The 57,671-nt window shown below is 53.7% G+C and carries 47 protein-coding genes (1 of these 47 running past the window's edge); 27 read left to right on the plus strand and 20 right to left on the minus strand.

Annotated elements, in window-relative coordinates; all coding sequences use genetic code 11:
- Window positions 1-238, plus strand: a 238-nt coding sequence (locus tag MK110_18555; protein MCH2213305.1) for a DUF1559 domain-containing protein, incomplete at its 5' end; no start/stop codon positions are given.
- A 114-nt stretch (window positions 239-352) separates the two neighbouring features.
- Here MK110_18555 and MK110_18560 read toward each other — a convergent pair.
- Window positions 353-1,159, minus strand: coding sequence for a hypothetical protein (locus MK110_18560; GenBank protein MCH2213306.1), 807 nt, complete (start codon window positions 1,157-1,159; stop codon window positions 353-355).
- A 333-nt stretch (window positions 1,160-1,492) separates the two neighbouring features.
- Between MK110_18560 and MK110_18565 the strand changes: the two genes are divergently transcribed.
- The 7 genes from MK110_18565 (at window position 1,493) to MK110_18595 (ending at window position 10,374) form a co-directional block, all read left to right on the plus strand.
- On the plus strand, window positions 1,493-2,737 hold the full coding sequence (locus MK110_18565) for a pyruvate carboxyltransferase (protein MCH2213307.1): 1,245 nt from the start codon (window positions 1,493-1,495) through the stop codon (window positions 2,735-2,737).
- On the plus strand, window positions 2,734-3,903 hold the full coding sequence (locus MK110_18570; GenBank protein MCH2213308.1) for an aminotransferase class V-fold PLP-dependent enzyme: 1,170 nt from the start codon (window positions 2,734-2,736) through the stop codon (window positions 3,901-3,903). The genes MK110_18565 and MK110_18570 overlap by 4 nt, the downstream gene beginning before the upstream one ends.
- A gap of 283 nt (window positions 3,904-4,186) precedes the next feature.
- A complete protein-coding gene (guaA, locus tag MK110_18575; GenBank protein MCH2213309.1) occupies window positions 4,187-5,782 on the plus strand; it encodes a glutamine-hydrolyzing GMP synthase in 1,596 nt (531 codons plus the stop codon).
- 99 nt (window positions 5,783-5,881) lie between these two features.
- Entirely contained in the window at window positions 5,882-6,751 is an 870-nt protein-coding gene (locus MK110_18580; protein ID MCH2213310.1) for a tetratricopeptide repeat protein, read from the plus strand.
- A 378-nt stretch (window positions 6,752-7,129) separates the two neighbouring features.
- Complete coding sequence (locus MK110_18585) at window positions 7,130-8,182, plus strand: hypothetical protein (GenBank protein ID MCH2213311.1); 1,053 nt, start codon at window positions 7,130-7,132, stop codon at window positions 8,180-8,182.
- Window positions 8,183-8,506: 324 nt separating this feature from the next.
- A complete protein-coding gene (locus MK110_18590) occupies window positions 8,507-8,959 on the plus strand; it encodes an ATP-binding cassette domain-containing protein (protein MCH2213312.1) in 453 nt (150 codons plus the stop codon).
- Window positions 8,950-10,374 carry an endo-1,4-beta-xylanase gene (locus MK110_18595; protein MCH2213313.1) on the plus strand — a complete coding sequence of 475 codons (1,425 nt, stop codon included), beginning with the start codon at window positions 8,950-8,952 and terminating at the stop codon, window positions 10,372-10,374. The genes MK110_18590 and MK110_18595 overlap by 10 nt, the downstream gene beginning before the upstream one ends.
- Before the next feature lie 316 nt (window positions 10,375-10,690).
- Here MK110_18595 and MK110_18600 read toward each other — a convergent pair whose 3' ends face one another.
- A complete protein-coding gene (locus tag MK110_18600) occupies window positions 10,691-10,987 on the minus strand; it encodes a 50S ribosomal protein L28 (protein MCH2213314.1) in 297 nt (98 codons plus the stop codon).
- Between the two features lie 352 nt (window positions 10,988-11,339).
- On the opposite strand from MK110_18600, the gene MK110_18605 reads away from it, so the two are divergent.
- Both MK110_18605 and MK110_18610 read left to right on the plus strand, forming a co-directional pair.
- Window positions 11,340-12,335 carry a DUF1080 domain-containing protein gene (locus MK110_18605; GenBank protein MCH2213315.1) on the plus strand — a complete coding sequence of 332 codons (996 nt, stop codon included), beginning with the start codon at window positions 11,340-11,342 and terminating at the stop codon, window positions 12,333-12,335.
- A gap of 171 nt (window positions 12,336-12,506) precedes the next feature.
- Complete coding sequence (locus MK110_18610) at window positions 12,507-13,046, plus strand: gamma-glutamyltransferase (protein ID MCH2213316.1); 540 nt, start codon at window positions 12,507-12,509, stop codon at window positions 13,044-13,046.
- A 149-nt stretch (window positions 13,047-13,195) separates the two neighbouring features.
- On the opposite strand, the gene MK110_18615 is transcribed toward MK110_18610, so the two are convergent.
- Window positions 13,196-14,131 (minus strand): hypothetical protein, encoded by a 936-nt coding sequence (locus MK110_18615; protein ID MCH2213317.1) that lies wholly within the window; start codon window positions 14,129-14,131, stop codon window positions 13,196-13,198.
- A 720-nt stretch (window positions 14,132-14,851) separates the two neighbouring features.
- Here MK110_18615 and MK110_18620 point away from each other — a divergent pair.
- The 3 genes from MK110_18620 to MK110_18630 all read left to right on the plus strand — a co-directional run bounded on the left by MK110_18620 (window position 14,852) and on the right by MK110_18630 (window position 17,777).
- Window positions 14,852-16,657 carry a hypothetical protein gene (locus tag MK110_18620; GenBank protein ID MCH2213318.1) on the plus strand — a complete coding sequence of 602 codons (1,806 nt, stop codon included), beginning with the start codon at window positions 14,852-14,854 and terminating at the stop codon, window positions 16,655-16,657.
- An 89-nt stretch (window positions 16,658-16,746) separates the two neighbouring features.
- Window positions 16,747-17,517, plus strand: coding sequence for an SDR family oxidoreductase (locus MK110_18625; GenBank protein MCH2213319.1), 771 nt, complete (start codon window positions 16,747-16,749; stop codon window positions 17,515-17,517).
- A 119-nt stretch (window positions 17,518-17,636) separates the two neighbouring features.
- The gene (locus tag MK110_18630; protein MCH2213320.1) at window positions 17,637-17,777 is read left to right on the plus strand and encodes a hypothetical protein; all 141 of its coding nucleotides are present in this window, start codon (window positions 17,637-17,639) and stop codon (window positions 17,775-17,777) included.
- A gap of 304 nt (window positions 17,778-18,081) precedes the next feature.
- On the opposite strand, the gene MK110_18635 is transcribed toward MK110_18630, so the two are convergent.
- Together MK110_18635 and MK110_18640 are read right to left on the minus strand one after the other, a co-directional pair.
- Window positions 18,082-18,825 carry a protein phosphatase 2C domain-containing protein gene (locus MK110_18635; GenBank protein ID MCH2213321.1) on the minus strand — a complete coding sequence of 248 codons (744 nt, stop codon included), beginning with the start codon at window positions 18,823-18,825 and terminating at the stop codon, window positions 18,082-18,084.
- Window positions 18,826-18,929: 104 nt separating this feature from the next.
- The gene (locus MK110_18640) at window positions 18,930-19,691 is read right to left on the minus strand and encodes a PIG-L family deacetylase (GenBank protein ID MCH2213322.1); all 762 of its coding nucleotides are present in this window, start codon (window positions 19,689-19,691) and stop codon (window positions 18,930-18,932) included.
- A 477-nt stretch (window positions 19,692-20,168) separates the two neighbouring features.
- Here MK110_18640 and MK110_18645 point away from each other — a divergent pair, with 477 nt between their 5' ends.
- Window positions 20,169-20,879, plus strand: coding sequence for an OmpA family protein (locus MK110_18645; protein ID MCH2213323.1), 711 nt, complete (start codon window positions 20,169-20,171; stop codon window positions 20,877-20,879).
- A gap of 106 nt (window positions 20,880-20,985) precedes the next feature.
- Here MK110_18645 and gatA read toward each other — a convergent pair whose 3' ends face one another.
- Together gatA and gatC are read right to left on the minus strand one after the other, a co-directional pair.
- Window positions 20,986-22,464: an Asp-tRNA(Asn)/Glu-tRNA(Gln) amidotransferase subunit GatA gene (gene gatA / locus MK110_18650; GenBank protein ID MCH2213324.1), complete on the minus strand. Its 1,479-nt coding sequence runs from the start codon at window positions 22,462-22,464 to the stop codon at window positions 20,986-20,988.
- Between the two features lie 33 nt (window positions 22,465-22,497).
- Entirely contained in the window at window positions 22,498-22,791 is a 294-nt protein-coding gene (gene gatC, locus MK110_18655) for an Asp-tRNA(Asn)/Glu-tRNA(Gln) amidotransferase subunit GatC (protein MCH2213325.1), read from the minus strand.
- Between the two features lie 448 nt (window positions 22,792-23,239).
- On the opposite strand from gatC, the gene typA reads away from it, so the two are divergent.
- Window positions 23,240-25,096 carry a translational GTPase TypA gene (typA, locus tag MK110_18660; protein MCH2213326.1) on the plus strand — a complete coding sequence of 619 codons (1,857 nt, stop codon included), beginning with the start codon at window positions 23,240-23,242 and terminating at the stop codon, window positions 25,094-25,096.
- A 112-nt stretch (window positions 25,097-25,208) separates the two neighbouring features.
- Here the strand turns inward: typA and MK110_18665 are convergent, their stop codons facing one another.
- Window positions 25,209-26,993, minus strand: coding sequence for a hypothetical protein (locus tag MK110_18665; protein ID MCH2213327.1), 1,785 nt, complete (start codon window positions 26,991-26,993; stop codon window positions 25,209-25,211).
- 132 nt (window positions 26,994-27,125) lie between these two features.
- On the opposite strand from MK110_18665, the gene moaC reads away from it, so the two are divergent.
- Together moaC and MK110_18675 are read left to right on the plus strand one after the other, a co-directional pair.
- Window positions 27,126-27,617 (plus strand): cyclic pyranopterin monophosphate synthase MoaC, encoded by a 492-nt coding sequence (gene moaC, locus MK110_18670; protein MCH2213328.1) that lies wholly within the window; start codon window positions 27,126-27,128, stop codon window positions 27,615-27,617.
- A 56-nt stretch (window positions 27,618-27,673) separates the two neighbouring features.
- Entirely contained in the window at window positions 27,674-28,165 is a 492-nt protein-coding gene (locus MK110_18675; GenBank protein MCH2213329.1) for a polyprenyl synthetase family protein, read from the plus strand.
- A 63-nt stretch (window positions 28,166-28,228) separates the two neighbouring features.
- Here MK110_18675 and queA read toward each other — a convergent pair whose 3' ends face one another.
- The 3 genes from queA to xylA all read right to left on the minus strand — a co-directional run bounded on the left by queA (window position 28,229) and on the right by xylA (window position 32,367).
- Window positions 28,229-29,290 carry a tRNA preQ1(34) S-adenosylmethionine ribosyltransferase-isomerase QueA gene (gene queA / locus MK110_18680; protein ID MCH2213330.1) on the minus strand — a complete coding sequence of 354 codons (1,062 nt, stop codon included), beginning with the start codon at window positions 29,288-29,290 and terminating at the stop codon, window positions 28,229-28,231.
- Between the two features lie 60 nt (window positions 29,291-29,350).
- Window positions 29,351-30,937, minus strand: coding sequence for an NAD(P)-binding protein (locus tag MK110_18685; protein MCH2213331.1), 1,587 nt, complete (start codon window positions 30,935-30,937; stop codon window positions 29,351-29,353).
- A 116-nt stretch (window positions 30,938-31,053) separates the two neighbouring features.
- Entirely contained in the window at window positions 31,054-32,367 is a 1,314-nt protein-coding gene (gene xylA / locus MK110_18690; GenBank protein MCH2213332.1) for a xylose isomerase, read from the minus strand.
- A gap of 338 nt (window positions 32,368-32,705) precedes the next feature.
- Between xylA and MK110_18695 the strand changes: the two genes are divergently transcribed.
- From MK110_18695 to dtd, 7 genes are all read left to right on the plus strand, one after another.
- A complete protein-coding gene (locus MK110_18695; protein ID MCH2213333.1) occupies window positions 32,706-33,698 on the plus strand; it encodes a hypothetical protein in 993 nt (330 codons plus the stop codon).
- A 593-nt stretch (window positions 33,699-34,291) separates the two neighbouring features.
- Complete coding sequence (gene rpmF / locus MK110_18700) at window positions 34,292-34,474, plus strand: 50S ribosomal protein L32 (protein MCH2213334.1); 183 nt, start codon at window positions 34,292-34,294, stop codon at window positions 34,472-34,474.
- 4 nt (window positions 34,475-34,478) lie between these two features.
- Complete coding sequence (gene plsX / locus MK110_18705; protein ID MCH2213335.1) at window positions 34,479-35,483, plus strand: phosphate acyltransferase PlsX; 1,005 nt, start codon at window positions 34,479-34,481, stop codon at window positions 35,481-35,483.
- A gap of 71 nt (window positions 35,484-35,554) precedes the next feature.
- Window positions 35,555-36,472 (plus strand): ACP S-malonyltransferase, encoded by a 918-nt coding sequence (gene fabD / locus MK110_18710; protein MCH2213336.1) that lies wholly within the window; start codon window positions 35,555-35,557, stop codon window positions 36,470-36,472.
- A 292-nt stretch (window positions 36,473-36,764) separates the two neighbouring features.
- Window positions 36,765-38,042, plus strand: a complete 1,278-nt coding sequence (locus MK110_18715) for a citrate synthase (GenBank protein ID MCH2213337.1) — start codon at window positions 36,765-36,767, stop codon at window positions 38,040-38,042.
- A 201-nt stretch (window positions 38,043-38,243) separates the two neighbouring features.
- Entirely contained in the window at window positions 38,244-39,053 is an 810-nt protein-coding gene (gene dapB / locus MK110_18720) for a 4-hydroxy-tetrahydrodipicolinate reductase (GenBank protein MCH2213338.1), read from the plus strand.
- A 17-nt stretch (window positions 39,054-39,070) separates the two neighbouring features.
- Entirely contained in the window at window positions 39,071-39,520 is a 450-nt protein-coding gene (gene dtd / locus MK110_18725; GenBank protein MCH2213339.1) for a D-aminoacyl-tRNA deacylase, read from the plus strand.
- Between the two features lie 71 nt (window positions 39,521-39,591).
- Here the strand turns inward: dtd and hemA are convergent, their stop codons facing one another.
- Together hemA and MK110_18735 are read right to left on the minus strand one after the other, a co-directional pair.
- Window positions 39,592-40,881, minus strand: a complete 1,290-nt coding sequence (gene hemA / locus MK110_18730) for a glutamyl-tRNA reductase (GenBank protein ID MCH2213340.1) — start codon at window positions 40,879-40,881, stop codon at window positions 39,592-39,594.
- Complete coding sequence (locus MK110_18735) at window positions 40,878-41,774, minus strand: cytochrome c biogenesis protein (GenBank protein ID MCH2213341.1); 897 nt, start codon at window positions 41,772-41,774, stop codon at window positions 40,878-40,880. Before MK110_18735 ends, hemA begins: the two co-directional genes overlap by 4 nt.
- Before the next feature lie 385 nt (window positions 41,775-42,159).
- Between MK110_18735 and araD the strand changes: the two genes are divergently transcribed.
- Window positions 42,160-43,896: an L-arabinonate dehydratase gene (gene araD / locus MK110_18740; GenBank protein MCH2213342.1), complete on the plus strand. Its 1,737-nt coding sequence runs from the start codon at window positions 42,160-42,162 to the stop codon at window positions 43,894-43,896.
- A 32-nt stretch (window positions 43,897-43,928) separates the two neighbouring features.
- Here the strand turns inward: araD and lpdA are convergent, their stop codons facing one another.
- The 4 genes from lpdA to MK110_18760 form a co-directional block, all read right to left on the minus strand.
- Complete coding sequence (lpdA, locus tag MK110_18745) at window positions 43,929-45,350, minus strand: dihydrolipoyl dehydrogenase (GenBank protein ID MCH2213343.1); 1,422 nt, start codon at window positions 45,348-45,350, stop codon at window positions 43,929-43,931.
- Window positions 45,351-45,505: 155 nt separating this feature from the next.
- Complete coding sequence (locus tag MK110_18750; protein ID MCH2213344.1) at window positions 45,506-47,143, minus strand: 2-oxo acid dehydrogenase subunit E2; 1,638 nt, start codon at window positions 47,141-47,143, stop codon at window positions 45,506-45,508.
- 57 nt (window positions 47,144-47,200) lie between these two features.
- Window positions 47,201-49,921, minus strand: coding sequence for a pyruvate dehydrogenase (acetyl-transferring), homodimeric type (gene aceE / locus MK110_18755; GenBank protein MCH2213345.1), 2,721 nt, complete (start codon window positions 49,919-49,921; stop codon window positions 47,201-47,203).
- Window positions 49,922-49,984: 63 nt separating this feature from the next.
- On the minus strand, window positions 49,985-50,200 hold the full coding sequence (locus MK110_18760) for a hypothetical protein (protein ID MCH2213346.1): 216 nt from the start codon (window positions 50,198-50,200) through the stop codon (window positions 49,985-49,987).
- A gap of 751 nt (window positions 50,201-50,951) precedes the next feature.
- Between MK110_18760 and MK110_18765 the strand changes: the two genes are divergently transcribed.
- Window positions 50,952-52,316, plus strand: a complete 1,365-nt coding sequence (locus MK110_18765; GenBank protein ID MCH2213347.1) for a DUF1501 domain-containing protein — start codon at window positions 50,952-50,954, stop codon at window positions 52,314-52,316.
- Between the two features lie 50 nt (window positions 52,317-52,366).
- On the opposite strand, the gene MK110_18770 is transcribed toward MK110_18765, so the two are convergent.
- Entirely contained in the window at window positions 52,367-53,437 is a 1,071-nt protein-coding gene (locus tag MK110_18770; GenBank protein ID MCH2213348.1) for a mandelate racemase/muconate lactonizing enzyme family protein, read from the minus strand.
- Window positions 53,438-53,584: 147 nt separating this feature from the next.
- Window positions 53,585-55,036, minus strand: coding sequence for an Nramp family divalent metal transporter (locus tag MK110_18775; GenBank protein MCH2213349.1), 1,452 nt, complete (start codon window positions 55,034-55,036; stop codon window positions 53,585-53,587).
- 103 nt (window positions 55,037-55,139) lie between these two features.
- On the opposite strand from MK110_18775, the gene MK110_18780 reads away from it, so the two are divergent.
- On the plus strand, window positions 55,140-56,642 hold the full coding sequence (locus MK110_18780; protein ID MCH2213350.1) for a M81 family metallopeptidase: 1,503 nt from the start codon (window positions 55,140-55,142) through the stop codon (window positions 56,640-56,642).
- A 229-nt stretch (window positions 56,643-56,871) separates the two neighbouring features.
- On the opposite strand, the gene MK110_18785 is transcribed toward MK110_18780, so the two are convergent.
- On the minus strand, window positions 56,872-57,671 hold the final stretch of the coding sequence (locus tag MK110_18785; GenBank protein MCH2213351.1) for a PQQ-binding-like beta-propeller repeat protein. 1,792 nt of this gene lie beyond the right edge of the window; 800 of the gene's 2,592 nt are visible here — the last part of the coding sequence; its start codon lies beyond the right edge, outside the window — the gene reads right to left on this strand; it ends in the stop codon at window positions 56,872-56,874.

Here is a 57,671-nt window from a genome sequence, read left to right on the forward strand (position 1 = left end):
GAGTGCGACATATAATACATTTCCGAATAATTCGAAGAATATTGGTGTCGAAGGCGAAACTCCTTCTTTGAACTCATCGCATCCAGGGATTGTTGTTGTCGGTTATTGCGACGGTTCAGTGCGTAACCTCAGCGAAAACATCGATCAGGGAGTTTATCTGCGTCTCATGACACCTGGTGGAACGCGGATCAGAAGTGCGATTGGCCCGGAAGAGCCGCTCAGTGGAACGGACTTCTAAGCATCCGTGCCTCTGACACTGCATGAGCATCGCCGTTCGGTCTGGCCTGGCCGAACGGCTTTTTTTTGCGCTTCTCAGGGACGACAGCTCATTTTCGATTCCAATCAATTCAGATCAGATCGAACTTGTATGTAGGCTCCGTTGTTCTATCTGCTCAACCGCCAGCACGGGGTCCAGTTTTGGGACAATCCGAAGATCTGCAGACAGCCTGATTTTAAGTTGCTGTGGCATGTGGGCAATGCCAACGAATTTCGCATTTGGAAATCGGGTACGTGAAGCAGACAAAGAAGCGTTGACCGCCTCTGACTGAGGATCCAGATCATGGACCAGCAGCTGCGTTGTGCGGATTAGATGTAGTCTGTCAGGACCCAGGCCGCTTGTGGTGACTTTCCACCCGGAGGACTGCATGGCATCCGCAAATACCGATCGATAAACCCGGTCTGCACTGATGACCACAGCAGTCCCTTTTCGATTTGTCTGCGGGGCAGCAGGAGCCGAGTGCCGATGCAGAAACACTTCATCGCGGGCCGCGGTAAGCGGCAATGCCGCACGGTCGGAAGTGATTCGGTGAACCTCAGCCGCAATTAGCTGTCTGGCGTATCGTAAGGGGACACGTGTGCTGTGCGGCCAGATATCACGGCTACGACCATCTCCCTCGCACCAGGATCCGAAACAGCACAACACCGTGGAAAACAGGGTTTCACCAATGAGTCGGTCCACATCGCTTGGAGCAAACTGATCGGAGCGTGTCTGCAACACGATTGTCATCTGATCCTGCTCCTGCACTTCTCGTCGCCGTTCCCACGTCGGAATATCAACAAACGTTTTGTTGACGACGGACGGGAACTGTTTACGAATCCAGCGGATCAGGGGGGAGAATTCCGCAACCGCGGTGTCGCCGATCAGGGTGATTTGAGTCATGACAGCGGCTTGAGAGGAATGACGGAAGGAATATGCAGCTGAGTTTCCTGCAATTCCGGGCCCGGCGTCAATCCCGACCAGCATCCGGTTGCTCTGCGGGAGGCCGGGTCGCTAACGTGTATAGTCGGGAGACTGTGATGAATTCAGACGATTGATCGAAGAAGGAACGATACCGGCTGCGGAATGTCAGCAACTCCAGCCGGTAAATCGTCGGACAGGAGGCACCCCGTACTGGAATGCGTCGCATGTGTCCCGGAACCCTGCCAACCAGTACGTTGAGACTGCTTTGGGTTTTTACGACTTGATTGACAACTTAAAGCGTCGGACGACTCAATGGCATCCAGCGGCCTGCTTCAGCGAATCCATGATCGAGTCACGCATACCGTGCGGCATGCTGTGATCACTCATCACAAACGTTCCGGGATGGTGCTGTTCAGTGACACGACACTGCGTGACGGGGAGCAGATGCCCGGGGCGACTCTGGAACCCGATGACAAACTTCAGATTGCCAAAGCGCTGGAGGCAGCAGGAGTGCACTCACTGGATGCCGGATTTCCGGCGTCCAGTGAACAGGATGTCGATGCCATCCGGAAAATGATCGGAGTCATTAGGAAGCCGGTCCTCACCGCATTGTGTCGTACAGTCAATTCAGATGTTGACGCAGCAGATCGGGCTTTGGATGGAAATCCGGATCATAAGCGCGGTGTGAGTCTGTTCTGTGGTACTAGTCCGCTGCACCGGAAACACAAACTTGAAAAAAATCAGACTCAGGTTCTTAAAATCATTACGGATTCCATCAGTTATGCCGCTGATCGTTTCAGAATCATTGCGTTCAGTCCGGAAGACGCCAGTCGCACTGAACTTGATTACCTGTGCAAATGCTACGTGGAAGCAATCGACAGTGGGGCCACAACCATCGGTTTTCCGGACACTGTCGGTGTGCTGACGCCGGAAAAGGCGGCCGATTTTATTAAGGCGATCCAGGATAAAGTTCATAACCTGGATCGCGCTCTGCTGGCGGTTCATTTCCATAACGATCTGGGTCTGGCTGTTGCCAATACACTGGCCTGCGTCAAACAGGGAGCCAATGTCGTGCAGTGCACGGTCAACGGAATTGGAGAGCGTGCCGGTAATGCATCACTGGAGGAGGTTGCGATGGCCCTTGCCATGAATCCGGACCAGTACAATCGTACGTTTCGTCTGGACACAACCAAACTGGCCCCGTTGTGTAAGCTGGTTGCCGAACTCACCAGCGTTATGATTCCTCGTATGAAACCAGTGGGTGGTTCGAATGTCTTTGCCACCGAAGCCGGAATTCATCAGGATGGTTTGTTGAAGCATCCCGACACGTATCTGCCGTTTCGCCCGGAAGTTGTCGGAGCTGACGGGATTCAACTGGTCCTCGGTCGTCACAGTGGTCGACGAGCCGTGGCGCACCGGCTGGAATCCATTGGAATGTTGTTCGACGAGAGCGGAGTGATGGAAGTTGTGGAGTTGATCAAGCAGTTGCCGAAAGGGACTGTGGTGGACGATACCTTGCTGCAGGAGCTGGCACAGTCGTTGCGAGAACCAGCGTGAACTCCGGCACGATTTATCTGGACAATGCGACGACGAGCTTTCCCAAGGCGGAAGCTGTCTACGACGCGGTCGACATGTACCAGCGGCGAACCGGGGCGGCGTTTGCTCGCGGCACACACGGATCTGAAACGGCGGATTCTGTGGCGGACCGCTGTCGCCATCAACTGGCGCAAATGATTGGTGCCCAGGATCCCCGATCGGTCGCATTTACATTCAATGCGACCGATGGATTGAACCTGTTACTCAGAGGGGTTCTGCGCAGTGGAGATCGAGTGCTGACCACCACACTGGAGCACAATTCCGTGGTCCGTCCGCTGGAGCAACTTAGGGACCGGTTGTCGATTACTGTTGACTACGTGCCATTTGATTCCGCCTCAGGAGTCGTCGACAGCAATCAATTCGAACAAAGCTGTCGAACGCACTCACCATCGCTGGTTATTCTTAACATGGCGTCCAATGTCACCGGCATTGTGCAGCCGCTACCGCAGCTGATCCGGGCGGCAAAGTCTGTTGCTGCAATTGTTCTGGTCGACGGGGCCCAGGCTGTTGGCCACGTGCCGCTCAATGTCCAGACACTTGATCTCGATCTTCTGGCCGCTCCCGGTCACAAGGCCCTGGGCGGTCCGTTGGGCACTGGTTTCGTTTATGTCAGGCCTTCTGTGACAGATCGTATGATTTCCTTTCGTTGTGGTGGTACCGGAACAGACAGCAGTTCCGTGCAACAGCCGGTACTGATGCCTGAATTGCTGGAAAGCGGGAATCTGAACATGCCGGGGATTGCCGGACTGGCTGCGGCGCTGAGTTGGCGCAACACGGATGAATTTCGGACTCTGCTGGAGCGGCATCATCGGCAGATTCCGGACCTGATTCGACGACTCAGTGAGATCCCCAGGGTCACTGTCTGTTGTGAACCTTCGGTTGATCAGAACGTTGGTGTGGTGTCATTTTTTATCTCGGGGATCGACCCACACGAGGTCGCGGTCATTCTGAGTCAGTCATTTGGAATTCAGTGCCGAGCAGGTCTGCACTGCGCTCCGCTGGCTCACCGCACTCTGGGTACCGAGTCTTCCGGGGGCACGATTCGCCTGAGTCCCGGTTTGTTTACCACAGACGAAGAAATCGATCAGGCCGTTGATGCCGTGTCGCAGATTGTTAGCGGATATTGAGTGGCCCGTGTGTGTGGTGTCCGTGAGAACATGACATCAACGACGTTTTATCTGTATTTGTACAGGTGAACCGCTCTGAGACGAGTCTGGTATAATGCCATCGTTCCACACCAAAAGCAGGAGGTTGGGACGCTGTTCAGGCAGGCCTTTGGCGGCGGAATGCAGTGGCTTCGGTTGAACCGTCTTCCGGCGATTGTGAAAAACGTGACGTCTGCTAAGCTGCGTCGTTTTCCCGAGTTCCACGGCTGTGATTGGGCCGTGCTATCGATGAGAAGACGGATGGATGTTGGATTCTGCTTCAGCCAGTGACGCTTGCCTGACGAGCAGTCCTGCACATCACCAGGCAGACTTGATCCTGGTGCTCGATTTTGGAGGACAGACGACGCAGCTGATCGCTCGCCGCGTTCGTGACCGGAATGTCTTTTGTCAAATTGTTCGGCACGATCTGACAGCCGAGCGAATTCAGGAGTTGCAGCCCAAAGGGCTCATCCTGTCAGGAGGCCCTTCCAGTGTCTACGACGATGGTGCGCCCGGGATCGATCCGGGAATCTTCGAGCTCGGCCTGCCGATTCTGGGGATCTGCTATGGAATGCAGATCAGCTGTCAGTTTTTGGGAGGCACGATCCTTGCAGCCGACTCACGTGAGTTCGGGCGTGCTCCCTGTCGGGTCGAGTCGGACAACACGTTATTTAAAAATATTCCGCAGACATTTACTGCGTGGATGAGTCATGGCGATCAGGTTGGAGAGCTTTCTGACGGGTTCGAGACAATTGCCAGTACCGAAACTTGTCCAAATGCAGCCGTGCGGCACGTCAGTCGCCCCGTCTATGGTTTGCAGTTTCATCCGGAAGTCACTCATACCGATTTTGGAGCGCAGCTCCTGGAAAATTTTGTCGTTGAGATCTGCGGCTGTCAGGGTTCCTGGCATATCAGTTCACTGATTGAACAGCAGTCGAAGATCATTCGTGAGCGTGTTGGTGAAGACAGAGTGATTTGCGGGCTATCCGGCGGGGTGGATTCGTCCGTCACGGCGGCGTTGATTGCCCGATCGATTGGTACTCAATTGTCCTGTATATTTGTGGACAACGGACTGCTGCGGAAAGGCGAACGAGAACAGGTTGTCCGTGAATTCACCAGTCACTTCCGTACCGATCTGCGTGTGGTAGACGCCCGGGAACGTTTCCTGACCGAACTAGCGGGTGTGACCGATCCCCAAACCAAACGGAAGATCATCGGGCGGGTGTTCATTGAGTGTTTTCGGGATGCGGCAAAGTCGATTCCAAATGCCAGGTATCTTGCTCAGGGAACTCTCTATCCGGATGTGATTGAAAGCGGTGCCAATCCGGACGGCCCGGCCGCGACAATCAAGGCTCACCACAATGTGGGCGGGCTGCCGGATGAACTGGGTTTTGAATTGATCGAACCGCTTCGGGATATGTTTAAGGATGAAGTTCGCCGCATGGGGCTGGAACTGGGGCTGCCGGAGAAACTTGTTTGGCGGCACCCCTTCCCCGGACCTGGTCTGGCTGTTCGCTGCCTGGGCGAAATTACCGAAGAACGACTGGAGATCGTGCGCGAGGCCGACACGATTCTGATTGAGGAACTGCACGCAGCAAATCTTTACCGGGAAATTCAGCAGGCGTTTGTTGTGTTGCTGCCGGTTCAGTCAGTGGGAGTCATGGGAGACGATCGTACTTACGAGAATGTGGCTGCGGTCAGAGCCGTTCAGACAGATGACTTTATGACGGCCGACTGGTTTGATTTTCCACACGACGTTCTGCAGCGAGTTTCAACACGTATTATCAATACGGTTCGCGGAATCAACCGAGTTGTTTACGATGTCAGCTCGAAGCCGCCTGCGACGATTGAGTGGGAATAGATCACAGTATCTCTGGCGGAAATATTTGGACATCCTGTGGAAAATATGCCGGCATCGTCGTTCTCTGCCGGGTCGTTAAAAAATAAGAAGAGCAGCCGAATGTCGGATTCCGAAAACGCCAATATTATTTCTGCCACCAGTGAAACGTTTCGGGCTGACGTTGTTGAAGCGTCAATGCAACTTCCTGTGGTTGCCGATTTTTGGGCGGACTGGTGCGCACCATGTCGTCAGTTGATGCCGATTCTGGAGAAGCTGGCAAACGAGTACGCCGGTCGGTTCCGACTGGTCAAAATCAATGTGGACGAGTGTCCGGAAATTGCCGGAGCCATTGGAGTGCAGTCGATTCCGCTCGTACTTGGGTTTATCGATGGTCAGCCGGCAACTCAGCTGCCAGGTGCACATGATGAAACGGCAGTTCGCAGCTGGCTGGACGGGTTCCTGCCGTCTCCGGCGGTTGAGGCATGGAATACAGGACTGGCTGCCGAAACCGAAGGTCGAATCGACGATGCTGAATCGGAGTTCCGCAAGGCTTTGGAACTCGACCCCGATAAGTCAGAATTTGCCATCGCTCTGGCCAGGGTTCTGCTGGCACAGGATCGCATTCAGGAATGTGCTGAAATTATTGAAAAGCTGGAATCTCGGGGGTTTCTTGAAGCTGATGCCGAAGCATTGAAAGATCAGCTGTCGATCAGGAGTCAGGTTGAAGATTCCGGAGGAACAACACGAGCCCGCGCGGAACTGGCCGCAGACCCCGAGAATTGCGAACTGCAGATCCGGCTTGCAGAGGCCCTGGGCGTCGACAAAAAATTTGAAGAGTCGTGTGAGATGTTACTGGAAGTCATTCGCAACAACTTCGGTGAACATCGGGATCAGGCGAAAGACGCCATGGTTGGAGTTTTGGCCATGATGGGGCCAAAATCCCAATTGGCGTCAAAATTTAGACGCCAGCTGTCAACCGCCTATTATTAAGCGAATGCTGTTGCTTTGGAATCGTACTTCAAGGCTGTTTCCTGCAGCCGAGGGGTGCTTTCACTGCCGGCTTATCTATCGGATGATTGCTGTCACACCACTGCGGTGGTTTCAGACGAAAACGTTGTCGCTGTCAGCGTGTGGAATCTTTTGATGTATCGTGTCGTTGTGCGCTCAACGACATGTTCGGGAGGTTCACTGTTCCCGTCCCAACACACCGACGATCTGTTCAATGCAGATATTTCCGTCATCGCCGGTCATTCCCAAACATTAATCGTGCCATAGTTGACGGTTCAGCGAGTCACTTTTATCTTCCATGTGCGGTCGAGAGGAAAAGACCCGGGAAAGATACATTTTGCGATCAATTTGGAGAATCACATGCTGACGGACAATGAAATCAAGGAACTTGTTAGTGATTATGGGCCGCGTGTAAATGAAGGCAGGACGATCAAGCAAATCATTGCTGACAATGAAATTTCCAAGCTGACCGGCGCCACCGTGCTGGAAGGAAAAGTGTCAGATTCGGTTTTTAGCGACAGTCTAAAAACAAAGGACGGGGTGCCCGTTCGTTTAATGTTTCGTGGGAACCGTATTTCCACGCACGACGTTAACCGAGGCGCCATTCCTTTCAAGGATCAGGTCTTAGCCCAAAATCATGACCACATGCTGAGTCTTGTGAAAGATACTCTGGGATCATCCCAGTTTGAGGTTGAGGGATTGCTGCCATCTTCAACGGTCATTCCCGCAGAAAATCTAAATCTGCTCATGGTTGAAAATGTAGTGCGCATGTACATGGCCGAAAGTTCGACATCTACTTCTTTGTATCAGCATTGGCTGAAAGCAAAAGAGGAGGGATTGTCCGAATTTGAATATGCCGGGCATGAAATTACTGTGAATTCACTCAGTCCGAATGGCAAACTCCCCTACCTCATGGACACTCCTTCAACCAAGGACAAAGTTGACCGAACCATCGATCCGGACTATTTAATTGAGAACGGAGTTTGCACTTTAGGCCAGTACCAGCATATTCGTAACGCCTCGATCATGGCTTTCGGTATCGTGTCACAATATTTGCGTGAAAAAGGCATGGTTTTGGTCGATACCAAAACAGAGCACGGCATCAACGTCGCTAACCAAACCGTTGCGGCAGATGAACTTTATACCATGGATTCGTCCCGTTTCTGGAAACTGAACGATGATGGTGCAGTGATTGAACGTGACGGCAAACCGGTTTCTTTCTCAAAAGAATTTGCCCGTGGCATGGTCAAGAACACAGACATGCAGTTTTCAGCAGAGCAAAGTAATGAAATTGCCGTTCGCTATATCGCTGGTTTGCAGCACTTGACCGGCAAAACGTTTGAACCGGATCTGCGTCCGCGTGATCAACGCATCATCGAGTCGACCAACTTGATTCTGGCAGCGTTGACGTAGAGCCACTCTGCAGACGCGGAAAAGACGCGGGGCGGCGACGCAGACAGGAAACTGCCGCCGCCCGAGACAGCGGACAGGGTATCCGATCCGACCGGTACAGGTACGTCGTTTATGTGGACCGCAACGAAGAGTCGTATGGTCACGAAGTTTGGTGAAGGAGCTGTGTTTGCTCATCGCACTCACCCCGAGACCCGGACCTGCAGGGCTTTGGTGTTTCGACAGGCCGGTGTTTGCGGCAGTGATTATTCTTGCCCTGGAGAAGCACTTTGCATAGAAGGAATTTCCATGAATCAAACACGCGGCAACCACGAATGAAGGCCAGCCATGATTCGTGTCGAGGGCTTAAACTATATCTGCCGCAGTGCGGCGTCTCCGCCCGTGCGGGAACTTTCATTCGATGTTAAGCAACCAGAAGCGTTTGGCTTTCTCGGTCACCGCGGCGCCGGAAAAACGACCATAAAAAATATCCTGATCGGTTTTATTAAAGCCTGGCAAGGTCGGGTTCAAATCCTGGACAGGCTGCCCGCAGAATGGAATGTCGATTTGTACAGGTCGATCGACGGTAGTTTCGATACTCTCAGTCAGTATCTTAAGTTGTCCGTCCGGGAAAACCTGGAGTATTTTCGCTCGCTCGACCACGGCAATGCGGAAGAAGTTTTGTCGATCGTGAGTCTCGATCCTGTGCCTTCGGTGCCCGTCCGCAGACTGAAACCTAGTATTTTTTGTGTGGCAACCAGAGATCGGGACAGGAACGGGGTATTGGTTAAATGGGTGTAATTCAATTTGACGTGGAGTACCCGGATTACCTGCCTCGATATGGCCTGAACCATGCCGATTTTGTGATGTTCGACGGAAGAGTCATTGCTTCCGATACTGTGTTAAATGACGGTCGCCTGCAGTGCCATCGTGTTCATCCGGAAAGCAGCCAACTGCGATTGCTGTATCAGCCGCATGAAAACGGGGCCCCTGTTGTTACGCATACGACCAGCCTGCGTGAATCCGATGAGATTTATCGACTCGAAGTGGAACTGGCCAGAGGTGAACTGTCCCGCCTTCGCAATTTTCACGGAGCATGGACCGGATCCGGTCTGCAGGTGTCCACTCTGCTGGAAGAACTCATAAAAAAATCGCAGCAGATGTTCTTTCGTTCATCGATGCATGGTGCCACCGCAGCAGAAGCGATTCAGTCTCTGTTGGTCACACGCGACGCTATCGGCGAACTGTGTCGTCTGTACACGAACCAGCGGTTGACATTTCGTCGTCAGCGAGCATCGCACTTTCCCATGCTTTTAGGGTGTGTTTTGCGCGATGTGCCGTTGTTTGCGGACAGGTTCCTGGAAGTATTCTCTGCCGTTACACTGCCGGCGAACTGGGCTGATCTTGAGCCGGAAGACGGTCGCTATGAGTGGGACCAGTTCGATGCACTCGTGGACTGGGCTACGGAAAATAAACTGTTCATTCAGGGTGGACCACTGATTGACCTGGTTCACGACAGTTTCCCTAAATGGATGATGTCATGGCGCGGTGATATCATCAATCTTCAGAGTTTTGCAGCTGATTTCGTGGAGACGGTCGTCGGACGTTATGTGGGTCGCATTCGACACTGGGAGGTTCTTTGTGGAGCGAATTGTGGAGGAACTGCGGGGCTGACCGAGCAACAGCGGCTGAACCTTGTGATCCGGACCGTGGAAGCAGCTCGTCAGGTTGACGGACAAATTCAGATGAGTCTCCGGGTGATTCAGCCATGGGGTGAGTATTTGAGCGACAGTGGAAACCGACTCACCCCCATTCAGTTTATTGACACGCTGCGTCGGACCGGTGTCCCCATAGCCGAAGTCAATCTGGAAATTCGTTTCGGCACCGGTGCACTGCAGAGCCTTCCTCGCGATCTGCTGGGGCTTTCGCAGCTGCTGGATCACTGGTCACTACTGCAGATTCCGCTGAATATTGTACTGAGTCTGCCAACGTTTTTTCCGGAAGCTCGGCGCACTTCCGAGATCGACACCGTTCAGGCTCAGTGGCTGCGACAGACCATGTTGATGTGTTTGGCGAAAGAACGAGTTGCAGGACTGTACTGTGGAAGCTGGCAGGATGACGAGACACAGGTGGGACTCATCAGTGAGGATGCCGCGCTGCATCCGGCATGGCAACAGCTCAGGGACCTGGAAAGTGACTGCTGGGCGAATGACTAACGGTTTGAATGGATTACGGAAACTCAGGCTCGCGGCAGCTCACCACCGCAAAGACTCAAAAGCAGCGATGATCCAATTTGGCTCAACTTCGCTGGTGTCGAGGCACGGGATCGGTTGCGACGTGACTTTCAGTGTTTGTTTTCTGTGAACGTCACAGGATGTCAGAACGGTCTGCGTCGTTTGCAAAACAGCACTCGTATCACATGCCTCAGCGGGCTGTCTTGGTGAAGCAGTAAAAAGCCCCACACCCGAATCGATTCAGCCATTGTGCGCAGTGAGCCGCCTCTGTCCCGGTCTGAATGGTTCTTCGTAGTCGTCATTCTGTCGGCAAAGCAAATGGATCGGTCACCATTGGTTTTTCGATCTTGCCCGATCGGATGAGACTTACAGGAATTCGTCGCCGGACGACTTGACCATCTTCGATGATTCGAATCTTCTGGATATTTCGCTTAAATTTTCGTGCGGAAATACCTGTGGTCTTGCGCCCGTTTCCGCCCAGATACTTGGGTTTTCCACGCTGGCTAAGCCTGTTGCCTCGTCCCGGCTTCAGATCACCGTATAACTCAAGCTGCTTTGCTCGTTTGATTCGCTTGTTTTTTTTGAGTGTGCTCATGACCTAAGCTCTGTTCCAGTCAGCAGTTGTCGCAGCAGATGGGCACGGGACCGGCAGGCAGTGTCCACAATTCCCCCACAGTACTGATAATGCGGATAAGTTTCAATTCAGTTTGCCGTGTTGTCGGTTGCAGTGATCGGCCGTTCGTTCGAACTCATCATGGATGGACACTCAGGGCAGCAGGGACGAGGCAGAAGGGGGTTTCAACATCGGCACTCACAACCAGCAGCAGTTCCAGGGGCTTGTCTGAGAGGATCGTTGGACATCCTGTCGGTCGTCATTCATTATGTTCGGGAATATAGGAGCCCCGCTGATCTTTGATTCTTCCTGTTCCTGAAAACCGAGTGATTAAATGAAAATAACAATTTTATGCGTATCCCTGATTCTGTCAGGAGTCTCAGGTGTACACAGTCAGGTTCGTGGCCAATCGACGGAAATACTGGATGTTGAGCATGCGGATGCGGACTTTGCGGTCCAGGGTGAGTACTCGGGCACGATCGAAGTCAATGGCAATGATGTGAAACTTGGTGTTCAGGTGATTGCAGATGGTGACGGGAAATTCCGTTCGGTTGGATATTCAGGTGGTCTTCCGGGCGATGGATGGAACGGGCTGGATGAAACCAAATTCCCAGGATCCGGGGAAATTATTGATGGTGTGTGTTTCCTCAAATCGAATAGTGGAGCACAGAGCGGCGAGATCAGGGACGGCATTCTGACGTTGTCGGCAGGTGGAAACGAACTGGGGGAACTGAACAAGGTAAAGAGGAAGAGCCCCACACTGGGTGCGGAAGCTCCCAATGGTGCTGTTGTCCTGTTTGACGGATCCAATGCCGACAACTTTGTTGAGGAGGACCTTCTGGACGACAATCTGTTGAAACAGGGAGCTACCAGCAGACAGAAATTCGGCAGCTACAAACTGCACCTGGAATTCATGCTGTCTTACTCGCCGAAAGCACGGGGCCAGCGTCGCTCTAACAGCGGGTGCTATCACCAGGGGCGCTATGAAGTCCAGATTCTGGACTCATTCGGACTGGAAGGCGTCGATCACGAATGTGGTGGGATCTATAAGATTGCCTCACCGGCCGTTAACATGTGCCTTCCGCCACTGTCATGGCAGACGTATGACGTGGAATTTCAGAAGGCTGTCTACGATCAGGCAGGCCGAAAGACCCAAAATGCCCGGATCACGGTTCTGCATAATGGTGTCAAGATTCATGACGCACAGGAACTCGGTCACGCTACCACAGCATATATAGTCTCCGAAGGTCCGGAGGATGGTCCGATCTATCTGCAGGATCACAGTAATCAGGTTCGATTTCGGAACATCTGGGTGCAGCCGGTTCCGTAAACGAGTGGCGACAGTGTGACACTGTGTTGCGGACGACACTGTGTTCATGTTCAGGAAGCGTCACGTTTGGTAAGTGACCTGAAATTTGCCATCGTCGTTCTGATCTGGTCCTGGTTTCTGTGGAATACGATTGAATCGGTGTCGGCTGATAACGCTTAGACACGTGCGTTCGTGGCCACGGACCATCCGGCGCCCCGCGAAGCCGGTCTGGAGATTCTTCGACAGGGTGGAAGCGTGGTGGATGCCGCGATCGCTTCGTCGTTTGCTCTGTCGGTGTGTCGCCCGGGCAGCTGCGGGATTGATGGCGGAGGTTTCATGCTTATCCGGGATGCCCGGACACAGGAAGCTGTCGCGCCGGATGATCGGGAGACGGCTCCTGTTGCGGCCACACGTGATATGTTCAAAACACAAACGGGGCCGGAACCTGACAGTGTTCGGGACGGTCGCGCTGTTTTTGCCAATGGTGCTTCCGGCGGTCCGCGAATTATTTCAGCGACAGTTACAGGTGACACTGAACCATTTTGTATTCGGCATGTTACCCTCCCAGGCAGTGGCTGCACGAAGGTTTCATCATCAGTGGTTTCCGAATGTACTCCGTATGGAATCAGGAATTCCTCGGGCGGTTCATCAATTGTTGAGGCACGAGGGGCACCAGGTGGACTGGATTTCTGCGGCGGGTATCAAGCAGTCCGTCTCTCTCCGAGCCGATGATCTGCCAGGCGCCGCTGACTTACGAAAATATGGCGGGGCAACCGGATTTTAGCCTGGATCGGATATTCAGCCTGCGGGTTTGAGAATTCGTGAGACGGCATGCGGTTGTGATGTGAATTCTGCCGCAGGACGGTCCGTACGGATGCCATCTACAACGGAGTGCGCCAGCTGATGTAAGCGAAATGATCGATGTTTTCAGTGGCTCTGTTGATCCTTGTTCGGACCGTACCATCCTGCTCAGATCCGTTACGCGGTTCGAGGTACAGGATGACTCCGTTGGATACCCACGACAGAATCTCACGATTCCAGCATTCAATGCCATACGATGGTGCGGGGTCAAACACCATCAATTCCCGATCATTTCGGGAACTCAGAACAAGTACGGAATGTCCCCTGCTGCCGTGAAAACCATGATCTTTGGCGTTCTCGATCAGATCCGGATCAATATTGATCGACAGTAGAGCCGGAGACCCGTCAAGGTTCATTATCGCATCACGGCTAAAAGGCAGGGCCATTACATCCCAGGATGTTTCCTGAGTCATTAATTTAAGCCCGCGATACAAACCCATCCAGTGCGTGCCCTTCCTGGTGAGACACAGTCGGGCCATTTCAGCTTCCGATGCTGCAATCCCGTGAAGTCTCAGCAGGGATGCAGCGACGGCAGGGGAGCATGTGTAGGGAGTCGACTGAGAAATCAAAAGACTGTCGGGAGCTGCGGGTGCGCAACGAGGAGCCTGTCCAACAATCGGAGCAACGATCGAGTAACTTGCCAGCAGGAGAGTGAGTGACCCAAGGAACAAACGCCGAGTCCGACTGATTTCTGTGGCAGACCAATACATCCCTGTAAAAAAACTGGCGATCATCGGAAGCCAGTTGGCCAGTACGATCAGCGCTGCGTGCGGGAGTATTAAAGTGACAAGAGACTGGTTCCAGATGAAAGACAAATAAAGCGTTGACGCTGTCACAACCACGATCTGAGCGACGAGCCGCGATCTGTTCGATGCGAATTGTCCGAGCCTTCGTCCCGTGATCATCGCCCACAGAGAAGTGAGAGTCATCAGCACGAGGGCCAAAAAGAGATCCATCGTGGTATCTCCCCGGATGGTTCACCCCTACGAGACCCATTTTTTAAGTCATGTTCTCGGATCGTCGGGTTGAAAGAACTTTGGTTCGTTGTTTGCCGCGCTTCTGCAGAGAAAAGAAAATCACTGCCTTATTATAATTTCGTCCTTCTCAGATATGGTTGGCAGTGGTTCCTGGCATTGCGAGACCTTGGGAGGTGGTCTAACCCGGTGACAGTCTGAGTACCGGCAGAAATCGCTGGTTGGACAGCCAGGCAAGGGGCGGTCCTGTCCATAAGACGATCCTCGTTGACTGTCTTGGTTTCTCAGATTCAGAGTCCGGATTTTGAGATTAACGGGCATGCTGTGCTGCGTTGAACCGGGCCTGAGCACGTTTTTCTGTTCGGATTGCCTGAGATTCTCGAGGGGCAAACGCAGTTGACGTCATAAGTTGTTTCGTGCAAACGGCTCGGCGCCGTTCGGATGTCATCCGAGAGTCGAATTCCAAACTCAACATGACTCTAAAAGCAAATGGTTGTGTTACGAATTGATATTGGCCGTGGTCAAAAGCCATGCACAGTCTGTGTCGTTTGAAGTGAATGTGAAAGATACGTACCGTACGTGGGGGCTGGGATGAGTAGTCGCATGAGAGGTGTGCGCAGTGTGCGTCAGTTGTGATCGATTGCTTAATTCAAGCAGTCTGATGGTTTGTATCGTCCGATGAATAAAACGGAGCAATGACAGATGGGAGTTCACATGTTCGGGCGATACGACCGAAAACACTTCAGTTTTACCCTGATAGCGCTCGTCGCGGTTTGGGGCGCAGCGAATGGAACTGTCAATGCGTTAGAATTGCTTACGCCGCCTCAGGAATTTCAGTCCCGGTCGCTGGGAAAGACTGTGCCGGAGGCCACGGCTGAAAAACTTTCGGCTGCTCTCTTCGGACTTTACAATCTGGATCAGGGAGTCGATGAACGTGTGGCTGCAGGGGAACAGGTTCGAGCCATGCTTCGTGATGATGCTCTGCGGGACCTTCGATCGTCGGTAGGGCGTCGAGTGAATTTGATTCTCGCCGGACTTCATGCAGAAGCCATTGAGTCGCTTTCAACACAGGAAGTTGATGCCATCAAATTGATCGTGGCGGCCGCCAATCGATTTGAAGAGACGTCGGATGTGTCGGATGCGGCCGCTGTACGGACCGCATGGCAGCAATTGAGATCCAACACCACGGTGATGGAAATCCTGCGCCCGGTGTTTATGACACACTATTTTAATCACAATGTGCATGTGACTCTGTCGGAACCAATACTGTCTCGTTTTGTCAGTGACTATCGCACGCGCAACGGATCTATTGCCGAGTGCATTCTGGGAGCCTGGGTAACCGGGTCTCAGGAGACCAATGCCAGTGTTTCTGCAGATATCAGGCGTTCAACAGGCAAAGGTCATTTTTTGCTGACGTTGAATGGCCAAACATCGTCGAATACACGGGGGAGAAGAAAGCCGGCGACGATTTTTACTCGTGGAAATCACACATTCCGGATCGACGCCCCGGTTTATTTTGACGGCGAGTCTCTCCGCAGCGGAGAGGCCAAAATTGACGTAAATACAAACAATCGTACGGTTGGTGTAAAAACCGATTATGACGGATGGCCGATTGTGGGCTCGTTAGTGCGCAAGATCGCTCGACAGAAAGCTCAGGAAAAGCGTGGTCAGTCAGAATTCATTGCTGCGCGGAAAATTGCGAATCAGGCATTGCCGGAATTCAACAGCGAAATCAATGAACGATTTGCCGAAGCCAATTCCTCTATCCAGGACGAGCTGTTTGCCGGACTTCGTGCCAAAGGGGTTGGACCGGATTCGATTTCATCGCGGTCCAGCGAGTCACATCTTGCCGTCAGTTCCCGGATGATGGGGATGGCTCGCCTGGGAGGAACCGGTCAGCCTTTCGCTCCGTTGCCTGAACGCGGTGTTGCTATTCAGGTGCATGAAACGGCGGTCAACAATCTGATTGACGGGTTGGAACTGGGTGGGCGTGCAATTCGTGAAGATGAGTTCATGGAGGTGCTGTCCGGATCACTCAGTGAGTTACTCCGGCGAGACATCAAACTTGACGACACAGACGCAGTTTCTGAAGTTTCTGATGATGACTCTCGGGCAACATTTGTTTTTGACGAAGAAAACCCGGTCCGTGTTCGGATCGATAAGGACGAGGTCGTATTGGTGCTGCAGATCAGGATCGAGCAGGAAGGAAAAGAAACTCTTCCGAAACACAGAATCGAAGTTCCGATTGGACTGAGAATTGAGGATTCCGATATCGTTCTGCTGCCTCCGGAAAAACTGACCGACATACGTACAACTGCTATGGAACGCGTCAGTGCAATCCGCAGAGCCGGAACTGCCAATCAGATTCGACGAATTATCAGAGCAAGACTGCCCGAACGAAGACTGGACGGTGGAGTCGATATTGAGGCATCGGGCAACAAGACAATTCGTCTCCAGACGATCGCTCTCAGCAGTCAGGACGGCTGGCTGTATATTGAGTTGCAATAGGTGACCGGAAAACGTTTTCTGACTGTGTGGAAGCCTGGTTTTGCTGAACAGCCGAGTTTCCTGCGGATGCCCATTTGGGGAGACCTGCTGTGTCGGACTGCCTGAAGGACTGCTTCGGCCTGGTGACGGGTAGCACTCGGGGAATCGGAGCGTCGATGGCGGAGGCGATGGAAACAGCAGGCGCTGCTGTCGTACGTCATGGTCTGCCGGAAGATTCGGAAGGGGAACCGGACGTTTCACGCGACATCCTTCTCAGCGACCTGAGTACCCGTCTGCCGGATTCCGCCCGCAGTCTTGCGGCAGCCGCTTTAACCCGGGAGCCTCGCACGAATCTGCTCGTCTGCAATGCGGGGACTTACATCGACCGTCCGTTTCTGGACATGTCATTTGATGCGTTTGAGGCAACCATGCGTCTCAACGTGGCAAGTCAGTTTGTCCTGGTCCAGGAGTTTGCCCGCCACTGGGTCAGGCACAACATTGCCGGACGAGTTGTCCTCACCGGTTCAATCAACGGACGGCTTTCCGAGCCGGTCCATGTGGCCTATGACACCTCGAAGGGTGCGATCGAGGCAATGGTGCGATCGATGAGTGTTTCGCTGGCTCCTCATGGCATACGAGTCAACGGAGTTGCACCAGGTCTGATCCACACGCCTCTGACGGCCCCGGTACTGGATCAGAATGCAAATCGTCGGTGGATGGAATTACATACGCCCAACGGAATTGTTCCTGGACCGGACTCATGTGCGGGTGCCGTTGTTTTTCTTCTGAGTGACGCGGCCTGTCATGTCCATGGACAAATGCTGTTTGTGGACGGCGGGATGAGCATCTGGCAGCAGCCTGATCCTCCGGACAGCTGGTAAACGCTGACCGGGCTCGATTGTGTCAGTGGATAACGTCACTACAGTTTTCTTAATCGGTAAACTTTTAGTGAGGAGAGCTTCTGGCATTGCGGGTAGAATGAACGCGGATTGGTGTTCGAATGGCTGTTTGTGCCGAATCTCAGGTTGACATCCCGGTTGTTTTGCCGAAGCAGAAACCACAGGACGGCCTGATCACGTTTCGCCGAACGCTGTTTGGCAGTGAAACAGGGGGGCTTCGAGTCGCAGAAGGGATTTCATGATGCGATCTCTAAATCGATTGGTATTGGTTGTTTTCGTTGTTGCAACATTTGCCGGGTGCAGCACCACAGGTACGTCTCAACCAGGTCGCAGGACCACGGAAGTTTCGTCTCCTCATCGTGATCAGGGAGCTTCAGAGAACAGAACCTCACCGGATTTTTCCTCTCCCCCCCCACCGGTTCCGGCAGCTTATGGGGTATCTCACTCGAAACGTACCTGATTTCGCTTCAGTACCGGCAAAAGCAGAGGTCGCAAACGTGGATGGGCCGGCTCCGTTTCCCGATCATCAACGTCACAGGGGGAAACTCAGTCGATGATCAAAACCACGCAACTGATGTTGTCTCTGGACCCTCCGTCAAGCGCTGCGTCCACGATTGCGGCGGCGACTTCCTGTGGATCGTCGGATGAGTTGAGCAGGGGTTGAATGGCAGCGTCTTTGATTCCGTCGTTTACGCCGTCACTGCACAACAGAAAACGGTCACCGGACTTCGGTGTAATCTGCCGTGCATCTGTTCCCGCGGCGCCGTCTTTCGTGCCAAGGTATCGATACAGAACATTCCTGTAACGATGAGTTGCAGCCTCTTCCGGAGTAATCGTGCCCGCGTCAAGCAGTGCCTGAGTCAGTGAATGATCAGTCGTTTCCTGACTCAGTTTGCCTCCGTGCAGTCGGTAGACACGACTGTCTCCCACGCCGCCAACGTAAAACTGACCGCCTGCACAAATCACAAACACCACTGTGGTTCCCATGTTGCGTACGGACGGGTCGAGTTCACTAAGCGCCATAATTTCTGAGTTGGCGAAGTCGACGGCTGCGTCGATTGACTCTATGACCCCACTCGATTTCCCAGGCTTCTCAAAGTTCAGCCTGTTCTCCAGCTCCCGGGGAATCAGTTCGATTGCCAGCTGACTGGCCTTTTCACCTGCGTTCTGTCCACCCATGCCGTCAGCAACAATGAAGTATCTCGACAGCTCGTTCACAATGAGGTTGTCTTCATTATTCTCACGGTAGTTGCCGGTGATACTGACATGTCCGGACCGAATAGAAACCATGCGAGTGCCTGTAAAGCGACCTGAGTCGAGAAGTGATCTGTCGAAACCAAACAGTACTGATCTGCTTCTTATTCTTATGTGGTGCGAGCAGTTGCACACGTTACCTATGGGTTGCCAGGTTGTTGTCCGCAAAGCGTACCAAATACGTCGGTCAGCCCAAGAGTTGTTGAACAAATCAGCATCTCACCGGCATCGAATCCGGCAGACGTACCAAACAAGCGGTTTTGGCTTTCCACAAGTCGAAACACCCGCTCTTTCTCGGGCGGAAACTGAGTTTTGTAACAACGGATTGCTTCAAGTTTGATTTCCAGTGTGTCCGAAATGTCTGACACAAAACGGCCACCACCATCCGGAAGGCTGAAATTCTGTAATCCCAAAGGGTACCAAACCTGCCGCTGAATTCGATGAACCGGCAGGTGTTCAAAGGTTTCATCCCATTTGGTCAGTCGTGAATAGAATACGGCGGCATCCGTTATCTGCATGGCCTGCCAGTGATCCGGAGACGCCATCGGAGTCCTGTCTGCAATCCCCAAAACAAGTCGGGGGCGGAATCGACGAAACACCTTTGCCAGTTCCACGCGACTTTCGAATGAATCAAACAGTCGCCGATTAGGGAGCGGCAGAATTTCCCGCATCTGGACGCCCAGTACCTTTGCGGCGGTGGCGGCTTCCTGAAGCCGGACTTCGGGGCCCGGACTAAGTGGAGTTGGTTCGCCGTCCGTGAGGTCCACGATTCCCACACGCAGTCCCTGCCTGACCATTCGGGCCAGTGTACCTCCACAGGCAATCTCCACGTCGTCGGGATGAGCACCAACGGCGATCACATCCAGCGGGGCAGGCAAATCGTGTGTGGCGTCTGCCGTCATCGTGTTTTCCCTGCAGCATCCGGGTCGTGAGTGGGAAGGATTATCATCGCGGAGCGACCAGAAGGATGCAAACGGAGGCAAAATACGTGTTTTGTTTCATCACGCCGGGTTCGGCGAAATCCGCTGAAACCTCGCCATCCCGAATGTCGGAAACCGCCGCTTGTGACTGCAGATTCGGCAGCTTCTGCGGTTGTTGGCCGTGTGGCCGGGTTGTACTTCATGGAATCGGACTCGCGACCGCCTGTTTGATTCAAATGAGTGTTTGTGCGTACGTCCGCGGGATTTATAAGCCGTGTCCTTCCCGGTTTGATTTGTGTTCCGTTCACGATCACGATTCGAACTGAATTCGACTGATCCCAGGTATCTGAGTCCCCCTCCATGCTCTGTCGATTCCTGACTGCCGTTACCGTTCCGGTTCTGTTGTGCACTTCCGGATGTGCCCTTCCGCAGCTGTATGTACCTGCTGAGGAGCTGGCAATGTGTCAACTCAAATCCCATGAACTGTTTGCACAAACGCAGGAATTGCAGGCTGCTCATGCAGATGCCCGCCAAACGATTGCCGGACTGCACATGGAACAACAGACATTGAGTCAAAGACTGGCTGAGGCTCAGGGCCAAATCAGCACTGCCAATGATCGTGTGGAGAATCTGCTGACGGAAAGATCCGAACTCATTGATCGATACTCGAATTCTATGCAGTTGCCGATTGACGAACCGATTCTCACAGAATTTACCAGTGAGATTACTGGATTTGAGTTTGACCCGGTCACCGGACTCTACAAGTTTCACAGCGATATTCAGTTTGACCTTGGTAAAGCAATTCTGCGTCCGGAAATGACGCCTGTGCTGAATGAGTTTGTGGCCGCCGTGAACAGTTCTAACGCCGAAGGTAATCGAATTCTGATTGTGGGACATACTGATGACTTGCGCATCGCACGGGGGGCGACTGCCGCCAGGCATGCCACCAACTGGCATTTGTCAACAAACCGGGCAGATGCCGTCATCGTGCAGCTGATTGGTCTGGGAGTCGATGAACAACGTATGGCTGCGATGGGGTACAGTAAGTTCCAGCCACTGGAAGCATCGACTGATGATCCTGCAAGACAGCGGAATCGACGGGTCGAACTGTATCTGGTACCTTCGGGAGGCCAGGTTGCTCAGTGGGATCCCGTCAGAGCACTTCATTAGAGCGATGGTTGCTGAGCTGTCATAATACACTGAACCGGGCGGGATGTTCCGGTTTCGGCACTCGTATAGCGACAGAACTGTCACCAACGATACTTGTGTCCTGCTGCTAGTTTTTCAGGGGTGCCGGGCCTGGGTTGTCAGTTTCGGAAACAGACTCCACGGCCGCGGCGAGTTGCAGTAGCCGCAATTCGTTAAACAACGGGGCCTGAAACTGAATCGCCAGCGGCAGGCCTGAGTCAGAAACACCTGTCGGGACCGAGATTCCCGGAATACCTGCCAGGTTAGCACTGATGGTATAGATATCGTTCAGGTACATGGCCAGCGGATTGTCCGCTTTATCTCCAATCGGAAATGCCGGCGTTGGACTGACTGGCCCGGCAATGACGTCAACCTCTTCAAATGCCCGATCAAAGTCTTCACGAATGCAGCGGCGGACTCTGAGTGCCCTGAGATAGTATGCGTCGTAGTACCCGGCGGACAATGCGTACGTGCCGAGCATAATTCTGCGTTTGACTTCCGGACCAAACCCTTCGCCTCTGCTGCGACAATAGAGGTCAGTCAGATCGTCGAACTGGTCGGGTCGATGCCCGTAGTGAATTCCGTCGTAGCGCGCCAGGTTACTGGATGCTTCACTTGGTGCGATAAGATAATAAGTGGCAATACTGTACCTGGCGTGTGGTAATGTGACTTTTCGAACGGTGGCGCCCATTTCCTTCAACGCTTCAATCGTTGATGTTACGGATGTTGCGACGTCGGAATTCAGCCCCTGTCCAAAATGTTCGTCGACAATCCCGATCCGCATACCGTGGATTGCTTTCTCAAATTGTTCCGAATACGCAGGGGTTTCACGCTTTAGTGATGTCGAATCCCGGGTGTCATGTCCGGCGATTACCTGCAGCAGCAGGGACGCCCCGGCGGCGTCACGGGCGAAAGGTCCGATCTGATCCAGTGAACTGGCAAAAGCCACCAGGCCGAAACGGGAGACTCGGCCGTATGTTGGTTTTAGCCCGATACAGCCGCAGAATGCTGCGGGCTGGCGGATGGAACCACCTGTGTCTGATCCGAGTGAAAGCGGAACCATTCCCGATGCCACAGCCACCGCGGAACCACCACTGGAGCCTCCGGCGCTGTGATCGGGATTTGACGGATTTCGCGACGGACCATAGATCGACGTTTCTGTCGATGAGCCCATGGCAAATTCATCCATGTTGGTCGTACCGACAATGATGCCGTCTTCAGCTTCAATTCGTTCGACCACATGGGCATTATAGGGAGGTTGATAGTTTTTTAGCATTCGGCTGCCGCAGGTTGTGGGCTTCCCCTGACGGCACATGTTGTCTTTGATACCCAGTGGCAACCCCCCCAGCAGTCCCAGTTGCGCGCCGGTAGCGCGCCGTCTGTCAATTTGATCAGCGCGGTCGAGAGCGTGTTGCTCATCGACACTGACAAAGGCATTCAATTCCGGATTTTGCAGCCGGATCTGCTCCAGACACGATTCCACCAGACGACGAGACGTCAGATTGCCGCTTTCAAGGCTGTTCAGTAGCTCGGTTGTCGAAACGCACAAAACAGGATTTTTGACCATGGGGTTAATGTCCGTCACGTCTGAACGGCTGGTTCAGGCGTCTTTCTGGTCAAGGATCTGCGGGACGATAAAGAACCGACCATCTGTGTGTGGGGCGTTTGCCAGGGCTGCTTTGCTTGACAGCGAATCGCTCTGAATATCCTCCCGAAAGACGTTGCTGGCATCCACAGCGTGGGGCATCGGGTCTGTTTTCTCCAGATCCAGTTCTTCCAGCGTTTCCACGTAACTCAGAATCTCAGTCAGCTGCCTGCCGAACCGGCTGATTTCCTGATCAGTTAGCGAAAGTCTGGCCAGTGAGGCAACTTTAAGGACTTCGTCGCGTTCCATTGATCTGTTTTCTGTGAGAAGCTGGAGGTTGCGGTCTGCCAGACCGTGTTGACTGTTTCCAGCCGGCCTGGGCAGGCAGATTGAGGGTTAAACCGGATTACAGAAACAAAACACCGTTCCGCAGACCAGTGATCCGGCAGGCGACACCCCTGTCAACTCATGGACCTCTTTGTAATGAAGGGTTGCGTTTATGCCACAAGTCTTGTCGTCTCCGTCTTTGATTTCAAGCAACTGCGGTCCGGACCGGTGCGCATTTCAAACCTCACCACATGCCGGTTCAAAGACATTGTCTGTGCAATGGTTGGGAATCCGCAGCGAAATCGAAAACCCTTCTGCACCCTGCCCCGGTATCTCTGGTAGGATTCCGCACCTCTACGACCGACCTGAGTCGCTGCCCGGGACACTCTCGGAGCTAACCCCCCCCTGCACCTCAACGACATTCATCGACATGTCCGTTTCTTCAGAGTCATCCGTGCCTGCACATTCATCGACAACTCGTCGGGATGACATTCGAAATATCGCAATCATTGCACACGTGGACCACGGTAAGACTTCACTCGTCGACTGTCTGATCCATCAAAGTGGCATGTTTCGCGATAACCAAAAGCAGCAGGAATGTATTCTGGATTCGAATGAACTCGAGCGCGAACGCGGCATCACTATTCTGTCCAAGAATATTGCAATGATGTACGAAGGTGTACGGGTCAATATTATCGATACACCGGGACATGCTGACTTTGGCGGTGAGGTTGAGCGTGTGCTTCAGATGGCAGACGGGGCACTGCTGCTTGTCGATGCCTTTGAGGGCCCGCGTCCTCAAACCCGCTATGTACTGGGGAAGGCTCTGGAGCGTGGCCTGCAGCTAATGGTGGTCATCAACAAAATAGACCGTCCCGACTGCCGTCCTGAAGAAGTACTTTCAGAAACCTTTGATCTGCTGGTTGAATTGGGTGCGGATGACGAAACCCTTGATTTTCCCTATATCTTTACCAGCGCGCGGGATGGTTACGCCGTACTCGATCCTGCAAAACGCGATGGCGACATTCGTCCATTACTGGATATGGTTCTGGAGAAGATTCCGGGGCCGATTGTGCGGCCTGATGATGACTTTCAGCTGATGGTAACGTCGCTGGACTGGTCGGAATACGTTGGCAGAATCGCCACCGGACGTATTGTTGCCGGTACAGTCCGCACCGGTCAGCAGATCGCACTCATTCGGGCTGATGGTTCCTCTGAAACGTCCAAACTTGACCAGGTACAGCTATTCAACAATCTTGGTCGCGCAGATGCCGACTGTGCTTCAGCCGGGGACATCGTGGCCCTGATCGGACTGCCGGACCCGGACATTGGCGATACGGTTGCTCATCCTGACAATCCGGTTGCTCTCAGTCGTATAGAGGTTGACAAGCCAACTCTGGCGATGACGTTCACCATCAACAGTTCGCCTCTGGCGGGTCAGCACGGTAAGTATGTGACCAGCCGTAATCTGCGGGAACGGCTTCAGCGTGAACTGCGGTCCAATGTTGCGCTCAGAATAGAAGAAACCGGCGACAAGGATTCGTTTCGTGTTTCCGGACGAGGTGTTCTGCATCTGTCCGTACTCATTGAGACAATGCGACGCGAAGGCTATGAACTGTCCGTTGGTAAACCGGAGGTAATTGTTCGGGAAATCGACGGCAAAAAGTGTGAGCCGTGGGAGTCGCTGGTCATTGATGTGCCGACCGGCGACGTGGGACCCGTCATGGAACTGGTTGGCGGACGTCGCGGGCAGGCGGTCGAAATGAGCGCCACCGGAACCGGGTTGACTCATCTGGAGTTTCTGATTCCGGCGCGGGGCCTGATTGGTCTTAGAACGCGTCTGTTGAATGCGACACGTGGTGAAGCAGTCATCCATCACCGGTTTCATGACTATCGGCCGGTCGACGGTGAAATTCCGGGTCGACAAAACGGAGTGCTGGTTTCGCAGTTGTCGGGTACAGCTGTCGGTTATGCGCTTTGGAAACTTCAGGAACGCGCGGAGATGTTTGTCAATCCTGGCGACGACGTTTATGAGGGGATGATTGTTGGGGAAAACAGTCGGGACAATGACATGGTTGTCAATCCTGTACGTGAAAAAAAACTGACCAACGTGCGGTCATCGGGAGCGGACGATGCGATTGTCCTCAAGCCTCCACGGGTGTTGTCTCTCGAAGCTGCGCTGGAATACATCGAATGGGATGAATATGTGGAAGTCACACCGCAGGTGATTCGACTCCGCAAAATTCGCTTAACCGAAAATGCACGCAAACGGCATCGGAGAGCATAGCGATCTTGTGCTGGCCGTGGTCATGACACGAAACCGGAAAGATTCGTTTGCGGTCTGGTGAGTTGCTGCAGACGGATACAAATATCGGCAGTCGATTCTCAGTCTGCTTGCTCTATTCTCTTTCCACGAGTACCAGCGGGGCGACTTCACCTGACTTTCGGACACGTCCATAAACGGTTTCGTTCATTGTGTGCAGCCCCATCACAGCTCGTGGTCCTTGTCCGGCACGCAGACTTCGGTAAATCAACAACTGGTGCTTACCGATCCTTACCCGAAATCCCGCAGCATTTCGTCCGTGCAGAACGGTCCGGGCTTCGGTCACCGTCAGCCGGTTCCAGTCAGCGTCGTACGCCTGGCGTTCCGGATGCCAGTCCAGAATCAGTGGCATGGAGGTGCCACCGAGATCCTCAGCTTCAGACGTCAGCAATCCATCTGCCGCTTCGAAGTGACCAGACGCGTGCCGGATTCGGTCGTCTTCCAGCCAGGCCGGGATCACCCGGGTTGAGACACAGTCGGCATGCAGTGCGATCTCCCGGGTGATTGAATTTGTCACGGCAAGCGGACTGGAAGCCAGGTGCAGCTGATTCTTTAGGCGGACTGTTTGCTCTGCGGAATCCGTGGTCACACTTTCGCAGATGACACCCATTCGGTCCTGCAGTGCCAGCATCACGTGCCGAACTACGTGCACCGAATCAGACGGGTCTGCTTCCAGTTCGATGAAAGCTGCTTCTTCGTCAGAGAACCAGCAACTGCATTTCCAGCCCTCAATCGGTCCGGTGACTTTACCATTCACCGTCAGTTCGCTCGACCAGATACCTGACAGCAAAGGTGTATTCAGCACAGCGAGGTGAATTGAAAGTTCCGGGCGATCCCAATTTACGACGCAAACATCAGAATCGACCTTCAGCCCCGAGCGCATAACGGCCATTTCCGCCCAGTCAGACTGATTGCTCGTTGCCAGTTGCCGTTTTCGTGTTTTTGCGGAACCAGTGCGACGTTTACCCTGGATATGGGCACGTACAAATGATGCGAACGGTGACGATTCACGCATTCCAACTGCCTGAATCCCGTGTTGCAAGATATCTGCCACTGAACGGTCAACGCTGCTCAGCTGCCGCGGTGGTCTGTTTACCAGTCCTGTCTGTACGAGCAGGACGGTACATGCCCTGACGGTATCTGCGAACCTGTATGTATCTTTAGGCTTCATCCATGAACACCGAAAGGCGGATCCCCAGTGCGCAGACCGCACCAGAGGCGCCAGCCAGGCGTCCGCCGACGAGATGAGCCCGGCATGCAGCATGCCGTCAGAATCCGTCCCCGCGTCGAGCCCCTGCCTCAGGACCTTGGCTGCCGCCCTGAATTGAGCTGTCTGTCCCTGAAGGTCACCAAGGACCAGACTGAGTAACAGAGGAAGTTCGCCATCACAAATCAGCTGCTGAATTGACTGCTGATGTTCGTCTCCTGTGCCTGAATCGGGGACGATTTTGTCGACATGACTTAAAGCGGTGTACAATGCCGCATATTCGGATTTACTCAATTTACGTCCGTGGCGAATAAGCGTGTCGACACCGATAAGAATTAGCAGTGGACGAAATTCACCTGCTGAAAGAGCTGCTGTTGCTGAGGATCGTGCGGTCAGTTGCTCCGTTTTGGTGCCTCGAAGCAACGACGTCAATTTACGATCTGTTGGTGAGATCCCGATTTCTTCGGCAGACCAGAGAATTGACGACTCTCCCGAGGCTATTGATGTTTCGAGACGTTTTCGTGCGGTACGATGATGTTTGGTCATCGCCTTTTGAAATTCGGCCGTTTGTCCGCAGCGTGCTGCTTTTTTGAGTGTTGAGTCAGCTCCTCCACGAAATTTGAGACCCGTCAATGGGTTCGTTTGCGTCTTCATAGACTGATTTACCTGTTGATGCGATCGGGAGATATGTGAGTTGAGTCAGTCAGGTCAGAATAGCGAAACGATGCAGACGAGACAAAGCCGCCGTTCCGGGGGCTTTGCACCTCTCCTGACGGGCAATCAACCATGAATGAATTAAGTCATTTCGATGAAAAGGGGGCCAGTCGCATGGTCGACGTGAGTGGTAAGGCCGTTACCAGTCGTCGGGCAAAGGCCGAAGGTTTTGTTTTAATGCGTCCGGAGACTCTGCGGATCGTTCGGCAGAAGGAGAGTTCGAAAGGCGACGTTCTGGAAGTGGCCCGATTGGCTGCCATTATGGCGACCAAACGTACGGATGAGCTGATTCCCCTGTGCCACTCTCTGGGCCTGGATTCCGCCCAAGTGGAATTTTCCTGTCCGGATCAAGAACGTTTAAGGATCGAAGTGGAGGTCCGGGCTTCAGGTCCGACAGGTGTTGAAATGGAAGCGCTGACCGCAGTGAGTATTGCTGCTCTGACTGTCTATGACATGTGTAAGGCTGTTGATCGGGCCATGGAGATTCGGGATATTCGATTACTGGAGAAAGAGGGTGGTCGTAGCGGACATTACCTGCGACAGCCTCCTGAAGGTGACTCATGAAGAGTGGAGCTGTTGAATAATCAACGATTCAGGGGACCGAACCGGAAGAGACGCAGGTGCCTGGCAGAGCTGATTCAGCGGACGAACTGGTTAAACGAGTTCAGTCAGCGATTGGTGATGATCTGACTCGCGTCAATCAGATTCTTGAGAAGCAGTTTCAAAATCCTCATCCGTATCTTGCAGACGTTCTGCAGCATGCAGGCCGCTTTCGAGGTAAGCAGATTCGTCCGATCCTGCTGCTGCTGTGTCGAAAGTCGATCAACGGGCATATCGAAGACTCGGCGCTCACACTTGGTGCCGCTGTTGAAATGATTCACACCGCCACTCTCGTTCACGATGATGTTTTGGATAAATCATTAAGCCGCACGTCATCTTGTTACCTGTTGCATACGCCGACTGACTGGACTGCCCGATTCGCAAGATCTTCGTCTGCTGGAATCGATCGTACGTTTTTCTGTGCAGCGCGAGAGTTAGATGAGGCAGATTGTTTGGCCGGAAAGAACGAGAGTGTCAAGTCGTCTCTACTGGCGGTCATCAGGATCAATTAGACAGATTTCTCACAAATCACTGCGATTCTGATCTCTGTCGGCGCTGGTTCCCGCCGGATAAACTTAACGAATCAGCATTGCGTCTCCGTAGCTGTAGAATCGATAGCGTTTTTCGACGGCCATGTGATAGGCCTGCATCGTCAGTTCATGGCCGGCAAAGGCGCCAACCAGGACAATGAGTGTGGATCCGGGGAGATGGAAGTTGGTCAGTAGCTGGTCAACGACCTGAAAACGGAATCCCGTGCGGATAAACAGATTTGTTGATCCACGGAACGCCGTCGGGGTTCCCGAGGCTGCTGCCGACTCCAGAGTGCGCACACAGGTAGTTCCCACGGCAATGATTCGTGAGCCTCGCGCCTTTGTTTCTGAAATGTCTGTTGCGGTATGTTCAGAAACCTCGCACCACTCAGAATGCATTTTATGTTCAGACAGTTGTTCCGTACTGACAGGTCGAAATGTGCCGATGCCGACATGCAGAGTAACCTGCGACCGGTGAATTCCCCGGTCTGTGATTGAGTCCAGCAGGGATTCGGTGAAGTGAAGACCGGCTGTGGGTGCCGCAATTGCTCCAGGACGATCACCAAAAACCGTTTGATATCGGTTCTGGTCGTTTTCATCCGCAACAGACCTGCCAATGTATGGAGGTAACGGCAGTGACCCAAACTGACTGAGCAGTTCCAGCGGATCACGCTGCAAATCAGGTCGTACTGTCCAGCTGCCGTCTTCCAGCTGTTCTTCCAGTGTCAGACATAATTCAGGTGTCGACCGGTCAGGCGGATGAATTGTGAGATTTTCACCTGGCTGAAGTTTGCCGCGTGTTTGGCCGGTAATTCTCCACAGTCCGTCGTGTGATTCGTTCAGGTACAAGCCTTCCCAGCGTCCGTTTGTTGCCGTGCGGTATCCGAACAGGCGGGCAGGAATCACCTTTGTATTGTTGAAGATCAGTCTGTCACCTGAAGGCAGGAGTTCAGGCAGATCCCGGATAGTGTGGTGCTCGATCGAACCTGATGCACGGTCAATGACCATCAATCGGGCGTCATCCCGGTTTTGTGCGGGGCGCACTGCAATCAGGTCCTGTGGCAGGCTGTATTTCCACGCGGAAATGTGATTCAGATCGGCAGTCATTCAGTGGCTTGCGCAATAGTTCGAGGTAAAGAGTCAACAGTCCGGGCGATTAAACAATTTTTATCCTGGTACGGAAAATTCCTGGACCACTAACCGGGCAGCCCGCAATCCATCGACCGCGGCGGTCACGATTCCCCCGGCGTAGCCTGCCCCTTCGCCCACAGGGTAGAGTCCGCGGAAGCCCGGGGCCTGTCCGGTATGACGATCTCGCAGCATACGCACCGGAGAACTTCCTCGCATTTCGGGTCCGGTCAGTACAGCATCGTCCAGGTACCGGCCCCGCCACTTTTGATTCATAATCGGCAGTCCCCGTTTTACAACGCTTAGAATCGATGGAGGCAGGAATGACGCCAGTGGATACGGCTTTGTGCCTCGCACATATGAGGACCTAACGTGACCCGCTGATGACGGGGTGCGATCGTCCAGAAAATCAACCACTCGCTGGAGTGGTGCGAGGTATTTGCCACCGGTGGCAACAAAGGCCGCGTGTTCGTATTTGCGCTGCAGTTCGACGCCTGCCAGCGGGTGTGTGCTCCCGAAGAGATCCGGAGAGATAGTGACCATGAGTCCACTGTTTGCGAACGCCGTATCGTGTCGTGAGTTGCTCATCCCGTTTGAGCAGAACATTTCGGGCTCGGATACGCTTGGGATAATAACTCCACCGGCACACATGCAAAACGTGAACACGTCACGGCTGCCCCTGGCAGTCAGTGAATAGTCAGCGGCGCCCAGGATATCCAGATATTCCGGCTTGCCGTATTTGTGTTCGTTGACGGCCTCCTGCGGGTGTTCGATTCGCAGTCCGGCCTGGAATGCTTTTGGTATCATCGGCAGGCCAGCTCGATAAAGCATTTGATACGTGTCCCGAGCACTATGTCCAATACCAAGAATACAGTGACATGTTTCGATGGTTCCGCAGGAAGTTGTCAGGCCCGTTAACTGGCCATCACGGATATTGAGGCCTTCAAGGCGGCAGTTAAAGCGATATTCGCCACCGAGATCTTCGATGCGTCGACGGAAATTGCGACAGATCATGGGAAGTTTATTACTGCCCAGATGAGGACGGTGTTCCCAGACCAGCGACGCTCGGCCACCGCAGTTAACGAAACGTTCGAGGACCCAGTCCACATCAGATCCGGTAACGCGACAGGTCAGTTTGCCGTCGCTGAAGCATCCGGCGCCTCCTTCGCCAAACAGGTAGTTGTTTTCGGCTTCATGGTCTGCACCCTGATCAAATTTACGATTTGCACGCACGCGACTTTTAACCGGCGGGCCTCGTTCAATGATCAGCGGACGGAAACCTCGAAGAGCCAGGTAGTAGCCGGCCAGAAGTCCGGCGGGGCCCGAGCCCACGATTACGGGTCTTTGTTCCATGGGCCTTGTGCCCGTATCCGGATCGTAGAATTTTTGACTTTCCCATCTGGCAATTCGGACTCCTGACGCCGTCCGGGGTTCTGTGTCAAGCTCTACGACGACGGAGTACTCAAATTTCAGGTCGGAGCGTTGCCGTGCATCGAGACTTTTGCGGAGAATTCGCAACTGTCCCATTTCTTCCACGGGAATCTGTAGTATCCCGGCAATCACAGTCGGAAGTTCCGTTTCAGACTGTTCAACCGGGACCCGTATGCCGGTGACACGAAATTGCATAGCGTGAACGCAGAACCCTTTCGGAGTGCAGCTCGATTTATCAGCCGGACGGCAACTTTATTGCGGAGTACAAGGGTTCGTGAAGTACACATCTCCGCAGGAATCGTCGCTGTACGTCAGATATAGCGGTTAATGATATTTTCGAGCATTTCCTGTCGTCCGCTGACGCTGGCGTCGGCTTCACCCTTTTCCAGCATGTATGCCTCAAGTTCTCCGAAAGATGACTCACCCTTTTCCACACGCTGACCGATACCGCAGTCAAAACTGCTGTAACGTTCTGTGACGAAGTCCGACAGCGCATTGTCTTTTCGGATCGCGGATGCAATTTTCAATCCCCGGGCGAATGTATCCATTCCCCCGATGTGGGCATGAAACAGGTCGATTGGTTCGGTGCTTTCACGCCGGACCTTTGCATCGAAATTAGTACCGCCCGGAGCCAGGCCACCCTGTTTGAGAATGACCAGCATGACCTGTGTGGCCAGGTAGATGTCGGTGGGAAACTGGTCGGTATCCCAGCCCAGCAGCAGGTCACCGGTGTTGGCATCGATACTCCCTAAAGCGCCCTGAATCGATGCGTATTCCAGTTCGTGCATCATCGTATGACCGGCCAGTGTTGCATGATTTGTTTCTATGTTGAGCTTTACGACTTCGAGCAGTTCGTACTGGCGAATGAAATTCAAACAGGCTGCAGCGTCGAAATCGTACTGGTGCTTTGTCGGTTCCTTCGGTTTTGGCTCAAACAGGAACTGACCTTCGAAGCCAATCGATCTGGCGTGATCCTTTGCCATATGCATAAATCGGGCAAGATGGTCAAGTTCACGTTTCATGTCGGTGTTGTAGAGATTCATGTAGCCTTCACGACCGCCCCAGAAAACATAATTCTCTCCTCCAAGTTCATAGGTGACTTCGATCGCTTTTTTTACCTGGGCTGCCGCATAGGCATAAACATCTGCATTGGGACTGGTAGCGGCTCCATGTGCAAATCGCGGATTCGAAAACAGATTAGCAGTCCCCCACAGTAATTTTACGCCTGTTTCCTGTTGAGCTTCCTTCAGACGGCCGACCACCTTGTCCAGGTTCGCATTCGTTTCACTGAGTGATGATCCTTCCGGGGCCACATCCCGATCATGAAAACAGTAGAAGGGGGCTCCGAGTTTTGTGATGAATTCGAATGCCACGTCGACTCTGCGCAGAGCGTTGTCCACAGAATCAGTATCGTCCTCCCAGGGACGCACCAAAGTGGGTGCTCCAAACGGGTCGACGCCCGTTGAGCGGAAGGTATGCCAATAGCAGACGCTAAACCGCAGCCAGTCACTCATTGACCGGCCTTCGATCATTTCTTCTGAGTTGTAGTGACGAAATGCGAGGGGGTTCTTTGACTCAGGGCCCTCGTATTCGATTCTGCTGACTTCGGGAAAGTAACTGGTCATGGATCAGGGGGCTTTCAGCTTGTTTGTGCTGTAACTTCAGTAATTTCCATGAACCGCGTGAACTGGTTAACGAGGCTGTTGCTGGCGGTGTCAAAAGTGCGGCAGGAACTGCCGCTGATATCTCGATCGGTCCATCGTAACGGTGGAAATTGCCGATTCCCATCGACACGCAGAGGTTTCCGACTGGTCCACCACGGAATATGGACTCGATCATTAATGATCGATGATACTACTCTGCAATTTACATATGAACTTATGTCCTCCATTCCGTCCTGGACTCCGGGATCGGAGGCAGGCATCGACTACACACGCTGTCATTCAACGGGAAGTCACTCACCATGTGGAAGAAGTCTCCAGGAGGCATATTCGCGACAGGGGTCGTTCTGAATCTGATTCTGCTGCCGGCGGCGATGAGTGCCGGTAAGGAGCGAATCGATCCGGATAACTTTGCGGCGGGTGGCAGTGCTTCCGCCGTTGCGGCACCGTCCGAGGAAACTGAAAATACCAGTGCAGATGCTGTAAAGTATCTGCTTCGTTACAAATTTTCTGACGGAGACGTCATTCGATACCGGTCTGAGAAGGTGGCCGAACAGTCTCTTGTCGTAGCTGGTTATAAAAAGACGGACCGCACCCGGGTAGAACAAATCCGACGGTTTCAGGTCAGCGGTCTGGAAGCCACCGGACAGGCCAATCTTGTGATGCAGTACGAATCTGTGATCATGTCAAGACAGGTTGATGATGGTGAACCGGTTGTTTTCCGCAGCGATATGAAGCGTTCCGAAATCCCGGCGCTGTTTGCTGGATTTGCCGACAAGCTGAGGGGGAACGCGCCCAAATTCGCGGTGATGCCCACCGGTGTTCCGCGAGACGATGACGGCAGGATCATCTTACCCGATCAGGATCCTCCAGGAGAAAAGAAAGAACAGCCGGAGACGCGGTTCATGCTACCACTGCCGGATTCGTCGCTGGCGGTCGGGGATACATGGAGATACATCACCCGCGTGAAAGTACGGGTTACGACGGAGATTGCCCGGGAAATTCAGCTGTTGACAACGTGTCGATTGGCGTCGGTCGTTGACGGTATCGCACGGATCAGGTTTTCAACGTCTCCATTGGGGCGGCTCAAGTCTGTGACTGAGAGAACTCAACTGGTCAGTGCGATGCCTCGAGGTTATTGCCTGATGGATATTGAGAAGGGACGGATCACGAAACGAGTCATCCGGAACAGTAGCAGTGTTCACGGAGTTCAGGGGCCGCAGACGCTCCTGACATATTCATCCGACTCAATTGAGGAACTCATGACGCCCAGGCCCCGCGTTGTTCAACGCTAGATTTAATCAGGCTCAGCATCTTACCGTTTCTCACCGGTCGTGGGTGACATTCGACCGTGGAGCCGATATTCCGGACTCTGGAAGTTGAGGTCACTTCAGAGCGGATGTGATATGTCCTGAAATAGGGTTCGACCTGACAAAGTTTCGCTTCACGGGAAAGACGTGACCGGAATCCAGCTCGTCCTTGACATCAGCGCGGGATCCTGACACCATGGCCAACCGAAAGCGACCGGCATCAGGGCGGGGAAACGAATTGTCAGTCTTGCCAGGGGCCGACGTCGGTTGATCTGCTTGGAAGGCCGGTTTTGTAACTGCGATTCCAGACCTGTTGGCGGCTTCAACCGTTTCCGATTTTGTTGTCGTTGCTGATTGCCAATCCATTTTGTGTTCGCGATTATTCGGTTTATTCTGACGCCGGGCAACTTTTTTTGAACAGGTGTCTGACACCCTCAGTTGTTTGAACTATCAGAGTTCCGTGTCGCATGAGATGCATTTTTTGTGATTTGCAGACGAATTATTGACCGGCAGGCACTTCGGATTCCTTAGTAACATTTGTGCACCAGAAGTGCATGACTCAGTCGAGGTCTTTGGTCATGGCCGTACCTAAGAGAAGACAATCCAGGTCTCGTTCCCGCAAACGCCGCAGCCACAATGCCGTGAAGCCGATACAATTGGCGCGCTGTCCGCAATGTGGAACTTCCCTTCCAACTCACGTCGTTTGTCCAACCTGCGGTTATTACCAGGGACGAACAATGGTCGAAGAAGACGAGGACTAGCCTGATGCGGATCGCGCTTGACGCGATGGGGGGTGATTTCGCCCCAATCCCCAACGTGCAGGGTGCGATGCAGGCAATCGGTCAGAATAAAGATCTGACGGTGATCCTGGTGGGGGACCAGTCGACACTGGAGTCATATCTGGATTCCCAGGGACTGACTTCCGACCGGATTTTTATTGTCGGGTCAGACGGTGTCGTGGGGATGGATGAGAAGCCCACTGTTGCGCTCAGGGAAAAACCAAATTGTTCAATCGCTCGTTGTTGGAAGTTGATGGCCGGAGGCGAGGCAGATGCCGTGGTGAGTGCCGGGAATACGGGCGCAGTGGTGGCGGCGGGCCTGCGGACGCGATTATTCCTGAAAGGAGTCAAGCGTCCCGGGATCGCTGTAACACTGCCGACACGCAGGGGGGCAAGTGTGTTGCTGGACGTTGGTGCGAATCCTGACGCGCGACCGGAGCACCTGTTGCAGTATGGGGTGATGGGAAGCATTTATGCTCGTGAGTTTCTCGGGGCCGGGGAACCTCTGGTTGGTCTGATGAACATTGGAAGTGAGGATGGCAAAGGCAACGACCTCTACCGTGAGACACATCAGCGATTGTCAGTTTCACGATTAAGTGATCGTTATGTCGGCAACGTGGAAGGACGAGGATTGTATCAGGGAGAAGCCGACGTCTTGTTGTGTGAGGGCTTCGTCGGAAATATTATCCTTAAGGTCAGCGAAGGAATTGCGTCTTTCATGATGCAGTCGCTCGCCGAATCACTGCTGGCTGAGTTAAAGGATGAACGTGAGCGAGCCGGTGCGGTATTGAGCGAACTGGGGCGCCGCTATCGTTATCAGGAAGCCGGAGGAGCGCCGCTGCTGGGGATCGACGGCACATGTATCATCTGCCATGGGTCGAGCGACGCAGATTCGGTCGCAAATGCACTGCTCATGGCGGTTGACATGGACGCACACAATATTAACTCACAGATTGTCGAACAACTGGCGATGCATACGGCAAACGTGTGATAAGTGTCGTCGAGCTTTGGTTTTGCCGCGGCTGAATCGTCAGACCGTTGGCGTTGCTTCAGGAATATGTCATGTCGAAAATTGCGCTTCTGTTTCCTGGTCAAGGAGCACAGCACGTTGGCATGGGACAACGTTTGGCGGAGCAGTATCCTCGCGCGCGGGATCTGTACGATACAGCTGCTGACGTGCTCGGTTACGACCTGGCAAAACTTTGTTTTGAGGGTCCGGCCGAGCGGCTGGATTCGACAATTATCAGTCAGCCGGCAATTTTTGTAAGTAGTCTTGCGGCCCTCGAAAAGCTCCGGGCAGACAATCCGGAGGTTGTTCTTGGATGTGAAATGGCAGCCGGCCTGAGTCTGGGTGAATACACTGCACTTGTTTTTGCCGGTGCCCTGTCGTTCGAAGACGGATTACGTCTGGTTCAGCGTCGAGGTCAGGCAATGCAGGCGGCGGCTGACGCGACACCATCCGGAATGGTCAGTATTCTACTGCTGGACGTCGACCAGGTGCAGGAAATCTGCAGAGAGGCTGCTGGCCACGGGGTTATTCAAATTGCAAACTATCTGTGTCCTGGCAACCTGGTAGTGAGTGGTGCGAATGCGGCCTGTGAACGTGCTGCGGAGCTTGCCGAAGCGGCCGGAGGCAGGGCTGTACCGCTGGCTGTTGCGGGGGCGTTCCATACAGAAATCATGAAACCGGCAGATAAGGTTCTGGGGGAAGCGATTGCTGATGTGATTCTGAAATCTCCTGATTTGCCGGTGATTTCCAATGTAGACGTAGAGCCGCATACGGTGCCTGAGGAGTCCTGTCACAAACTTGTTCGGCAGGTAGTTAATCCGGTGCGATGGGAAGAATCGATGCGTGCTTTACTGGATGCCGGTTGTACGGAATTCTATGAAATCGGACCAGGAAAAGTACTGAAGGGGCTGTTGCGACGTGTGAGTCGAAAGACGCCATGTACGACAATAAATGATTCGTTCGATGTGTGAGACTTTATATTATTTGAAGCAGCCGCGAATTCAGGATCCAACCGGGGCTTGATGAGTTTACTTTTTGAGCCGTACTGATACCGTAGGTCCGGTCTTTCGTCGCCATCAGGCGACTGATCACCTGTAGTGCGCTGAGTGCGCACCGGAACATGCGCAGCCTGACTGTTTCGACGTTCCCCGGACCACGTTCCGGCAGACACCTGATAACCGGTGTCGGGACTACCGAATTTTTCTGTGCAGTGTCCTTCCCACAGGTCGTCGACATATAAGTTATGCTGCAAGGACAACTTTTATGACATCAGCCAGATTGTCTCTGGACGGGCAGGTATACGAATTTCCTGTCGTTCAGGGAACTGAAGATGAAGTCGGAATCGAAATCGGACAGTTACGATCCCGGACCGGAGCTATCACACTGGATTCCGGTTTCACCAGCACCGGAGCGTGCACCAGTTCGATTACTTACATCGATGGGGCCAACGGGATTTTGCGGTACCGCGGGTACCCCATTGAGCAGTTGGCAGAAAAGTCAGATTTTGCAGAGGTTGCCTACCTGTTGTTGTATGGCGAACTGCCCAACGAAGATCAGTCGGCTGCGTTTCGGGCAGATCTCACGTACCACAGCATGATTCATGAGGACATGAAGAAATTCTTTGAAGGATTTCCCCCTAATGCTCATCCGATGGCGATTCTTTCGGCAATGGTGGCCTCGCTTTCAACCTACTACCCGGGCACTGAAAAAGAAGAAAACCGGGATACTAATTTCGTGCGTCTCATTGCAAAGGTTCGCACGCTTGCCGCATATGCCTACAAGAAATCAATTGGGCAGCCGACTATCTATCCTCGAAACGATTTGTCCTACGGGGCGAACTTCCTGCATATGATGTTTGCAGTTCCGGCAGAGGAATATCTGGTAAATCCGGTCATGGTCAAAGCACTCAACATGCTGCTGATCCTGCATGCCGATCACGAACAGAACTGCAGCACGGCGACCGTTCGGATGGTCGGCAGCAGTCGGGCCAACATTTTTGCGGCAATCTCTTCGGGCATTTGTGCTTTGTGGGGGCCGCTGCACGGCGGGGCTAATCAGAAAGTTCTGGAGATGCTGGAGGTCATTGCCGAAGACGGCGGTGGATATCAAAAGTGGATCGACAAAGCTAAGGACAAAAATGATGAATTTCGCCTTATGGGATTTGGTCACCGCGTGTACAAGAATTTTGATCCTCGTGCCACGATCCTGCGCAAGATGACCGGCGAGGTTCTTGAAGAGCTTGGCATGGAGGATCCGCTTTTGGAAATTGCCAGGAATCTGGAACGTGTGGCTTTGGAAGACCCGTATTTCGTGGAACGGAACCTGTATCCAAACGTTGATTTTTACAGCGGAATTCTGTATCGCGCCATGGGGATTCCAACGAATATGTTCACGGTCATGTTTGCCATCGGACGTCTTCCCGGCTGGCTTGCGCATTGGAAAGAACTTCGGGAAGACGAATCGGCACGCATCTACCGACCCCGGCAGATTTATACGGGACCCAGGGAGCGAACTTATCAGCCACTTTCCAAACGTTGTTAATGACTTCTCATGAGAGTCCCGATTACTGCGTTCCTGAACAGGGGCGTTCTCGTCTGCCCGCAGAATTAAGCTGACACTGTTTACGTAACCTGCCGGACAGTATTGAACGTCTTCCTTATGTTTTTGGCACCAGCCAGGCATGGAATTAGATGGTCGTTTTACGTGTGTCCGATATTCGATCCCTGACAGAGGTTATATGACATGTCCGACCCGCCGATTAAGATCGCTGTCAACGGAGCGGCCGGACGAATGGGCCGGCAGGTTACCTTGCTGACGCTGCAGGATGAACAGCTTGAGCTGGCAGCAGCACTCGAATTTGACAATCATCCGGACTTCGGCAGTGACGCCGGGACGGTCTGCGGTCATGGACCATGCGGTGTTTCGATTCAATCTGTGCTGGAACACCGCGTCGATGTTGTGATTGATTTTTCCACACCGGAAGGTGTGGAGTCGATCGTTGGTACGTGTGAGGATCGTCTGATTCCTCTGGTCCTTGCCACCACAGGTCTGTCGAAGAATCAACATTCGATTGTCGACACTGCTGCTCAGTCGATACCTGTCGTGTTAGCACCCAATATGAGTCTTGCAGTGAATCTGGTGATGAAACTGGTCGCAGATGCAGCGTCTGTACTGAGTCAAAACACTGCCGGCGTAGATGTTGAGATCATAGAACGACATCATCGATTTAAGGAGGATGCCCCCAGTGGAACTGCGCTTCACTTTGGAAACATCGTGGCTGAGAACATGGGGCAGACCCGGCACATACATGGTCGGGAAGGTCGGCCTGGTCTGCGTTCTCAGAACGAAATCGGATATCATGCCCTGAGAACCGGAGACAACGTTGGGGAACACACGATTGTATTCGGAATGATGGGAGAAACGATCGACCTGACCGTACGCGGCCATACGCGCGACAGCTACGCATACGGGGCATTGCAGGCTGCCAGGTTTCTCATCGGTAGAGGAGCAGGTATGTATTCCATGGCCGATGTCCTGGGTTTTGATGCATAAATGCGGATGTATTTGAAATGCGTGCTGTAATTCAGCGGGTCTCCCAGGCCGTAGTGACTGTCGATGGTGACGTGATTGGACGGATTGGTACGGGGTTTGTTGTTTTACTGGGTGTGGCCACCGACGATACCCAGGAGGATGTGATCTGGCTGGCAGGTAAAGTCGGTGGTCTGCGTGTGTTCAAGGATGACGCCGCTCGAATGAACCTGACGCTGCAGGACGTCAATGGTGCTGTTTTGGTCGTTAGTCAGTTCACGTTGCTGGGCGATTGTCGAAAGGGGCGTCGCCCAGGATTCGTGAACGCAGCACCACCGGAAAAAGCAGCCAGCCTGTATCAGAGTTTTGTTGCCGAGCTGCGCGGACAGGGGCTGACGGTTGAAACCGGGCAGTTCCAGGCTCACATGGAAGTGAGTCTGTGTAATGACGGTCCGGTGACATTATTGCTCGACAGTACCAGAACCTTCTGAGGTGACAGCCCCTGCCGACCGCGATGTCTGTCTGTGCGAACTGCTTCGAGGCCCCGGTCTAGGCCGGGCTGCTACTCATCGCTCTTTCCCAGGTGAAATAACTTGCGCAGAGCGTCCAGCATTCCGTGGGGGGGGCCTGATCTTGCTTCGTCCCGCAGAGTTTCCAGCGGTGGATGTAGCAGTTTATTGACGATGCGGTGCACTGTTTTGTCGATTGCTGCGCGATTCTCTTGGGAAAGATCAGGAAGCTTTCGATACAGAACATCGAGTTCTTCACCACTGATCTGTTCCATGTTTGCGCGAAGACGCTGGATTACGGGGCCGGTGGCGCGGTGATAGACGTCATGCAGAAACCGGTCAGTCTGCTCTTCTATGATCTGCCGGGCCCGTTTTACTTCCGACCGTCGGGCCTGTCGATTGATTTCACAGGTGGTTTCAAGTGCATCGATATCGTACAGAAACACGTTGTCATCAATGAACGCGACCTTCGGGTCGAAGTCCCTGGGGGCTCCGAGATCCAGAATCAGAACTGGGTGCCGATCTCCGCCCGCACGAATCGAGGCGAATCGGTCGCGATCAACGATTGCGCTGGTGGAACCCGTCGTACTTACGATGAGGTCTGCCCGTGCCAGCCAGTCGTCTAGATTCTCAAGTGAGTCCGTACGAGCATTGAACTGCTGAGACAGAACATCAGCACGCTCAGCACTTCGGTTGACAATAACGAAATTACGGCCACCTCCGTCGTGAATGTATCTCAGCGTTTCTTCTGCCATTTGCCCGGCACCAATAACAACGATGAGTTTGTTGTCGAATCGGTCAAAGATCGAACGTGCAAATTCTTCGACTGCTACGCTGGCGATTGAGACACGCCCCTCAGAGAGCTTTGTATCCGTGCGTACACGGGAGGACACTTTCAATGCGTGCTGAAACAGATGATTCGTCAGCGGGCCGCATGAATTCTGTTCTGTTGCGATTCGGTAGGCCTCTTTGACCTGTGTGACGATCTGCGGTTCTCCCAGAACCATACTGTCAAGACTGCACACGACTTCAAAGAGATGAGAAACGGCATCGCGACCGTAGTGGAACAGAACGCTGTCGGTCAGACCGTCGGAGGGAATGTCATGAAATTCAGAAACGAATTCTGTGAGACGTTTCGGAAATAGTGAATGATCTGTATTACCTTCCGCCGCATAGATTTCCACCCGGTTGCAGGTGGACAGTACGACCAGTTCAGAGTTGGGGTGTCGCTGATGCCAGTGCGCATAGGCTGCATTTAACTGGCCTTCGTTCGAAAACGCCAGCTTTTCACGGATGTCGAGACCCGCGTTGTGATGATTGCAGCTTAGAACAACGACATTCATTCGGAAGACAGTTTGGCTTGTTGCAGATCGCTGGTGAGGGGTGGTTCGGTCAGGCTGTCGCCGTTGTGAATACCACCAGTGACGAATGTGAGACCGAAGATTGTGACCAGCAGAAATGCGCCGGCCAGTAATGTTCTTCGAGCGACTGTTCGTCCCGTCTGAGCCTTTGTACGAACCAGCAGTGACAGGTTGTAAGTCATTGCAACCCACACCACGACTGTTGCCCAGACAATCGGGTCGTACCAGATGGTGCTGTTACCGTCCGATGTTGCATTGGTGAGAATAAATCCTGTTGACAGACCCGCAGTGAGGAACGGGAAGCAGGCCATGACAAGCCAGTAGTTGATTGCCGTCAGGCGTTCCAGATTTGGCAGTCTCAAACGACGTACCCAGGTGATTCGGCCATGCAGTTTGCGGTACTGCAACAGATACATCAGAGCCGAACCGCTTGCACCGGCCACAAGGCTGATGCCGATTACCAGCGAGGCCGCATGCAGCATCGTCCACCAGCGACCGGCCCCGGATCGTTCAACATTCGCCGGTCCGGAATCGACACTGATTGCCAGTAGCACAAGGAGTACCACAACGGGTAAAAGAAAAATCCCCTGAGACGATCGGGTTTGAAAAGTGAGCAGCAACAGGAGTGTAACACCCAGCCACGCCAGAACGAGGAGCCAGTCGTGGCTGCTGCCGACCAGTGGTGGTAGACCGGAAGACCGAAATCTCGCGATCAGGTAAGCTGTGTGAGCGATCAGTCCGGCCAGTGCAGCTGCAAACACGACTGTTTGCAGCGTGCGCGTACGGCACCGTACAAACTGAGCCACTTCAGCAGTCAGCGCGACCAGATAACTGAGCAGGAAACACGTCAGGTTGACTCCAAGAAGAAAATCCATAGAAACCATCGACTCAGGTTTATGAAATGGACCAGCTCCATTTTAGAATCCGGTGGAGCAGGCAGGAAGCCGGCGTCGACTGCTGACACCAGATAACCATTATTCGCAGCAGACGGAATCGTTGCAACCTGCATCATTCGTCCAGTGCAGACAAATCAACCGGTCGCACAGCAGCCGGGGACACTTACGGTCAGCACGCCTGTCCGTGTGGTCGAAGCCGTTAATCCGACAATCTTGCCGCCAACTGCCGGAGGATCTCAGGGCTTTCCTCTCAAACATCCGATATTTCAGTGCCGGCAGCAACAGCCACTTGAGACGATCGGGTTAGGGCCGTACAAAACCGGCTGCAAAGTGTTCGTCACTCGTTAGGAATGTGTGGTTACTCATGTTTTCAAAACCTCGTCGCCAGCCGGAACAACTCAGGAGTTTTCGTTTTTTTGGCCCGGACGATCTTCGCTCCTTTGGGCATCGATCGCGTCAAAAACAATCCGGGTATGCTACCGAAGAATTTGAAGGGAAGCCGGTCATTGCGCTTCTGAATACCGGTAACGACCTGATCAGCTGTCATGCTCATTTTCGCCAGCGTGTAGACGACATCAAACGAGGTGTGTGGCAGGCGGGTGGATTTCCCGTGGAAGTGCCGGTGATGGGGCTCTCGGAATCGTTCATGAAGCCCACGTCGATGTTTTATCGCAACCTGCTGGCAATGGAGGCCGAAGAAGTTCTGCGAGCTCACCCGATTGATGCCGCTGTACTCATGGGGGGATGTGACAAGACGATCCCGGCTTTGCTGCTGGGTGCACTGAGTGCAGACGTACCGAGCATTGTGATGCCAGGGGGACCGATGAGTCGGACACAATGGCGAGGAGAGTCTCTAGGCAGCGGCAGTGACGTCTGGAAGTACTGGGCTGAACGCGGCGCGGGACGACTGTCCTGTGATGCGTGGTGTGAACTGGAAGACTACATTGCCCCGTCTGCCGGGCACTGTATGACAATGGGAACAGCGTCGACGATGACATCCATCGCTGAAGCGATGGGTATGTGTCTGCCGGGAGCCGCATCAATTCCGGCAACTCACGCATCACACTCGCGTATGGCGGCAATGACGGGACGTCAGGCGGTTGAGCTGGCATGGTATGACATACGTCCTCAGCAGTTGATGACGCAGGATGCATTTGACAACGCGATTGTAACACTGATGGCCATCGGAGGGTCTACAAATGCAATTGTGCACCTGATGGCGCTGGCCGGACGTGCCGGAGTACAGCTCAAACTGGAACGGTTTGACGAATTGTCAAAAACAACCCCGGTCCTCGCGAATCTGCGTCCCGCCGGTGAATTTGTGATGGCGGATTTTTTCGATGCCGGAGGACTGCGTGGCCTCATGTCACGAATTTTGCACCTGTTGAATACAGATGCATCCACTGTAGCGGGGATCACTCTGGGTGAGTCGATGCGCGGTGCAGAAATTTACAATGATGATGTGATCCGCAAAGCAGATAATCCGGTCTGCACCGGCAGCAGTCTGGCTGTTTTGCGAGGGAACCTGTGTCCGGACGGTGCTATCATTAAACCGCCGGCTGCCGATCCCGAACTTTTGAACCATACCGGCCCGGCAGTTGTCTTTGCCGACTATGCGGACCTCAAGGCACGCATCGACGATCCTGCTCTGGAACTGACGGCTGATCACGTAATTGTTCTGCAGAACGCGGGGCCCGTGGGGGGACCAGGGATACCGGAATGGGGGATGTTGCCGATCCCAAAAGCACTGTTGAAGCAGGGAGTTCGGGATATGGTGCGGATCAGTGATGCTCGAATGAGTGGAACCAGTTATGGTACATGTGTTCTGCACGTGTCACCGGAATCGGCGGCAGGAGGTCCCCTGGCATTTGTGCGCGACGGAGACAAAATTACGCTTGATGTCGCCGGCAGACTGCTGGAGGTTGACATCGATGAAGAAGAATTCTCGCGCCGTCGCAGCGAATGGACTCAACCGCCGAAACGCTTTACACGAGGCTACGGGCACCTGCTGGAAAATGAAATTACACAGGCGTGCGACGGTTGCGATTTCCGGTTCCTGCAGTCTGATGGTTCGCAGACTGCCGAGCCCGACATCTACTGATGAACCCGACATCTGCTGATGAAATTGTCCCGTCATTTACGGCGTGTGGGTTTGTATTGATGAGTCGGCTGGCCAATGACTCCTTCGGCGGCTTCCATGAGTGTTTCTGAAAGGGTGGGATGCGCATGGATCGATTCGGCGAGGTCGCGCGCGGTGGCGCCCATTTCCATCGCCAGTACAGCTTCGCCAATCATTTCGCCGGCTCCTGGTCCGACGATTCCAACCCCAAGAATACGTTGTTTTTTTGATTCCACAATGAGTTTTGTGAGGCCTTCGGTGCGGCCCAGACTGTGTGCACGGCCGGACGCGGCCCAGGGAAATCGTGTGACGACAACGTCTGTGCCCTGCTGTTTGGCTTCGGCCTCCGTTATGCCGCACCATGCCAGTTCCGGATCGGTAAACACGACTGCCGGTATCGCTACATTGTCGAATTCACCAGGCTCTTTCAGCAGTGTTTCCACGGCGACATGGCCTTCACGCGTTGCCTTGTGTGCGAGCATGGGCTCCCCGGCCACATCTCCGATCGCCAGCAATAGGGGATCCTTGGTTTGCTGCTGACGGTCCACCTTAATGAAGCCGTACTGATCCAGTTCCACATCTGTATGTTCCAGGCCGATGCCCCGACTGTTCGGTCGGCGACCAACGGAAACGAGAACTCGATCGAACTTCTGCAGCGGTTCCACGCCATCACCCTGGAGCGCCGCCACGATGCCGTCGGCTTCGGCAGTCAGGCTTTCGACTTTGGTCTTCAGATGGATAGCTGAGAACTGCCGGCTGAGTTGCCTTTGCAGCGGCCGGACGAGATCCCGGTCGGCTCCCGGCAGCAGACCGTCGGTCATTTCAACAACGACGACGTCACTTCCAAGTGCTGCGTAAACAGAACCCATTTCCAGTCCGATATATCCCCCGCCGATGACCAGCAGACGTTCGGGAACATCGCGTAATTCGAGTGCGCCTGTCGAATCCATCACACGACCGTCACCGATATCAAAGATGGGAGGCATCGCCGGAACTGACCCCGTGGCGATAATTCCGTGATCAAATGTGACGGTTGACGATGTCCCGTTCGAATGAGCAAGAGACAGCGTGGAGGAATCGTCGAAGGTGCCGCGAGCCTTAATCAGTTCGACTCCCCTTGCCTGACACAGCTGTTCGATGCCGCCGGTCAGTGATCCGACCACATTTTCCTTGAATCCCCGTAATTTGTCGATGTCGATTTGTGGGGGGGCAAATGTAATGCCCCATTGGCTCGATTCGCGTGTTTCATTGATGAGTTTGGCGACGTGCAGCAGCGCTTTGGAAGGAATGCAGCCTCGGTTGAGACAAACGCCTCCCGGGGTGGTTCCTTCGTCGATGAGTGCGACCTTCAGGCCGTGATCGGCGGCAGCAAAGGCAGCCGGGTATCCCCCCGGACCGCCACCGAGAACGACAAGCTGAATGTGATTGTGTGACATAATCCCCAGATTCCGACTTTGGATGAAATTCAGTGGCTTCGTTACAACACGTCGACGCCGTTCGTGTTGACAGGTGTTTTCGGCATTCCCGGATCCCGCGGTCCGACGTTAAATGCCTCAGTCAAATCGTTATTGGCAGGCGGCTCACGTCGGTATCAAAACAGTTCAAACAGATTTGTCAGACTGCCGGACAGCTTCACGATAAAACGTGCCGCATCAGCACCGTTGATCGCTCGATGATCATAAGACATAGACAATGGAAGCATGACACGTTCCACAACTTTACCGTCTTCGAGCTTCAGTTGTTTTTGACTTCGGGACAGACCAAGGATAGCTACTTCAGGATGGTTTACGATGGGCGTAAAACATGTACCACCGATGCCTCCAAGATTTGTGATCGTGAACGAAGCGCCTCGCATCTCTGCTGATGTGAGTTTTCGCTCACGCGCACGTTCTGCGAGGTCGGTTAATTCGGCGGCAACCTGAAGCACGTTCTTTTGATCACAGTTGCGAATAACCGGGACAACCAGCCCTTTGGGTGTGTCAACGGCAACACCGATATGGTAGTAGCGTTTCAGCACCCATTCTCCCGTTTCCATGTCCAGGCTGGAGTTGAAGTGCGGGAAGGCTCTCAGGGCTCCGACGACCGCTTTGATGACGATCGCTGTCATCGTGATTTTTGGTGACTGTGGATTGGACTGCACGTAGCGTTTGCGGGCAATTTCAAGCTCAGTGACGTCGGCCAGATCATGCTGGGTTACGTGAGGGATTGTCAGCCAGGAGGCATGAAGATTACTGGCAGCGGAGCGATAGATTTTATTGAGCGGTTCGCGATCGACAGGGCCGAACTGGCTGAAGTCGGGTAATGCAGCTGCCTGAATCATGCCCGTATTCAGAGATGTGGTTCGGGAGGTCGGTTCCGTAATTTTGACCCGAACAAATGCTTCCACATCTTCGATTGTAATGCGGCCTCCCCGAGCCGTTCCGGTAACCTGTGCAAGATCAACTCCCAGTTTACGGGCGACTCGTCGTGTAGCGGGGCCTGCCGGAGGGGGTGGTTGTCCATCATTCAGCGGAACGGAAGATTTTGGTGATACTTCTGATGCCGGGGCTTCCGAAATATCCTTCGACGGCTGCGGCACTGCTGGTTCCTGTACCGCAGGCACGTTGCTGTCCGATGTGTCACCAGCGGTGGTTTCGATTGTAATGAGCCGCGCGCCGACTTCGAGTTTGTCACCACTTGCAACATGTACGGCAGTGATTGTCCCTGAATGAGGACATTCGATTTCTGCGACAGCCTTATCTGTTTCGACTTCGCAAATGATGGTGCCCGATTTGATGACGTCTCCCGACGACACCATGACTTCGGCGACATCAACCGCAGTGACTCCTTCGGAGACTTCCTGCAGAGAAAACTCAATTTCAGCAGGTTCTCCGCTTTCTGTATCCGGCGGAGCCTGCGGCGACGATTCCGTAGTGTGCTGCGCGGGCTCTGATACATCAGAGACAGCAGCAGGGGCGGAAGACGGAGTAGAAGTCGCCCCGTTTGAACCTGCTGACTCTTCGATAACAAGCAGCGGAGCATCGATGGCGACAGAATCACCGGCAGAGATCAGGATTTCTTTCACCGTCCCGGCATAGGGGCACTCGATGTCGGTCGCAGCTTTATCCGTTTCAACTTCGCAAATGATGGTTCCCGCATCAATAACGTCTCCTGGTGCTACAGTAATTTCTGCAATGTCGACGGATTCGACACCTTCTGAGACCTCGGGCAGTTTGAATACGATCGTCATGATTTAACTCAGCGGGAAACTGGGATCTTTAATTTCATACATGGATGTCAAATCAGCTCATGCGTTGACGGGAAAAATTGCATCCGGATCAAGCTCCAGCTGTCCGATCGCCTGCCGAAGTTGTTCCACTTCGACTGTGCCCATACGGGCAAGCCCCTGGAGGGCGGCATATGCAGTCGACTCTGCATCAATGCGGAAGTGGCGACGTAACTCGTCGCGAGTTTCACTGCGCCCAAATCCGTCTGTTCCCAAAACAATGTATTGCCCGGGAACCCATTCACGAATCTGGTCGGCGACCAGCCGTACGTTGTCACTTGTGGAAACAAACGGTCCGTTGATACCGTCAAACATTGATTCCAGATAACTGACTCGAGGAGTTTCAGCGGGGTGCAGATCATTCCAGTGTCGACATTCCATTGCCTGCCGACGCAGTTCGCTGTAGCTCGTGACACTCCAGACGTCTGAGCCGATTCCGAATTGATCTGACAGAATCTGCTGAGCCCTGATGGCACTCCGAAGAATCGGACCGCTGCCAAGCAGTTGAGGTCGGTGCTGCTGTCCGTCGGCGCTGTCCGTACTGCTGTAGCGGTACATTCCGTTGATGATGCCGTCGGTCAGGCCGTCAATCTCCGGCATTTTTGGCTGAGCATACGCTTCATTGTACACACTCAGATAATAGAAGATTTCTTCACCTTCACCATACATACGACGCAGACCTTCCTGCACGATGACTGCCAGTTCGTAGCCCCAGGCCGGGTCGTAGGCCCGCAGTGTGGGGACCGTGGTGGCCATCAACTGACTGTGTCCGTCCTCGTGCTGCAGTCCTTCTCCATTGAGGGTCGTGCGACCTGATGTGCCGCCGCACAGGAAGCCCTTACAGCGGGAATCTGCTGCACACCAGATCAAATCTCCGACTCGCTGGAAGCCAAACATTGAGTAGTACACGTAGAACGGAATCATATTCCTCCCAAGATCCGCATGCGCTGACCCGGCGGCAATGAATGACCCCATGGCACCGGCTTCATTGATACCCTCTTCCAGCAACTGACCGTCCCGGGATTCCTTGTAGAACATGGCGGAGATCGAGATCTTGTCCACCGGTTCGTACAGCTGTCCTTTACTGGAATAGATCCCGATCATTTTGAAGAGACCTTCCATTCCGAATGTCCGGGCCTCATCCGGAATGATGGGTACGATTCGATCTTTCACACCTTTGTGACGAACCAGGCCTCGTATAATTGCGCCGAGCGTTCCGGTCGTCGAACCTTCATCACCGGAACTGCCCGGCAGGAGGCCTTTCGCCTGAAATACTTTGTCGTCAAGTGCCGGCACTTCGAGTCGTTCCTCAGTAGGATTTCGCTCGGGTACGAAACCTCCCAGGGTTTGGCGCTGCTTTCGAAGATAAACCATTTCCGGACTGTCGTCGGCCGGTTTGTAAAAGGGCACGTTGTCGACATCGTCGTCGCTGATCGGAATGGAAAATCTTGTTCGGAAATTACGAAGTTCCTGTTCATTAATTTCCTTCTGATTGTGCGCGACATTGCGCCCTTCACCCGCTTCCCCAAGTCCGTAGCCTTTGACCGTTTTTGCCAGGATGACCGTGGGAGCCCCCTTGTGGTTCACGGCCGCCTGGTACGCTGCGTAGACTTTTTCCGGGTCGTGCCCGCCGCGACGAATCTTCTGCATCACTTCGTCATTGAGATGGTCGACCATCTTCAGGACGTCCGGATCTGCACCAAAGAAATGGCTGCGGATGTATTCACCGGATGACACGGTGTACTTCTGGTACTCGCCGTCGACGACTTCGCCCATACGCTTGACGAGTTTTCCGTCGACGTCCGCGTCCAGCAGCGGATCCCAGTCAGCTCCCCAGATGACTTTAATCACGTTCCATCCGGCTCCCCGGAACGCAGCCTCCAGTTCCTGGATGATTTTTCCGTTGCCGCGAACCGGTCCGTCAAGCCGCTGCAGGTTACAGTTGATGACCCACGTGAGGTTGTCCAGTTTTTCGCGTGATGCAAGTGTGAGTGCACCCAGTGATTCGGGCTCATCGCATTCCCCGTCGCCCAGGAACGCCCACACACGGGACATTGATGTATCCATCTGTCCGCGATGTTCCATGTATCGCAGGAACCTTGCCTGGTAGATCGAACAGATGGGACCGAGTCCCATCGAGACTGTGGGGAATTGCCAGAAATCGGGCATGAGCCACGGATGCGGATAACTGGACAGGCCTTCTCCGGCCGGCAGTTCCCGGCGAAAGTGTTCCAGGTGCGATTCATTGATACGTCCTTCCAGGAACGCACGAGCATACATGCCAGGGGAGGCGTGTCCCTGGAAGTAGACCATGTCACCGAGGTGTTTGTCCGTCTTTCCGTGGAAGAAATGATTCTGAGCGACTTCGTACAACGTGGCGGAGGACGCAAACGTAGAAATATGTCCTCCGAGTCCGTGGTGATGCTTGTTTGCTCGATGGACCATTGCCATCGCATTCCAGCGTACGATGCTCTTGATCCGACGCTCAATCTCAAGGTCGCCCGGAAAACGCGGCTGCTCCGAGTGATGAATCGTGTTGATATACGGTGTGTTTGCGCTAAACGGGAGCTTGACGCCCTGCTGGTAAGCTCGCTCCTGAAGCTGGATCAGCAGCTCTTCCAGTTTATTGGATCCGTATCGATGCAGGATATCATCCAGTGAGTCGAACCACTCCTGCATCTCATTCGGATCAATTCCTGATTGGGCATCAGGATTGATGTCAACGACTGTCTGATTGACCATCAATTGTCTCTTCCGTGCCCCAGGCATGCAAAAATAGCCTGGGTTGAATGGGGGCATGCAGACTCAATCGGAACCTGCGGGATGTTCGGGGAACAGGCACGCACGATCGTGCGGGTTGTGGGCGTCAGAGATCTGTCGCTGCAGACCACCGGAATTGTAGATGGAATCGGGCAACACGACAAATCGGCACCACAGGGACAGACTGTCAGCCGGACAGATATCTCTACATAAATTCTGACGACGAGCCTGAATGTCGTCATCATCATCTATATCTGTCATTCGTTGGGGACGTCCGTATTCTCAGAAATAGATATATTTCAGGACATTAGGCATGCTGATTGGTGATAATCGCCCAGGAAAGACGGATGAGCAGACCCGTTTTGCATGTGCGGAGTTTCCGCTAAGCAAGCTTCGCCACAAGGGTACGGCAACGTATCCTGGTCGCAGAGTTTGCAGGTCAGGAAAGGACAGGGGCTATCGTGCTGCGATCCGCAGCTGACAAATCCCGGGTCAGATCAGGAATTACCTCGTTTTCCTGACGCCGACGGGATTTGTCTCAGCAACGATACCGAATGTGGGCCCGCTGCCTGATGGTTTCTGTTCCAGGAGACAAAGGGAGATGCCGTTTCACTCCGAATTCACTCGGAAGCGAATAAGATAAACTCGATTGGGTGCCCTGCCGCTTTTACAGTATGGCATTAGACTTGATTCGTCTTTCTCGTTCAGGATCCACGAGTCCGGGTCTCCGCAGCACGATGTATCCGACGGAATGTCGTCGGACCAGGTTCTTGCGGTACCGATGGGCGACCCGGCTGCTGAAGGAGGCGAAACGCGACATCCCGCTGAAACAGATATCTTCGGTGCAGGTAATGTGGCTGGGTCGGATGAAACTATGGATTGCAGTCGGTGGAGAAGTCGTGGTTGGATAGGCTCCCTGGATGAAAACAGTGCTACGGTCATGATCTAGAAGCATCGATAGCCGGCTACCGCAACGTCCGGACTGGTTATCGGAGACTGCGAGGGATGTCAGATGGATCAACCAGGCTGCAGCGGACCGGTGAGAAGACGTGAGTTTATGCGGGTGGGAACGCTTGCACTGGGCGGAATCACGTTGCCGACTCTGCTGCAACTTCGGGCCGGAGCCGGATCTCCGAATTGTGATACCTCGGTGATTTTGTTTTGGATGTGGGGTGGTCCCAGTCAGCTGGAAACGTGGGATATGAAACCTGATGCTCCCAGTGATTATCGAGGGCCGCTGCATCCGATTTCCACCAATGTGCCCGGGATCGATGTCTGCGAATACATGCCGCTGCAGGCACAAATTGCTGAAAAATTTTCGATCATTCGTTCGTTGCATCACGAGATGTCGGCTCACAACGATGGCAGCATTGAGATGCTGACCGGCAAGACTCCCGTGGTTCCGGACCCGACGTCTCAGGCCAGGTCGCAGCATCCTGATTTTGGCATGATTGCCAGTCGACTTCGTGGGGCACGCCGTGATGGAATGCCACAATATGTTGGCGTGCAAAAGGCGCCGTTTATGACCAATCCCGGATATCTGGGTGTTAGTCACCGTGCTTTTGAAACAGGTGACCCGTCCCGACCGAATTTCGCCCCCCCCAATCTGACGCTTGCTGCGGGTGTCAATAATCAGCGACTCGATGATCGCAGGAGTCTGTTACAGCAATTCGATCATTTTCGGGCGGTCCGTGATCAGGCCGGTTACGGAGCAGATAGATTTCGAGATGCGGCGTTCAGTATTTTGACGAGTCCCCGGGTGGCCGACGCTTTTGATTTGAGTAGAGAGTCTCCCAAAGTTCGGGAACGTTACGGACATCACCGCTGGGGGCAAAGCTGTCTGCTGGCCAGGCGGCTTGCTGAGTCCGGAGTGGCCGTAATTAACATCGACGCGACGGCTCCTAATAATACCACAAAGCATTTCAGCTGGGATGACCATGCGGGAGCGTTTCATCTGGATTATGCTCAGCGCGAACGACTGCCGCAGATGGACCAGGCACTGACGGCATTAATCAACGATCTGTTCAGCCGCGGACTGCACCGGAATGTGATGGTCGTTGCCTGCGGTGAATTTGGTCGAACTCCCCGAGTCACTCATGCCGCCAAAAATTTCTCAAATCAAATCGGACTGGGACGAGATCACTGGCCGAATTCGTTCAGTGCACTGATTTCCGGTGGTGGACTGCGGATGGGGCAGGTTGTTGGTCAGACCAGTTCCAAATCCGAATATCCCATGCATGATCCGGTGACGCCCCAGGATCTGCTGGCGACCGTGTACCGACACCTGGGAATCGACTGTGGGCACGAGTTCACAGATTTATCGGGTCGCCCGGTTCCGGTGCTTTCCGGAGGCTCACCGATCTCCCAGTTGTTGTGATCGATTCTGTTGACGATAACGATTGAGACCGAACGGTTCTGCAGAGTGGATTAAGCTGCATAGAAAGCTGTCTTGTCACGGTCAAGTTCGATGCCATGACCGGGCCGATCGGGAGCGATCGCAAATCCGTCCTCGAAGCGAACGGGGTCCACCGCAATTTCATTCCAGATGATGTCGGAAAACTCCATGCAAAGGCATTCCGGCAGGCTCGCGGCAAGGTGAACTCCCAGTTCCAGTACCGTGTTACCCAGTGAAACCGGCACGCCGTAGTCGGCAGCCAGCCACGCGGCGGCACGGGTGGTGCTGACGGAATCATGCACGTTGAGCACATCCACAGCGTTGTGTTCCAGCAGTCGACGTTTGCCGGAATATCCAAGATATTCACCCGTGTTGATCCGAGTGAACGGCAACTCTGTACAGAGTGTGGAATAACCCGCGTAGTCGTCTCGCGTAATCGGATCTTCTATCCAGAAAATGTCGTGTCCGGCATCGTGGTAGGTGTTCAGTCGAATCAGCGTTTCTTTGACGGTCCACGCTTCATTGGCATCAACCATGATTCGAACATCGGCACCCATTACGTCCTTTACAATTGCCAGTCGCCGGAGATCCCATTCGATATCCGGGTGACCGACTTTTGTCTTCACTGCGTTCGTGAACCCCAGTTGGTGAAATCTTTCCAGCTTGCTCCTGAACTGTCGATCGTCGAGGTGAAAATCCAGGGTACTTGCGTATGCCGGAACCCGGGGATTCTCACCACCCAGAATTTTGTACAGGGGTTGATCCTGTTGTTTTGCGATCAGGTCCCACAACGCGGTTTCCACGGCGGTTGTCAGGTATCCACCGCCCACGTTTCCTCCGCGTGGTCGTGTCATTCGCTGAGCCAGACCAATGGGCTGCTCGTCCTTAAGACTCGGCCAGATGCCGTAGTCAAACTGTATGTTGAGATCCGTGAGACTCGCTGTCGGTATTCCCTGCTGAATCTGAAAGCCAACGCCGGACCGGCCGGAGTCCGAATGGAGTTCCACGACCGTCATCCAGTGATCCACAAATCGCACCTGAGAGTCGCCGATCGGTTCTCGCAGGGGCAAATGGAGACGATGAAGTGTGTAATCAGTGATCATCATGGATTTCTTTGCACTGCAAAAGCTGTTCTGAGACGAGTCGCAGCCGGAAACGTGTCGATTGCGGTACGCACCGTTGAATGATTCAGGACTGATGAACTCATTCAGCAGTGCATCGTACCGGGGGTCGGGTGCTGATGTACCTGCCTAAGATGAAAAGAATGCGACCAGTGTCTGGACGCCGAGTGCTGTCATTGTAATGCCTGCAATGAGTGTGACCGCCCACAGGCCTCGATTCATTCTCAGACGCGGCGGCAATCTCGTTGCGTCGGTCCACAGCATTGCGAGACACCACAATCCGCACAATGTTGCTCCACCAATCACCGCACCAAACGTCATTTTACCCAGAACGTTTCCGGCGATCCCTTCGGGCAGCCAGATCATAATGATCCCGCCTCCGAAACAAAATGCCACTGTTCCGTTTTGCCATGCACGAAGATGTCCGGACTGCGTCCACCTGGGCAGCAGTGCCCGCGCACTTTCCACAACGGTGTAGCGATAAATTTCAAATGCACCGTATAAGGTTCCGATGAAAGCCATAAACACGCCGGCTCTGTACAGCCAGCGAAGCTGCGGATGTACCTGAGTGAGAAATGACTCCTGCTGACTCAACAGCATGTTATCGTCGGGAATTTTGTGAGCAGAATGCAGCAGCAGGGCTCCCAGTGCGGCGAAAAGCAGTGTGACCAGAACCACGCTGGTAAACGACACCACGGTGTCCAGCAGTGCAGCCCGTGTCCATGTTCTTGCCCAGGTGACCTGCTGATCGCTGAGAGTCTCCAGCGTTTCGCGGGGAGCTCCTTCGGTGCCGGAGAGTCCCCATTTTTTTTTGCGGAGCATCCCCACGTATCCCAGGTAGTCGTATGTGCCGCCGCCAACGGCACCCAGATACAGTGCCACTTCCAGCCACGGGCTGCGGCCACGAAATCCCTCATACGTTTTTTCAACCCAGGGTTGGTAATCCGGAACGGACGGAACAAACAATCCCGAGAGGAATCCCGTAGACGTTGGCTGGCACATCATGATGGAAATCACAGAACTGAGCACGATGAGACCGATGACAAATGCTGATACGCGTTCCAGCGTTTGCTGACTGGAACTCAGTGCCAGTGCAAGGCATGTTGTGAGAACGGCCGTGGCCCAAAAATTATTCCAGAACTCGAATCCGCCGAACGGACCAACCGCAGTGTCATTGCTGGAAATACCGGTGAGTTCCCTCACATAACCGCCGAGGATCTCTGAGATTGCCGAAAACGCCAGTGGCATTACCATGACGGTGGGCAAAGCGATCAGCAGTGGAAACCATGACGGTGGACCAGGCAGTGATTTCCAGCTGACCATGGGATGTTCACCCGTCAGGGTAATGTGACGTGCTGCCACATAGACCTGCACTCCCTTGAACACTCCGGCAAGCAGAAAACACCACAACAACTGGTATCCAAACACGGCGCCACTGCGTGAAGCCACCACCAGTTCACCGCTGCCGATTGTGACAGACGCAATAATCAATCCGGGGCCGACAAATGTGAGAACGCTCCGGAAGTTAAGCGAACTGAGACGCTGTGGTGGTTCAGGGAATAAGTCATTCGTTTGTGTCAAGATGCCGCCCCAACGGAATACGCCTTCGATTTCATCCTGTATGATAACCCGTGCCGGTCCGGTTTTCGTCCGGTTTGAGCAAAGAGAAGTCGATTGGTCAATGATGAATACAACTCAACGTATCGCTATAGGCGGGATTCTGACGGAGTGCAATCATCTGGGCGGTCTGCCTATCGAAATAGCCGTCTACGAAGATTCCGGGCTGTATCGTGATGATGAAGTTCTGCAGCTGACGTCCAGTGTCGTGGGTGGCATGCTGGCTGAACTTTCCGAAGCAGGTGCTGAACCCGTGCCTCTGATTTATGCGTCGGCATGTGCCGCCGGTCCAATCACTCAGGAGTGCTACAGACAGTTGCGCAGCGAATGGCTCGAGCGGCTCCGTGCCTCACTGCCTGTCGACGGAGTATTGCTGCCACTCCACGGGGCCGCCCTGGCCGAAGGTGTGGATGATCCGGAGGGCGACATGATTGAGGCAGCCCGCCGGCTTGTTGGTCCCGATGTCCCCATCGTGGTTACCCTGGATCTGCACGCTCATGTGACCCAGCAAATGGTCCGTCATGCGGACGGGTTGCTGGCCTGGGAAACCTATCCTCATCATGACCAGTTTTCCACGGGACAGCGGGGCGTGCGTCTGCTGCTGGACATACTTGCCGGTCGTTGCCGTCCGACAATGGCGATGGCGAAGGTACCTGTCCTCACCAGTGCCATTCACGGTTCGACACTGGATGACGACCCGTTTGCGGATCTGATGCGATTCACAAAGTCACTGGAGCAGCGTGACCGTGTGCTTTCCACCAGCCTGTTCCTGCTGCATGCGTATATGGATTGTGAAAATATGGGCAGTGGCGGCTTGGTTATTACTGACGATGACCCGAAACTGGCAGAGAGTCTGGCGACAGAGATTGCACAGCGATACTGGGAACGACGACATGATCTGGAACCGAAAACTGTGTCGCCCAGGGATGCGATCGAAGCTGGAATGAGTATTGATGGTGGCCCGGTGATTCTTGTTGAAACGGCAGATTGTTGTGGAGGCGGAGCAGCCGGAGACAGCATTGCAGCATTGTCAGCGCTGGTGGACAGCGGCACGGATGAATTTTCCATTGTGCCGCTTGTTGATCCGGATGCGGCGGCGGTGTGCCACGCGTCAGGAACAGGGGCGAAAATCTCCCTGGAACTCGGCCACAAGCTCGATCCTCGCTGGGGAAATTCGCGGAAATTCGATGGTGAAATAGAAAGTCTGCTTGACGGCAGGTTTGTTTACACGGGAGGTCAGTGGGAAGGACATCAGGAACACATGGGGCCAACTGCTGTCTTTCGAATCGGAGCCGTTCGGGTTCTTGTGATGAGCCGGGCAACTTACGACTGGGCCGATGAGCAGTTTCGCGCCGCAGATCTCAACCCGGTCGATGCAAAATTTATTGTGGTAAAGAATCCCATGAATTACCGGGTGGCCTATGGGGACGTTGCCAGGCAGGTGATCATACTGGACACGCCTGGTCCAACTCCTCCCACCCTGAAACACGTCCGATACAAAAAAATCAATGGACCTTATTTCCCTGCCAATGCTGAAATTCCAGGACTTCAGCCGACACTTCTGCAGTGACGGGGTTTCATTTGCAGCAGGTCCCAGACTCTTTTTGAACAGCTCCGTGTTCGATCGCGTAACACGAAGATACATAACAGCCAGTATCTGCCGAACTGCAGCGTGGATTAGCGGCCGGGCTCAGGAGTGTTGTCATTTTGGGCCTGAGTTCGCGGGCATGACTGATGATCGCCCCGCCCTGCGGCACAATTCGAATACAAATACAAAGTCAGTCACAGTTGAAAATTGATCACGGGCGGATACGAAGATCGTAAACGAACAGGTGCTCGTGCTCTCGCAGATACAGTCGTTTTCCGGCAATGGCCGGGTGAGCCCATCGTTCCCGGCCTGCCCCGGGGATTTGAAACGATCCTTTGAGTCTGTAACCGTCCCGTGACGCATCGATCAGTGCCATGACACCGTCCTGGTAACGGAAATAAAGGTGTCCATCCGCATAAATGACGGACGCTGACCCGGTTCCCGGACCACGAGTCTTCCAAAGAATTTCTCCTGTTGCGACGTCGATACAGGTTGGCAGTCCGTTGTTGTTGCCGTGGCCACCAAAGATCGAGTCGCCAACAAGCACGAATCCACCGTGCTGATTTTGAAACCTGCCGGCAGCAAGCGAATATTGTTCGTTCACGTCAATTCCGCCAGTCGTGTTTGGCACCAGTCGGATGAGCGCACTTCCGGTGCCGGATCCGATTGAACTGAACACAAGATCTTCCCGTACCACCGGCGTCGAGATGGTGAAACCGTCGAGTCCGTCATAACCGCAGAGAAATGTTCCGTCTGTTGCGTCGATGACTGCCACACCGCGGCCGATGGTAACGATATAGATTCGCCTGCCGGCAATCTCAGTGACCAGAGGTGAGGCGAAGCACGGTTCGTCGCGAGTGGAAGTACCGAAGTCAGGCAGAGGTTGTTCCCAGATCAGGTTCCCGCTTTGCATGTCCAGGGCGACGATGCCTGTTTGCTGACCACCGGGTGTGCAGATCAGTCGTCCCCGATCAACCAGCGGTGTTTCCGCGAATCCCCGTCCCTGCGGCG

This window comes from Fuerstiella sp. (assembly GCA_022447225.1).
In the GTDB taxonomy this organism is placed as follows: Bacteria; Planctomycetota; Planctomycetia; order Planctomycetales; family Planctomycetaceae; genus S139-18.

What these genes read in the sequence shown, in the direction of transcription:
- MK110_18560 (MCH2213306.1), bottom strand. Translation starts at nt 1,159, where the DNA reads ATGACTCAAATCACCCTGATCGGCGACACCGCGGTTGCGGAATTCTCC.
- MK110_18565 (MCH2213307.1), top strand. Translation starts at nt 1,493, where the DNA reads ATGGCATCCAGCGGCCTGCTTCAGCGAATCCATGATCGAGTCACGCAT.
- guaA (MCH2213309.1), top strand. Translation starts at nt 4,187, where the DNA reads ATGTTGGATTCTGCTTCAGCCAGTGACGCTTGCCTGACGAGCAGTCCT.
- MK110_18580 (MCH2213310.1), top strand. Translation starts at nt 5,882, where the DNA reads ATGTCGGATTCCGAAAACGCCAATATTATTTCTGCCACCAGTGAAACG.
- MK110_18585 (MCH2213311.1), top strand. Translation starts at nt 7,130, where the DNA reads ATGCTGACGGACAATGAAATCAAGGAACTTGTTAGTGATTATGGGCCG.
- MK110_18590 (MCH2213312.1), top strand. Translation starts at nt 8,507, where the DNA reads ATGATTCGTGTCGAGGGCTTAAACTATATCTGCCGCAGTGCGGCGTCT.
- MK110_18595 (MCH2213313.1), top strand. Translation starts at nt 8,950, where the DNA reads ATGGGTGTAATTCAATTTGACGTGGAGTACCCGGATTACCTGCCTCGA.
- MK110_18600 (MCH2213314.1), bottom strand. Translation starts at nt 10,987, where the DNA reads ATGAGCACACTCAAAAAAAACAAGCGAATCAAACGAGCAAAGCAGCTT.
- MK110_18605 (MCH2213315.1), top strand. Translation starts at nt 11,340, where the DNA reads ATGAAAATAACAATTTTATGCGTATCCCTGATTCTGTCAGGAGTCTCA.
- MK110_18615 (MCH2213317.1), bottom strand. Translation starts at nt 14,131, where the DNA reads ATGGATCTCTTTTTGGCCCTCGTGCTGATGACTCTCACTTCTCTGTGG.
- MK110_18620 (MCH2213318.1), top strand. Translation starts at nt 14,852, where the DNA reads ATGGGAGTTCACATGTTCGGGCGATACGACCGAAAACACTTCAGTTTT.
- MK110_18630 (MCH2213320.1), top strand. Translation starts at nt 17,637, where the DNA reads ATGGCTGTTTGTGCCGAATCTCAGGTTGACATCCCGGTTGTTTTGCCG.
- MK110_18635 (MCH2213321.1), bottom strand. Translation starts at nt 18,825, where the DNA reads ATGGTTTCTATTCGGTCCGGACATGTCAGTATCACCGGCAACTACCGT.
- MK110_18640 (MCH2213322.1), bottom strand. Translation starts at nt 19,691, where the DNA reads ATGACGGCAGACGCCACACACGATTTGCCTGCCCCGCTGGATGTGATC.
- MK110_18645 (MCH2213323.1), top strand. Translation starts at nt 20,169, where the DNA reads ATGTGTCAACTCAAATCCCATGAACTGTTTGCACAAACGCAGGAATTG.
- gatA (MCH2213324.1), bottom strand. Translation starts at nt 22,464, where the DNA reads ATGGTCAAAAATCCTGTTTTGTGCGTTTCGACAACCGAGCTACTGAAC.
- gatC (MCH2213325.1), bottom strand. Translation starts at nt 22,791, where the DNA reads ATGGAACGCGACGAAGTCCTTAAAGTTGCCTCACTGGCCAGACTTTCG.
- typA (MCH2213326.1), top strand. Translation starts at nt 23,240, where the DNA reads ATGTCCGTTTCTTCAGAGTCATCCGTGCCTGCACATTCATCGACAACT.
- MK110_18665 (MCH2213327.1), bottom strand. Translation starts at nt 26,993, where the DNA reads ATGAAGACGCAAACGAACCCATTGACGGGTCTCAAATTTCGTGGAGGA.
- moaC (MCH2213328.1), top strand. Translation starts at nt 27,126, where the DNA reads ATGAATGAATTAAGTCATTTCGATGAAAAGGGGGCCAGTCGCATGGTC.
- queA (MCH2213330.1), bottom strand. Translation starts at nt 29,290, where the DNA reads ATGACTGCCGATCTGAATCACATTTCCGCGTGGAAATACAGCCTGCCA.
- MK110_18685 (MCH2213331.1), bottom strand. Translation starts at nt 30,937, where the DNA reads ATGCAATTTCGTGTCACCGGCATACGGGTCCCGGTTGAACAGTCTGAA.
- xylA (MCH2213332.1), bottom strand. Translation starts at nt 32,367, where the DNA reads ATGACCAGTTACTTTCCCGAAGTCAGCAGAATCGAATACGAGGGCCCT.
- MK110_18695 (MCH2213333.1), top strand. Translation starts at nt 32,706, where the DNA reads ATGTGGAAGAAGTCTCCAGGAGGCATATTCGCGACAGGGGTCGTTCTG.
- rpmF (MCH2213334.1), top strand. Translation starts at nt 34,292, where the DNA reads ATGGCCGTACCTAAGAGAAGACAATCCAGGTCTCGTTCCCGCAAACGC.
- plsX (MCH2213335.1), top strand. Translation starts at nt 34,479, where the DNA reads ATGCGGATCGCGCTTGACGCGATGGGGGGTGATTTCGCCCCAATCCCC.
- fabD (MCH2213336.1), top strand. Translation starts at nt 35,555, where the DNA reads ATGTCGAAAATTGCGCTTCTGTTTCCTGGTCAAGGAGCACAGCACGTT.
- MK110_18715 (MCH2213337.1), top strand. Translation starts at nt 36,765, where the DNA reads ATGACATCAGCCAGATTGTCTCTGGACGGGCAGGTATACGAATTTCCT.
- dapB (MCH2213338.1), top strand. Translation starts at nt 38,244, where the DNA reads ATGTCCGACCCGCCGATTAAGATCGCTGTCAACGGAGCGGCCGGACGA.
- dtd (MCH2213339.1), top strand. Translation starts at nt 39,071, where the DNA reads ATGCGTGCTGTAATTCAGCGGGTCTCCCAGGCCGTAGTGACTGTCGAT.
- hemA (MCH2213340.1), bottom strand. Translation starts at nt 40,881, where the DNA reads ATGAATGTCGTTGTTCTAAGCTGCAATCATCACAACGCGGGTCTCGAC.
- MK110_18735 (MCH2213341.1), bottom strand. Translation starts at nt 41,774, where the DNA reads ATGGATTTTCTTCTTGGAGTCAACCTGACGTGTTTCCTGCTCAGTTAT.
- araD (MCH2213342.1), top strand. Translation starts at nt 42,160, where the DNA reads ATGTTTTCAAAACCTCGTCGCCAGCCGGAACAACTCAGGAGTTTTCGT.
- lpdA (MCH2213343.1), bottom strand. Translation starts at nt 45,350, where the DNA reads ATGTCACACAATCACATTCAGCTTGTCGTTCTCGGTGGCGGTCCGGGG.
- MK110_18750 (MCH2213344.1), bottom strand. Translation starts at nt 47,143, where the DNA reads ATGACGATCGTATTCAAACTGCCCGAGGTCTCAGAAGGTGTCGAATCC.
- aceE (MCH2213345.1), bottom strand. Translation starts at nt 49,921, where the DNA reads ATGGTCAATCAGACAGTCGTTGACATCAATCCTGATGCCCAATCAGGA.
- MK110_18760 (MCH2213346.1), bottom strand. Translation starts at nt 50,200, where the DNA reads ATGACAGATATAGATGATGATGACGACATTCAGGCTCGTCGTCAGAAT.
- MK110_18765 (MCH2213347.1), top strand. Translation starts at nt 50,952, where the DNA reads ATGGATCAACCAGGCTGCAGCGGACCGGTGAGAAGACGTGAGTTTATG.
- MK110_18770 (MCH2213348.1), bottom strand. Translation starts at nt 53,437, where the DNA reads ATGATCACTGATTACACACTTCATCGTCTCCATTTGCCCCTGCGAGAA.
- MK110_18780 (MCH2213350.1), top strand. Translation starts at nt 55,140, where the DNA reads ATGAATACAACTCAACGTATCGCTATAGGCGGGATTCTGACGGAGTGC.